This is a genomic window from Dehalococcoidia bacterium (assembly GCA_040902535.1).
In the GTDB taxonomy this organism is placed as follows: Bacteria; Chloroflexota; Dehalococcoidia; order DSTF01; family JACRBR01; genus JBBDXD01.
This window is the reverse complement of the sequence record JBBDXD010000018.1, coordinates 227,590-283,224: the sequence shown is the minus strand read 5'-3', so window position 1 is coordinate 283,224 and position 55,635 is coordinate 227,590. Positions and strand designations below refer to the sequence as shown.

General features: G+C 65.3%; 61 protein-coding genes and 1 pseudogene (2 of these 62 cut by a window edge). 42 read left to right on the top strand and 20 right to left on the bottom strand.

Features of this window, described 5'->3' with window-relative positions; all coding sequences use genetic code 11:
- From WEB52_09560 to WEB52_09545, 4 genes are all read right to left on the bottom strand, one after another.
- Positions 1–372, bottom strand: the 5' end (the start) of a protein-coding gene (locus WEB52_09560) for a phosphoglucomutase/phosphomannomutase family protein (GenBank protein ID MEX2226682.1). It extends 1,074 nt beyond the left edge of the window; only the first 372 of its 1,446 coding nucleotides appear in the window; the start codon lies at positions 370–372; its stop codon lies off the left edge, out of view.
- Positions 373–555: 183 nt separating this feature from the next.
- Positions 556–2,334, bottom strand: a complete 1,779-nt coding sequence (locus tag WEB52_09555; GenBank protein MEX2226681.1) for a VWA domain-containing protein — start codon at positions 2,332–2,334, stop codon at positions 556–558.
- Positions 2,331–3,287, bottom strand: a complete 957-nt coding sequence (locus WEB52_09550) for a VWA domain-containing protein (protein ID MEX2226680.1) — start codon at positions 3,285–3,287, stop codon at positions 2,331–2,333. Before WEB52_09550 ends, WEB52_09555 begins: the two co-directional genes overlap by 4 nt.
- A gap of 113 nt (positions 3,288–3,400) precedes the next feature.
- On the bottom strand, positions 3,401–3,544 hold the full coding sequence (locus tag WEB52_09545; protein MEX2226679.1) for a hypothetical protein: 144 nt from the start codon (positions 3,542–3,544) through the stop codon (positions 3,401–3,403).
- A gap of 250 nt (positions 3,545–3,794) precedes the next feature.
- On the opposite strand from WEB52_09545, the gene WEB52_09540 reads away from it, so the two are divergent.
- On the top strand, positions 3,795–3,956 hold the full coding sequence (locus WEB52_09540) for a hypothetical protein (GenBank protein MEX2226678.1): 162 nt from the start codon (positions 3,795–3,797) through the stop codon (positions 3,954–3,956).
- A gap of 83 nt (positions 3,957–4,039) precedes the next feature.
- Here the strand turns inward: WEB52_09540 and WEB52_09535 are convergent, their stop codons facing one another.
- Positions 4,040–4,975 (bottom strand): SDR family NAD(P)-dependent oxidoreductase, encoded by a 936-nt coding sequence (locus WEB52_09535; protein ID MEX2226677.1) that lies wholly within the window; start codon positions 4,973–4,975, stop codon positions 4,040–4,042.
- Between the two features lie 221 nt (positions 4,976–5,196).
- On the opposite strand from WEB52_09535, the gene WEB52_09530 reads away from it, so the two are divergent.
- From WEB52_09530 to WEB52_09515, 4 genes are read left to right on the top strand one after another with little or no spacing between them, the layout of a single operon-like run.
- Complete coding sequence (locus tag WEB52_09530; GenBank protein ID MEX2226676.1) at positions 5,197–6,054, top strand: aminoglycoside phosphotransferase family protein; 858 nt, start codon at positions 5,197–5,199, stop codon at positions 6,052–6,054.
- 31 nt (positions 6,055–6,085) lie between these two features.
- The gene (locus tag WEB52_09525) at positions 6,086–6,862 is read left to right on the top strand and encodes a hypothetical protein (protein MEX2226675.1); all 777 of its coding nucleotides are present in this window, start codon (positions 6,086–6,088) and stop codon (positions 6,860–6,862) included.
- Entirely contained in the window at positions 6,859–7,545 is a 687-nt protein-coding gene (locus tag WEB52_09520) for a TetR family transcriptional regulator (protein MEX2226674.1), read from the top strand. The genes WEB52_09525 and WEB52_09520 overlap by 4 nt, the downstream gene beginning before the upstream one ends.
- A 50-nt stretch (positions 7,546–7,595) precedes the next feature.
- A complete protein-coding gene (locus WEB52_09515) occupies positions 7,596–8,753 on the top strand; it encodes a cytochrome P450 (GenBank protein ID MEX2226673.1) in 1,158 nt (385 codons plus the stop codon).
- A 110-nt stretch (positions 8,754–8,863) separates the two neighbouring features.
- Here WEB52_09515 and argB read toward each other — a convergent pair whose 3' ends face one another.
- Genes argB through argC form a run of 3 tightly spaced genes read right to left on the bottom strand, consistent with a single transcriptional unit; the run spans position 8,864 to position 11,920 of the window.
- Entirely contained in the window at positions 8,864–9,682 is an 819-nt protein-coding gene (gene argB, locus WEB52_09510) for an acetylglutamate kinase (protein ID MEX2226672.1), read from the bottom strand.
- Entirely contained in the window at positions 9,666–10,895 is a 1,230-nt protein-coding gene (gene argJ / locus WEB52_09505; protein MEX2226671.1) for a bifunctional glutamate N-acetyltransferase/amino-acid acetyltransferase ArgJ, read from the bottom strand. Before argJ ends, argB begins: the two co-directional genes overlap by 17 nt.
- Positions 10,895–11,920 carry an N-acetyl-gamma-glutamyl-phosphate reductase gene (gene argC / locus WEB52_09500; protein MEX2226670.1) on the bottom strand — a complete coding sequence of 342 codons (1,026 nt, stop codon included), beginning with the start codon at positions 11,918–11,920 and terminating at the stop codon, positions 10,895–10,897. Before argC ends, argJ begins: the two co-directional genes overlap by 1 nt.
- Before the next feature lie 146 nt (positions 11,921–12,066).
- Between argC and WEB52_09495 the strand changes: the two genes are divergently transcribed.
- Complete coding sequence (locus WEB52_09495; protein ID MEX2226669.1) at positions 12,067–12,579, top strand: hypothetical protein; 513 nt, start codon at positions 12,067–12,069, stop codon at positions 12,577–12,579.
- Position 12,580: 1 nt separating this feature from the next.
- Here the strand turns inward: WEB52_09495 and WEB52_09490 are convergent, their stop codons facing one another.
- The 3 genes from WEB52_09490 to WEB52_09480 form a co-directional block, all read right to left on the bottom strand.
- Positions 12,581–12,856 carry a ubiquitin-like small modifier protein 1 gene (locus WEB52_09490; GenBank protein MEX2226668.1) on the bottom strand — a complete coding sequence of 92 codons (276 nt, stop codon included), beginning with the start codon at positions 12,854–12,856 and terminating at the stop codon, positions 12,581–12,583.
- A 42-nt stretch (positions 12,857–12,898) separates the two neighbouring features.
- Complete coding sequence (locus tag WEB52_09485) at positions 12,899–13,141, bottom strand: NIL domain-containing protein (protein ID MEX2226667.1); 243 nt, start codon at positions 13,139–13,141, stop codon at positions 12,899–12,901.
- Positions 13,142–13,215: 74 nt separating this feature from the next.
- Positions 13,216–14,472: a threonine synthase gene (locus WEB52_09480; protein ID MEX2226666.1), complete on the bottom strand. Its 1,257-nt coding sequence runs from the start codon at positions 14,470–14,472 to the stop codon at positions 13,216–13,218.
- A gap of 143 nt (positions 14,473–14,615) precedes the next feature.
- On the opposite strand from WEB52_09480, the gene WEB52_09475 reads away from it, so the two are divergent.
- Complete coding sequence (locus WEB52_09475; GenBank protein ID MEX2226665.1) at positions 14,616–16,478, top strand: hypothetical protein; 1,863 nt, start codon at positions 14,616–14,618, stop codon at positions 16,476–16,478.
- A gap of 350 nt (positions 16,479–16,828) precedes the next feature.
- On the opposite strand, the gene WEB52_09470 is transcribed toward WEB52_09475, so the two are convergent.
- Together WEB52_09470 and sucC are read right to left on the bottom strand one after the other, a co-directional pair.
- Positions 16,829–17,071, bottom strand: a complete 243-nt coding sequence (locus WEB52_09470; protein MEX2226664.1) for a hypothetical protein — start codon at positions 17,069–17,071, stop codon at positions 16,829–16,831.
- A gap of 22 nt (positions 17,072–17,093) precedes the next feature.
- Positions 17,094–18,263, bottom strand: a complete 1,170-nt coding sequence (gene sucC / locus WEB52_09465; protein MEX2226663.1) for an ADP-forming succinate--CoA ligase subunit beta — start codon at positions 18,261–18,263, stop codon at positions 17,094–17,096.
- Between the two features lie 276 nt (positions 18,264–18,539).
- On the opposite strand from sucC, the gene WEB52_09460 reads away from it, so the two are divergent.
- The 18 genes from WEB52_09460 to WEB52_09375 all read left to right on the top strand — a co-directional run bounded on the left by WEB52_09460 (position 18,540) and on the right by WEB52_09375 (position 34,483).
- The gene (locus tag WEB52_09460) at positions 18,540–18,734 is read left to right on the top strand and encodes a hypothetical protein (GenBank protein MEX2226662.1); all 195 of its coding nucleotides are present in this window, start codon (positions 18,540–18,542) and stop codon (positions 18,732–18,734) included.
- A gap of 39 nt (positions 18,735–18,773) precedes the next feature.
- A complete protein-coding gene (locus tag WEB52_09455; GenBank protein ID MEX2226661.1) occupies positions 18,774–19,379 on the top strand; it encodes a PadR family transcriptional regulator in 606 nt (201 codons plus the stop codon).
- A gap of 105 nt (positions 19,380–19,484) precedes the next feature.
- The gene (locus tag WEB52_09450) at positions 19,485–20,798 is read left to right on the top strand and encodes a hemolysin family protein (protein MEX2226660.1); all 1,314 of its coding nucleotides are present in this window, start codon (positions 19,485–19,487) and stop codon (positions 20,796–20,798) included.
- Positions 20,795–21,484, top strand: a complete 690-nt coding sequence (locus tag WEB52_09445) for a TIGR03936 family radical SAM-associated protein (protein ID MEX2226659.1) — start codon at positions 20,795–20,797, stop codon at positions 21,482–21,484. The genes WEB52_09450 and WEB52_09445 overlap by 4 nt, the downstream gene beginning before the upstream one ends.
- On the top strand, positions 21,484–22,131 hold the full coding sequence (locus WEB52_09440) for a histidine phosphatase family protein (GenBank protein MEX2226658.1): 648 nt from the start codon (positions 21,484–21,486) through the stop codon (positions 22,129–22,131). The genes WEB52_09445 and WEB52_09440 overlap by 1 nt, the downstream gene beginning before the upstream one ends.
- 9 nt (positions 22,132–22,140) lie before the next feature.
- A complete protein-coding gene (locus tag WEB52_09435) occupies positions 22,141–23,358 on the top strand; it encodes an MFS transporter (protein ID MEX2226657.1) in 1,218 nt (405 codons plus the stop codon).
- A 130-nt stretch (positions 23,359–23,488) separates the two neighbouring features.
- Complete coding sequence (locus WEB52_09430; protein ID MEX2226656.1) at positions 23,489–23,974, top strand: flavin reductase family protein; 486 nt, start codon at positions 23,489–23,491, stop codon at positions 23,972–23,974.
- Between the two features lie 196 nt (positions 23,975–24,170).
- A complete protein-coding gene (locus tag WEB52_09425) occupies positions 24,171–25,667 on the top strand; it encodes a hypothetical protein (protein ID MEX2226655.1) in 1,497 nt (498 codons plus the stop codon).
- Between the two features lie 23 nt (positions 25,668–25,690).
- On the top strand, positions 25,691–27,001 hold the full coding sequence (locus WEB52_09420) for a glycosyltransferase family 39 protein (protein ID MEX2226654.1): 1,311 nt from the start codon (positions 25,691–25,693) through the stop codon (positions 26,999–27,001).
- Entirely contained in the window at positions 26,998–28,356 is a 1,359-nt protein-coding gene (locus tag WEB52_09415) for a hypothetical protein (GenBank protein MEX2226653.1), read from the top strand. Before WEB52_09420 ends, WEB52_09415 begins: the two co-directional genes overlap by 4 nt.
- On the top strand, positions 28,356–29,747 hold the full coding sequence (locus WEB52_09410) for a glycosyltransferase family 39 protein (protein MEX2226652.1): 1,392 nt from the start codon (positions 28,356–28,358) through the stop codon (positions 29,745–29,747). Before WEB52_09415 ends, WEB52_09410 begins: the two co-directional genes overlap by 1 nt.
- A complete protein-coding gene (locus WEB52_09405) occupies positions 29,744–29,968 on the top strand; it encodes a hypothetical protein (protein MEX2226651.1) in 225 nt (74 codons plus the stop codon). Before WEB52_09410 ends, WEB52_09405 begins: the two co-directional genes overlap by 4 nt.
- A complete protein-coding gene (locus WEB52_09400; protein ID MEX2226650.1) occupies positions 29,952–30,944 on the top strand; it encodes an SDR family NAD(P)-dependent oxidoreductase in 993 nt (330 codons plus the stop codon). The genes WEB52_09405 and WEB52_09400 overlap by 17 nt, the downstream gene beginning before the upstream one ends.
- The gene (locus WEB52_09395; GenBank protein MEX2226649.1) at positions 30,941–31,645 is read left to right on the top strand and encodes a sugar phosphate nucleotidyltransferase; all 705 of its coding nucleotides are present in this window, start codon (positions 30,941–30,943) and stop codon (positions 31,643–31,645) included. The genes WEB52_09400 and WEB52_09395 overlap by 4 nt, the downstream gene beginning before the upstream one ends.
- Entirely contained in the window at positions 31,642–32,409 is a 768-nt protein-coding gene (locus WEB52_09390) for a glycosyltransferase family 2 protein (GenBank protein ID MEX2226648.1), read from the top strand. Before WEB52_09395 ends, WEB52_09390 begins: the two co-directional genes overlap by 4 nt.
- Before the next feature lie 93 nt (positions 32,410–32,502).
- Positions 32,503–33,468, top strand: coding sequence for a HEAT repeat domain-containing protein (locus WEB52_09385; GenBank protein ID MEX2226647.1), 966 nt, complete (start codon positions 32,503–32,505; stop codon positions 33,466–33,468).
- The gene (locus WEB52_09380) at positions 33,465–33,923 is read left to right on the top strand and encodes an NUDIX hydrolase (protein MEX2226646.1); all 459 of its coding nucleotides are present in this window, start codon (positions 33,465–33,467) and stop codon (positions 33,921–33,923) included. The genes WEB52_09385 and WEB52_09380 overlap by 4 nt, the downstream gene beginning before the upstream one ends.
- Positions 33,920–34,483 (top strand): GNAT family N-acetyltransferase, encoded by a 564-nt coding sequence (locus WEB52_09375; protein ID MEX2226645.1) that lies wholly within the window; start codon positions 33,920–33,922, stop codon positions 34,481–34,483. Before WEB52_09380 ends, WEB52_09375 begins: the two co-directional genes overlap by 4 nt.
- Before the next feature lie 238 nt (positions 34,484–34,721).
- On the opposite strand, the gene WEB52_09370 is transcribed toward WEB52_09375, so the two are convergent.
- Positions 34,722–35,201, bottom strand: a complete 480-nt coding sequence (locus WEB52_09370; GenBank protein MEX2226644.1) for a hypothetical protein — start codon at positions 35,199–35,201, stop codon at positions 34,722–34,724.
- Positions 35,202–35,390: 189 nt separating this feature from the next.
- Here WEB52_09370 and WEB52_09365 point away from each other — a divergent pair, with 189 nt between their 5' ends.
- The 10 genes and pseudogenes from WEB52_09365 (at position 35,391) to WEB52_09320 (ending at position 45,521) form a co-directional block, all read left to right on the top strand.
- The gene (locus WEB52_09365; protein ID MEX2226643.1) at positions 35,391–36,071 is read left to right on the top strand and encodes a TetR/AcrR family transcriptional regulator; all 681 of its coding nucleotides are present in this window, start codon (positions 35,391–35,393) and stop codon (positions 36,069–36,071) included.
- Positions 36,072–36,155: 84 nt separating this feature from the next.
- The gene (locus WEB52_09360; GenBank protein ID MEX2226642.1) at positions 36,156–37,373 is read left to right on the top strand and encodes an acyl-CoA dehydrogenase family protein; all 1,218 of its coding nucleotides are present in this window, start codon (positions 36,156–36,158) and stop codon (positions 37,371–37,373) included.
- A 45-nt stretch (positions 37,374–37,418) separates the two neighbouring features.
- Positions 37,419–37,805: a four helix bundle protein gene (locus WEB52_09355; GenBank protein ID MEX2226641.1), complete on the top strand. Its 387-nt coding sequence runs from the start codon at positions 37,419–37,421 to the stop codon at positions 37,803–37,805.
- A gap of 63 nt (positions 37,806–37,868) precedes the next feature.
- Entirely contained in the window at positions 37,869–39,050 is a 1,182-nt protein-coding gene (locus tag WEB52_09350) for an acyl-CoA dehydrogenase family protein (GenBank protein MEX2226640.1), read from the top strand.
- 450 nt (positions 39,051–39,500) lie between these two features.
- Positions 39,501–40,682: an acyl-CoA dehydrogenase family protein gene (locus WEB52_09345; protein ID MEX2226639.1), complete on the top strand. Its 1,182-nt coding sequence runs from the start codon at positions 39,501–39,503 to the stop codon at positions 40,680–40,682.
- 134 nt (positions 40,683–40,816) lie between these two features.
- Positions 40,817–41,086, top strand: a pseudogene (locus WEB52_09340) (four helix bundle protein).
- Entirely contained in the window at positions 41,083–42,264 is a 1,182-nt protein-coding gene (locus tag WEB52_09335; protein MEX2226638.1) for an acyl-CoA dehydrogenase family protein, read from the top strand. Before WEB52_09340 ends, WEB52_09335 begins: the two are co-directional and overlap by 4 nt.
- Positions 42,261–43,433: an acyl-CoA dehydrogenase family protein gene (locus WEB52_09330; GenBank protein ID MEX2226637.1), complete on the top strand. Its 1,173-nt coding sequence runs from the start codon at positions 42,261–42,263 to the stop codon at positions 43,431–43,433. The genes WEB52_09335 and WEB52_09330 overlap by 4 nt, the downstream gene beginning before the upstream one ends.
- Positions 43,434–43,890: 457 nt before the next feature.
- Complete coding sequence (locus tag WEB52_09325; GenBank protein MEX2226636.1) at positions 43,891–44,307, top strand: hypothetical protein; 417 nt, start codon at positions 43,891–43,893, stop codon at positions 44,305–44,307.
- Between the two features lie 89 nt (positions 44,308–44,396).
- Positions 44,397–45,521 carry an acyl-CoA dehydrogenase family protein gene (locus WEB52_09320; protein MEX2226635.1) on the top strand — a complete coding sequence of 375 codons (1,125 nt, stop codon included), beginning with the start codon at positions 44,397–44,399 and terminating at the stop codon, positions 45,519–45,521.
- 119 nt (positions 45,522–45,640) lie between these two features.
- On the opposite strand, the gene WEB52_09315 is transcribed toward WEB52_09320, so the two are convergent.
- Together WEB52_09315 and WEB52_09310 are read right to left on the bottom strand one after the other, a co-directional pair.
- Entirely contained in the window at positions 45,641–45,979 is a 339-nt protein-coding gene (locus WEB52_09315; GenBank protein ID MEX2226634.1) for a hypothetical protein, read from the bottom strand.
- An 11-nt stretch (positions 45,980–45,990) separates the two neighbouring features.
- The gene (locus WEB52_09310; GenBank protein MEX2226633.1) at positions 45,991–46,281 is read right to left on the bottom strand and encodes a hypothetical protein; all 291 of its coding nucleotides are present in this window, start codon (positions 46,279–46,281) and stop codon (positions 45,991–45,993) included.
- 68 nt (positions 46,282–46,349) lie between these two features.
- Here WEB52_09310 and WEB52_09305 point away from each other — a divergent pair, with 68 nt between their 5' ends.
- A complete protein-coding gene (locus WEB52_09305) occupies positions 46,350–46,787 on the top strand; it encodes a hypothetical protein (protein ID MEX2226632.1) in 438 nt (145 codons plus the stop codon).
- Between the two features lie 39 nt (positions 46,788–46,826).
- Here the strand turns inward: WEB52_09305 and WEB52_09300 are convergent, their stop codons facing one another.
- Positions 46,827–47,744, bottom strand: coding sequence for a nucleoside hydrolase (locus WEB52_09300; GenBank protein MEX2226631.1), 918 nt, complete (start codon positions 47,742–47,744; stop codon positions 46,827–46,829).
- Here WEB52_09300 and WEB52_09295 point away from each other — a divergent pair.
- From WEB52_09295 to WEB52_09275, 5 genes are all read left to right on the top strand, one after another.
- On the top strand, positions 47,664–49,376 hold the full coding sequence (locus WEB52_09295) for a glycogen/starch synthase (GenBank protein ID MEX2226630.1): 1,713 nt from the start codon (positions 47,664–47,666) through the stop codon (positions 49,374–49,376). The genes WEB52_09300 and WEB52_09295 overlap by 81 nt on opposite strands.
- Positions 49,373–50,350 (top strand): ROK family protein, encoded by a 978-nt coding sequence (locus WEB52_09290; GenBank protein MEX2226629.1) that lies wholly within the window; start codon positions 49,373–49,375, stop codon positions 50,348–50,350. Before WEB52_09295 ends, WEB52_09290 begins: the two co-directional genes overlap by 4 nt.
- A gap of 124 nt (positions 50,351–50,474) precedes the next feature.
- Positions 50,475–51,698, top strand: coding sequence for an MFS transporter (locus WEB52_09285; GenBank protein ID MEX2226628.1), 1,224 nt, complete (start codon positions 50,475–50,477; stop codon positions 51,696–51,698).
- Between the two features lie 46 nt (positions 51,699–51,744).
- On the top strand, positions 51,745–52,773 hold the full coding sequence (locus WEB52_09280; GenBank protein ID MEX2226627.1) for a M23 family metallopeptidase: 1,029 nt from the start codon (positions 51,745–51,747) through the stop codon (positions 52,771–52,773).
- Positions 52,754–53,485, top strand: a complete 732-nt coding sequence (locus WEB52_09275; protein MEX2226626.1) for an endonuclease — start codon at positions 52,754–52,756, stop codon at positions 53,483–53,485. Before WEB52_09280 ends, WEB52_09275 begins: the two co-directional genes overlap by 20 nt.
- A gap of 52 nt (positions 53,486–53,537) precedes the next feature.
- Here the strand turns inward: WEB52_09275 and tsaA are convergent, their stop codons facing one another.
- Both tsaA and WEB52_09265 read right to left on the bottom strand, forming a co-directional pair.
- Complete coding sequence (tsaA, locus tag WEB52_09270) at positions 53,538–54,056, bottom strand: tRNA (N6-threonylcarbamoyladenosine(37)-N6)-methyltransferase TrmO (GenBank protein MEX2226625.1); 519 nt, start codon at positions 54,054–54,056, stop codon at positions 53,538–53,540.
- A gap of 36 nt (positions 54,057–54,092) precedes the next feature.
- Positions 54,093–54,476 (bottom strand): winged helix-turn-helix transcriptional regulator, encoded by a 384-nt coding sequence (locus WEB52_09265; GenBank protein ID MEX2226624.1) that lies wholly within the window; start codon positions 54,474–54,476, stop codon positions 54,093–54,095.
- Between the two features lie 302 nt (positions 54,477–54,778).
- On the opposite strand from WEB52_09265, the gene WEB52_09260 reads away from it, so the two are divergent.
- Complete coding sequence (locus WEB52_09260) at positions 54,779–55,015, top strand: carbon storage regulator (protein MEX2226623.1); 237 nt, start codon at positions 54,779–54,781, stop codon at positions 55,013–55,015.
- Between the two features lie 172 nt (positions 55,016–55,187).
- On the opposite strand, the gene WEB52_09255 is transcribed toward WEB52_09260, so the two are convergent.
- Positions 55,188–55,635, bottom strand: the 3' portion of a protein-coding gene (locus tag WEB52_09255; protein MEX2226622.1) for an enoyl-CoA hydratase-related protein. Its footprint extends 353 nt past the window's final position; 448 of the gene's 801 nt are visible here — the last part of the coding sequence; the start codon falls outside the window, past its right edge; it ends in the stop codon at positions 55,188–55,190.

Here is a 55,635-nt window from a genome sequence, read left to right as displayed (position 1 = left end):
TTCGGGCTTGTACTTGAAGCCGTTCCACCGCCACGGGTTGTGACTGGCAGTGATGACGATGCCCCCTCCCGCGCGCCGATCGATGATTGAATAGCTGACGACGGGCGTCGGGCAGAGCGCATCGCTCAACGCCACCTTGATGCCGTGCGCGGCGACCACCTCGGCAGCCGCGACCGCAAAGTCGGCAGACGCGAAGCGCGCGTCGTAGCCGATGACCATGCCGCGATCGGCAAGGCCGTGGCGCTGCAGGTACATCGCCGCGCTCGCGGCACAGGCACGCACGTTTTCGAAGGTGTAGTCTTCGCCGATGATCGCGCGCCAGCCGTCCGTGCCGAACTTGATCGAGACCGGCGGGCGAGGTTCGTTCGTCATGGTCGAGGAACTCCGTTTCATTGGCCTTCGCGCGTCGGGTCAAGGTCGCACGACTTGCGGATTAGGGCAATTCGATTCGCGTGGCGCGGTCGTGGCAGTCGCATCACGATGCGTGGCCACGGGCGATCGTGATCGAGCGGCGCACGCGCCCTTGCCGACGAATCCGCCGCCGCACCCGCGGGGCTAGTAGTCGGGCGCGCCGCCGGCGCTCTCCTGTCGCGCTTCCAATTGACGCCGGTTCTGCTGTTCGAGCAGGTCGAGCGCGCGGAGTGCCTCCTCGACCGTGAAATCTTCGTCGATGCCGCGCAGCGCTTCGTCGAGCGCTTGCTGCAACTGCTCGGGCGTCAGTTGGCTGTCCCCGGAGGGCTGCGGCGAGGCGTTCGCGTCGGGGGTGGCGTTGTCGTCGCCCGGGTCGCCGGCCTGCGGCGTGCCCGCGCCGCCGTCGCCGCTACCGCTCGGATCTTCGTCACCGGCGCCGGGCGTCGGTGTCACCTCTATCTGCGGCGCTTCGGGCGTCGGCGTGGGCGAAGGCGTCTCAGCAAGTTGGCGCGCGATGACCTCCAGGTTGTGCTTGGCATCGTCGTCGTCCGGATCGGCGAGCAATGAGCGCTTGTACGCTTCCAGTGCTTCCTGCAAGCGTTCCGCGGCGACGTAGTGGTTGCCGAGCGCATACTCGATCTTTGCCGCCAGGGCGTCGTCATCGGCGGGCAATCCCCGCTTCGCTTCATCGATCGCTTCGTTGATGCGTTCAGCCTGGTGCAGTGCGTTGCTCGCGTTGTGAAACAACTCCCGCTGTTCGGGGTCCAAGGCTTCCGCCGTGCGATAGACGTCGATGGCGCCCGCGTAGTCGGCGTCGGCGTACCGTTCGTTCCCGCGCCGGTTCAACTCGACGACGTCGCTCGCGCAGACGGCGCCGATCAGCATGCCGGCGCCGGCGAGCGGCCAGAGCCTGCGCCATGGCGTCGCCCCTGTGGCACCGCGGCGCCACGTTGCGATCGCCGGCACCACTGTCGCAGCGAGCGCGACGGCGAGCGCCGCCCAGGCGAAGACGACGAAGCGGTCGATACGCTCCGGGCGCACCTCCGACGCGAACGTTGTCGCGTCGAGCGCGGCAAGTTCGGACGCCAGGCCGGTGAGCGGCAGTCCCGCGCCCGCCAGTTCGATGTACTCGCCGCCGCCGCTCTCGGCCATCAATCGCAGCGAGAGCGGATCGAGCCGCGTGATCACCGGCACGCCCTCGCGGTCGATGCGCGGCGTCGCGGCGCCGGTTGCGGGGTCGGTGTCCAGCACGGCCGCGCCGGCTTCGGTGCCGACGCCTGCGCTGTACAGCCGGACGCCGGCGTCGCGCGCTTCGTTGACGGCGCCGGAGATCGATGATCCGTGGTCTTCTCCGTCCGAGATGACGAGCAGCGCCTTCGTCTCCGCATCGCCGCGCTCGACGACCTCGCGCCCGCGCCGGATCGCCGTGCCAAGGTCAGAGCCCGCCGGCACGAGCGCGCGCTCCTCGTGCACGCCTTCGACGAGCCGCGAGAGGGATATCAGGTCCGACGTCAGCGGCGAGCGCACGAATGGCCGCCCTGCGAACAGCACGAGCCCCACGCGGTCGCCCTGCATGCGGTCGAGGAGCGCGATGATCTCGGCTTGCGCGCGGCCGATGCGCGAAGGTTCGGCGTCGGTCGCGTACATGCTCTGCGACACGTCGAGCACGATCACCAGGTCAATGCCGCGGTCCTCGGTCAACACGCCCTTCTCGCCGATCTGCGGGCGCGCCGCCGCGAGCGTCGCGATCGCGATCGCCGCGATCATCAACGCCGGCGCGACGATCGTCAGGACGAGCGCCGCCGACAGGACGCCGAAACTGCGCTGCGCGTGCGATCGCCACGCCAGCCACGCGAACAACACCACGACCGTGAGCGGCACAAGGAGGAGGAACCACAGGTAACCCGGCGCGCCAAAGCTCACACCAACCTCCGGAAGGCGGTACACCGCAGCACGAACTCCAGCGCGAACAGGGCCCCCGCCGCCGCCAGGAAATAGGGCGCGATGTCGTCGTAGCGAGTGAAGGCCTGCGCTTCGAAGCGTGACTTCTCCAGTTCATCGATGCGCTGGTAGATCTGCGCGAGCGCCGCCGGATCCTCAGCGCGGTTGTATGTGGCGCCGGTAACGTCGGCGATCTCCTGAAGCGAACGCTCGTCGACGTTCAGCGACGATTGCTGACTCATCCCGATGCGGCTGACGACGCCGATGGTGTAGACGCGCGCGCCGAGACGCTCCGCGATGCGGGCGGCGGCGAGCGGCGCGATCTCCCCCGCGTTGCTCTCGCCGTCGGTCATGAGAATGACGATGCGGCTGACGGCGCTCGAGCCACGCAGGACGTTCACGGACTCGCCGATCGCCGTGCCGATCGCCGTGCCGTCGGCGAGGCGCACCTGGTCCGCGCCTTGCACGGACTCGTCGACGGCGGCGTAGTCGTCCGTCAGCGGGCTGAGCGTGATGGTGGAGCCCTGGAACGCCACGAGCGCGACGCGGTCGTTCGTGCGGCCGCCGATGAAACGCGAAAGCACGTCTTTCGCCGCGTCGAGCCGTGTGCGGCCCTGTCCGAAGGGCTGCGTCATGCTCGCCGAGACGTCGAACGCGAGCACGATATCGATGCCCTCGCCCTGCGCCTCGGATGCTGCTTCGCCTTGCTGTGGCCGCGCCACGGCCACCACGAGCAACGCGATGGCGGCGATGCGCAGCAAGATCAATCCCGGCTCTAGTCGCACGCGCCAGGTCCGGGGCAGACCGGCGGCGGATGCGAGCGAGCCCATGCGGACGCTGCCGCTGCCGCGGCGCGGAAACGCCAGCCAGGCGATCGGCGGTATGACCGCGAGCAGCCACAGCGCCCAGGGCGCCGCGAAGCGGAGATCATCCATGCGAAGAGTGTAGCGGGAGGATGAAGAACGGTCTTATCGGGGACAACAGAGAACACACAACGGACATGACGAAACCTCTGTTGTCTGTTGTGTGTTCTCTGTTCTTACGGAGTCTACTTCTGCTTGTTCACTGTGCGGGCGGCGATTTCCTTGGCGCGCTTGGTGGATGCGCCGCGCTTCCTGTAGCTCTCCTTGATGTGTTCGTACTTGCGGTTTTCCTTCTTGGTCGCCCCGGCGACGTGCTTCTTGCCTGGCATGATGCACCTCCACATCGATGCTACGCCCGCCGCGATCAACGAACCGTCGCAGCGCGCGGCGTTTGCACGTAGGGCGCCTTTCGACGGTCAGCACGCGCTCCGGGCAGGCGGAACGGCGAAGGGGCTGCTGGTTCGCGGGCCTCGGCCGAAAGACCGAGTACAGTCCCGTCCGGCGTCCCATGTGGGGCATGCGTGCCGGGGGATACTCTCTTACCACCGGGGCGAGATAGTAGCGGCAGAGGAGGCAGAGATGTTCGGCAACCAGATAGAGGTCGAAGCGAGGATCTACGAGATCGAGCGGAGCTGGAAAAAGCGCCCGGATCGGCACTTCCGGGGCAACCCGGCGGCCGAGGCGCCCCGCACCGGCGTAGGTCTGGTCCATGAGGTGTTCCGGCGCATCGTCAACCGCTGATGCGAGGCACCGCACGACGCCACTAAGAAGTCCCGCGGCACCAGCCCGGGGCTTCTTGTCGCTTCGCGTGTGGGAGCAGCGGGTCAGGCGCGCTTCTCTTCCTTCTTCGGCCACTGGTTGACGAGGTCGCCGACGACTTCGGGCATCGCGCCGTCGAGTTCGTCCACCGACCACACGTGGCCCGGTTCGTTCGTCGTCCGCTTGACCACCTCGGGCAGGCTGTACAGGCCGATCAGCGGGCCGCTTACCATGAAGTCGCGGCCGTTGACGTTCGCCGCAGCATCGGTGCAGAGCCACGTGACGAAGGGGCCGATGGCGTCGGGCGGGTTCGCCTTGCCGAACGCCTCGAGCGCCTGGAAGCCCTGCATGCCGGCGGCGCCGCCGCGCTGCGCCGCTTCGCGCATCTCGTCGCTGATCACAAGGCGAGTGCCGGCGCGCGGGCGGATGGCGTTCGAGCGCACGCCGTAGCCGCCCATGTCACGCGCGATCGTGCGCGACAGCCCGACGATGCCTTCCTTCGCAGCCGCGTAGTTGCCCTGGCCGCGGTTGCCGAGCCCGGACTCAGACGCCGTGTGTACGAAGACGCCGCTACGCTGCTGGCGCATGACGACCGCGGCGTGCTTGCTCAGGTTGAAGTGCCCCTTCAGGTGCACGTTGAGGACGATGTCCCACTCTTCTTCCGACATGTTGAAGATCATCTTGTCGCGCAGGATGCCCGCGTTGTTGACGACGATATCGAGCTGCCCGAACGTATCGAGCGCCTGCTGCACCATGCGGTCGCCCGACGCGAAGTCGGCGACGTTGTCGTAGTTCGCGACGGCGTCGCTGCCCATCTTCTTGACTTCTTCGACGACCTCGTCGGCGGGGCCTTTCGCGCCGCCGGTGCCGGCCGCGGAGCCGCCGAAATCGTTGACGACGATCCGCGCGCCTTCCGCCGCCAGCGCCAGGCACTCGCCACGGCCGATGCCGCGCCCGCCGCCGGTCACGATCGCGACCTTGCCCGCCAGTCTGTCACCCACTGTCACGCCTCCTTCAGCGATAGCTCGTGATACTCGGGCCGCCGGAGATGGCCGCCTTGTGCGCAGCCGGATTGCCGTCCCGGACAGCGATGGGCAATGTAGAGGAGGCTTATGTTACGGGCAAGAACGTCGATTGCGGGAAACGCTACGCTTTTCGCAGCCAAGACCAATCCCGGGGCGCGCGGATCCGATCCCGCGACGCCCGCCGTAAGATGACGCCGATGGACGCCCACCGTCGCTCGCCGATGACACTGCCGCCGATCGAAGCGCTGCTCGGCGCCTCGGCGGATGCGATCGAACCGCTGATCGATTACGGCTACCGCGGTGCATGGCGCGTGCGCGTGCGTGGCGATGCGTTCATGGTGAAGTCGGACACGCGCGAGCACTTTCAACGCGCCGAGGTCGACGCACAACTGCACGCGGGCAATGCCGGCGTGCCGGTGCCGGAGATCATCGCGTTCGTCGAGCGGCCGGTGCCGACGGTGGCCATGCGGTGGGTCGATGGCGTAGCGCTGCGCGGGATGGATCACGCGGAGGCGTGGCGCGACGCCGGCCGCGTGCTGCGCCTCATTCACCGTACGGACGACCAGCGTCTTATCCGTGAGCCGTGGGCGGATCTCGTGCTGCGCTGGCTGGCAGACGGTCTTCGGTACCTAGTGGAACATCGCGGGTTGGCGCCCGGCGAGGCCGATGACGCCATGCGCCACGCCGAAGCTCTGCGCGCATTGCTCGGCGACCAAACGCTTACATGGCTGCACGGCGATTGCCAGGCCGACCATGTACTCATCGATCCGGCGACGCTCCGCGTAGTTGCCGTCGTCGACTGGTCTGACGCCGCGCAGGGCGACCCGGTCATGGACTTCGCCGTCCTCTCGCTGTTCGCGGACCATGCGCTGCCGCATCTGCTCGACGGTTACGACGCGTCCGCGGGGTTCCGCGATCACCTGGCGTCGACGTTGCTGCTGTATCGGGCGCTGCGGGGCGTCGGCGTGGTGCGCTGGCTCGACGAGCACGGCTTCCGGTCCGGGGAGTGGCCGATCCATGCCGTGCGGGCGTTCGCGCGGTCTACGAGCAGTTGACAAACAAACGTTTGTTTGATTAGATCCGGCCATGGACATCGTCCGTCAGGTCGATCACGTGCTCCTGCACTCAGATGCGCCCGAAGCGCTGATCGAGACGCTGTCGGACGTGCTGCGACTGCCCGTCGTGACGCCGTTCCGCCCGCAGGGCACGTTCGCGAGCGGCCTCGTGTGCGCCGGCAACGCGAATCTCGAGCCGATACGCCTCGGGCCGCCTTCGATGGTATCACGGGGCAGTGCGCGCCTGTTCGGCATCGCGTTTCAGCCCGCCGCGCTCGACGGCGCGATCGCCGAACTCGATGCGCGTGGCGTCGGCCACGGCGCGCCGGCGCCGTATCCGCACGACGGCGAGATGCGCCGATGGACGAACGTCGCCATCGACGGGATGCTGCCGGGCGCGTTGATCTTTCTGTGCGAGTACGCGCATGACGTCGCGGCGCAACGTGTGCAGACGCGCGCCGAATTACGTTCGCGCAGCGGCGGCCCGCTGGGCATCGAAGGGCTGCGCACGATTGAGATCGAGGCACGCGACATTGCCGCGGCGATCGCGCGCTGGGATGCGCTGCTCGCGACTGCCGCGGCGCCGGAGCGCGGCACCTGGATCTGCGGTGAAGGGCCGGCGATCCGCGTCGTGCCCGGCGCCTGCGACGCGATCGCATCGCTCACGTTCGACGTCCGGTCGCTTCAGGACGCGCGTCTCCTCCTCGAGCGAGAGGACATGTTCGGCGGCGCGTGCGGCGCTGAGGTGCGGATCGCGCCCGCTGCCGTACAGGGGCTGGACTTCCGCCTACGGGAGGCGCGGCGATGACCGCGGCGCGTACAGGAGCCGTCGCTGTCTCGACGCGCGAGGCGATCCTGGACGCGGCCGAGCAGCGCTTCGCGGACGATGGCTACGCCGGCGCGTCGGTGCGCGACATCGCGCGCGACGTCGGCCTGCGCAACCAGGCGAGCCTGTATCACTACTTCGAGAGCAAAGAGGCGCTGTACGAGGCGGTGTTGGCCCGCGGGGTCGGCGCCCTGCTGCCTCTCTGGCAGGCCGCCGGCCTGGCGATCGATGCATCCGCCGATGGTGAACGCACCAGCGCGATGGGAGCGTACCTCGATCGCGTCTTCGACTATCTCGTCGAACACCGGCACCTGGCGCGGCTCATCGAGCGCGCGGGCCTCGACGAGGACCGGTTCGTTGCCGGAGCGGTGCCGCGACTGCTGCGGCCCCTCTACCTGCAGGGCGTCGACGTCCTGCGTGGGGTCGGTGCGTCCTGGCAGCCATCGCAGTTACCGCATCTCGCCGCCGGGCTGTTTCACCTGATCTTCGGCTACTTCGCCAACGCATCGCTGTTGCACGCGGTGCTTGATGAAGACCCGCACAGCCCGCAGATGCTGGAGCATCAGCGGACGTTCCTGAAAGCCGCCGTCGCGCGCCTGCTCGATGGCGATATCAATAGCCCCGCGAAGACGCGCCTCGTGCGCGAGCAAGGAGCACCGAAGTGACGACGACGCAGATCGTAGACCTCTACAGCCCCGACACCTACGCGCGCGCGATGCCGTATGCCACGTTCGCGGAGCTGCGCCGCGAAGCGCCGGTGTTCTGGCAGACGGAACCGAATGGCCCGGGCTACTGGGCACTGACGAAGTACGAAGACGTCGTCACCGTGTCGAACGATAACCTGCTGTTCTCGTCATATATGGGCGGCACGAACCTGGAGGACGCCAGCCCCGACGGCCTGGCCCTGGTGCGGACGATGATGGTCAACATGGACCCGCCGCAGCACACGAAGTACCGGCGTCTCGTCAGCACGGGCTTCACGCCGAAGATGATCGCCGCGCTCGAGCCGCACGTGCGCGAGATCACGCGGCAGATCGTCGATGACGTCGGAGGGCGTGGCGCATGCGACTTCGTGACGGATATCGCGGCGCGCCTGCCGCTGCACGTGATCGCGGAGATGATGGGCGTGCCGCAGGACATGCATCAGCAGGTCTTCGACTGGAGCAACCGGCTAATCGGCTTCGACGATCCGGAGTACACCAACTCCCAGGAGCAGGCGCAGCAGGCGGCGGCGCAGATGTTCATGTACGCGAACGGGCTGGCGCTCGACCGTAAGGCGAACCCGCGGGACGACCTGGTGAGCGTGCTGATCAACGCGGAGGTCGAAGGCGAACGTCTCACCGAGGCCGACTTCGACGGCTTCTTCCTGTTGCTCGCGGTCGCCGGCAACGAGACGACGCGCAACCTGATGTCAGGCGCGATCGTCGCGCTGATGGAGCACCCGGAACAACGCCAGCGCCTGATCGACGATCCGTCGCTCATGCCGCTGGCGGTCGAGGAGTTCTTGCGCTGGGTGTCGCCGCTGATCTACTTCCGGCGCACCGCTTCGCGCGACACCGAGATCCGCGGCCAGCAGATCCGCGCCGGCGAGAAGGTCGCGATGTACTATCCGTCGGCCAATCGCGACGAAGCGATCTTCGAGCGCGGCGATGAGTTCGATGTCGGGCGGACGCCGAACCCGCACCTGGCGTTCGGCGGCGGCGGCAACCACTTCTGTCTCGGCGCCAGCCTCGCGCGTCTGGAGATCCGCTGCATGTTCGATGAGTTGCTGACGCGGCTCCCGGACATGGAACTGGCGGGCGACGTGTCGCGGCTGCGGTCGAACTTCATCAACGGCATCAAGCACATCCCGGTGCGGTACACGCCGGCGTAGGACTGTTCAGTGCCGGCTGGCTGTAGAGGTCTTGCCTTCGTGATGCGCGGGCTCAAAGCCCGCGCTCAGAAGGAACATCTGCCTCATCTGCAACATCTGCGGATAAACCATCACCCCCCGATCGTCGTGCCGCCGCCGTTGCCGGCGAGCACGCTTGCGAGCGCGCCCGCCGACGTGCCGTTGACGATGCGCGTCGCGGCGCCCGCCGTCGATGCGCGCACCGCCGCTTCGATCTTCGGGATCATGCCGCCCGCAGCGACCCCCGACGCGATCAGCGACTTCGCGTCGTCGATCGCCAGGCGCGGGAGCAGGCGCTTCGCGTCGTCCAGCACGCCTTCGACGTCGGTCAGGAAGACGAGCATGCCGGCGCCGAGCGCCGCCGCGATCTCGCCGGCCGCCGTGTCCGCGTTCGTGTTCAAGAGTTGCGGCTTCGTCGCGTCGCCGGTGTCGATTGCGATCGGCGCGATCACCGGCAAGTAGCCCAGGCGCAACAGTTCCTCGATCGGATACGGATTCACGCGGTGGATTTTGCCGACGAACCCGAGCGCTTCATCGTACGGGCGGGCCTGCAGGATCAGGCTGTCGGCGCCGCTGAGGCCGATCGCGGGCGCGCCGAGCCCCGCGAGCTCGGCGACGAGTTGCTTGTTCACCACGCCCGCCAGCACGGCGACCACGATCTCCAGCGTCGCCGCATCGGTGACGCGCAGTCCCCCTACGAAACGCGCCTGGACGCCGGCGCGCTCGAGCCACGCCGAGATCGTAGCGCCGCCGCCGTGTACGACGACGATCCGGCGGCCCTTGCGGCGCGCGTCCGCGATGTCGCGGAGCGACGTATCGTGCGCGCCGAGTGTCGAGCCGCCGAGCTTGACGACGATCGCCGGTTCAACACCAGCGACAGGAGCGGGTTCGGGGTCAGGTTGTGTAGTCACTGTTGATGTGCACGTACTCAGGCGTGAGGTCACAACCCCACGCGGTCGCGGTCGCGGCTCCGGCGCCCAGATGGACGCGGATGAGCACCTCTTCGTTGCGAAGATAGCGGCTGACGGCGCGTGCGTCGAACTTGACGGGCAGGCCGTCGAAGACGCGCGCCTCCCCCAGCCAGACCGACGCGCGATCGACGTTGATGCGGGCGCCGCTGCGGCCGACGGCCATGAGCACGCGGCCCCAGTTCGGGTCGTTGCCGTGCACCGCCGACTTGACCAGGGGGGACGCCGTCACGGTGCGCGCCGCGGCGCGTGCGTCCTTGTCGCTCGCGGCGCCCTCGACCTGCACTTCGATGAGCTTTTGCGCGCCCTCGCCGTCGCGCGCGAGCATGCGTGCGAGCGCGGTGCACACATGACGGAGGGCTGCTTCGAAGGCGGACGCGCCGAGGCTTGCAGGGTCGATCGGCGGGCCGCCCGCTGCGCCATTCGCGATGACGGCCGTCGTGTCGCTGGTGCTCGTGTCGCCGTCGACGCTGATCATGTTCAGCGAGTCGTCGATGGCATCCGTGAGCACCGTGCGGAGGTACCGCTGCTGCACCGGCGCGTCGGTTGTCATGAAGCAGAACATGGTCGCCATGTCGGGGTGGATCATGCCCGAGCCCTTCGCGCAGCCGGCGAGGATGTAGTCTTGCCGATTGGCGCGAAAGCGGACGGCGATCTCCTTCGCGTGCGTGTCGGTCGTCAGGATGGCGCGGGCGAACTCATGACCGCCGTCCGCGCGCAACTCGATGCGAGCGGCGGCGTCGCGGATCTTCGCCATGGGCAGCGGGTGGCCAATGATGCCCGTGCTGCCGACGATCACATCGCGCCTGTTGATGCCCAGTTTGCCGGCAACGAGTTCGGCCATCTCGGTGGCGTCACGGATGCCGTCGGCGCCGGTCGCGACGTTCGAGATGCCCGCATTGACGATGATCGCGCGCGCGGAGCCGCGCCGCGCGTGCATCTCCGACACCATGACGGCGGCGGAGCGCACTTTGCTGCGCGTGAACATGGCGGCGCACGTCGCCGGCCGCGTCGAAGCGACGATGCCGACGTCGAGCTTGTTTTCACCGTACGTCTTGATACCGGCGTAGACGGCGCCGGCGACGAACCCCTGCGGACTGCTAATGCTGCCGCGCTGGATTTCCTCAATGCCGCTTCGAGCGGTCGTGCGGGCCACTAGGGAAAGAGCGCGGTGTGTTGCAGCCCCAGCGTTTCGGGCAGCCCCTGCATCACGTTAAAGCATTGCACGACGTTTCCCGCGGCGCCTTTTCCCAGGTTGTCCAGCGCGCTCGCAACGACGATCGTCCCCGTGCTCAGGTTGACGGTCGGGTGGATCACGCAGTAGTTCGTGCCCAGGACCTGCTTCGTCGAAGGAGGCGTGCTGGAGATGTGTACGAACGGGGCATCCTTGTAGAAGTCGCGGTACAGCTCGCTGATCTCATTACGCCCGCCGGCGAGGGCGCCGCTCTTCGCCCGCGCGTAGCACGTGCTCAGGATGCCGCGCGTCATCGGAATGTAGTGCGGCACGAACGTGATCGACGGCACCGGTGCTTCGGCGAGCAGCGCCAGTTCTTGCGTCATCTCCGGCACGTGGCGGTGGCCATCGAGTGCGTACGGCGCGACGTTCTCGTCGGCTTCGGAGAAGTGCAGGTTGAGGCCCAGCGTGCGGCCCGCGCCGGAAAGCCCCGTCTTCGTATCAGCGATCACCTCCGGTTCGATGATCCCCGCCGCGAACAACGGCGCCAGCGCCAGGATCACGCCTGCCGAGTGGCAGCCGGAACCGGCGACGAGCATCGCGGCGGACATCTCGTCGCGGTGCAGCTCGGGCAGCCCGAAGACGGCGCGCGACAGCAGGTGCGGCGCCGGATGCGTCGTCTTGTAGTGCGCTTCGTAGTCGTCGATGCGCTTGAGCCTGAAGTCGGCGCTCGCATCCACTACCGGTACCCCTGCTTCGATGTACGGCGCGAGGTGCTCGGCCGCCGCCGCATGTGGCAGCGCGGAAAAGACGACGTCGACGTCGGGCAGTTCTTCCGTGATCGGCATATCGAGCTGCCAGAGGTGCGGGAACAGCTCGGGCAGGCGCTTTCCAGCGGCGCTGCGGCCAGTCACGCCGACGAGGCTGACCTCCGGATGGCCGAGGAGCAGCCGCGCCAGCTCGGCGCCGACGTATCCGGTCACGTTCAGGATGCCGGCCGTCTTCATGCCGGTAGGTTATCGGCTACGCGTGAGCGCTGGTAGTGCGGTCACGAACGCACGTTGTAAGGGTGCCTGCACCTTCAGCCGGCGGGCGCTCACGTCGAAGAGATCATAGGAAGGCCGCGACCAGACTGCCCTCGACGGAGGTCTCGATGCCCCTGTTCTCGCGCCGCAACGACTCGAAGGTAGACGACGGCTCGCCGTCGCCGGAAATCGAGCGCGACCACGAGCGGCGCGAGCAGCTTCGCACGGGCGGGCTGTTGTCGTCATGGTTCATACAATATCGCCTCGAAGAGGAAGTCGAGCGGGCGCTGCGTTACGGCCGCCCGCTGGCCGTCGTGATGGCCGAACCGCACCTCCTGCGTGGTGAGCGTCTGTCGCGCGCCGCACGTGATGCGGCGGCCGACGCGGCGATGGCCGCTGCCCGGTCTACCGACCTCGTCGGCTGGGCAGATGAAGGCGACGGCATCCTCATCATCATGCCGGAGACCGATCCGGACCTCGCGCGCATCGGCGCGATGCGCGTCCGCGACGAGATCTGGAGACGCGGACGTGCGGTCAGCGCGCCCAAGTGGGACATCAGCTTCGTACACGATCCGGACGCGTTTCGTTCGCCCCTGCCGCACGCCGCGGCTGCGGTCGAGCGCATCGACCCCGCCGCCTAGGCTAGGCTCCGCCCGCGACCGCCGGCACGATGCTGACTTCGTCGTTGGCGGATAGCTTGGTCGCCAGGTTGTCGAGGAAGCGTACGTCTTCGCCGTTGACGTAGACGTTGACGAAGCGCCGGAGTTCGCCCGCTTCGTCGCAGATGCGCTCCTTGATGCCCGGGTACTCGCCTTCGAGCCGGTCGATCGCCTCGCCGAGGTTCGACGCATCGGCGCTCACGATCTCGGTATCGTTCGTGAGCTTGCGCAGCGGTGTCGGTATGCGGATCTGTGCCATGTTCGTCTCCCGTGCGTGCGATGTGGTACACGCCGCAGCGCGCTACCCCTCGACGATGTCTCCCTGCACCGGATCGACACGCACGCCCTTCGATGCGACCCAGTCGAGCGCGCGTTCGATCTCTTCCATCTGGCCTTCGATCTCCAGGATCACCCAGCCGCGATCTTCGGTCACGTCGGCGCGCCGGATGTTCGTGACCAGGCTGAAGTTCTTGCCGAGTTCGTAGATGATCGGCAGGGTGATCAACTCCTGGACGAACGTGAATTTCACGCGCTGCTTTGCCATGTCCTACTCCTTGCCGCGGGCAGTTCTGCGCCCACCGGCGTAGCGTAACGCTAGCTACGGCTGTCGGTCGTCGGTCAGGATGCCGTCGCCGTTGCGCGCTCCTGCTCGCGCAGTCCGAGCGCCTGCTCGAACGATGCGAGGTGCGGGTCGATGTGCAACGGCAGGGCGATGTGGTCCTCGATCGCTTCCTGTGTCTTCAGCCCGGAGCCCGTGATGTAAGCGACGGTCAATTCGTCCGGCTGGATCTTGCCCTCGCGGGCGAGTTTCTTCAACCCGGCGATCACGACGCCGCCCGCCGTCTCCGCGAAGATGCCTTCGCTTTCCGCGAGCAGCTTGATACCGGCGACAATCTCGTCGTCGTCCGATGCGACGCCGAAGCCGCCGGACTCCTCCATCACCTTGAGCGCGTAATAGCCATCGGCGGGATTGCCGATGGCGAGCGACTTGGCGATGGTCTTCGGCCGCACGGGGCGAATGTTCGTCGTGCCGCGTTCGTACGCCGTGACGATCGGCGAGCAGCCGCGCGCCTGCGCGCCTGACATCTTCGTGGTGACGCTGTCGATGAGCCAGAGCTTCGCCAGCTCCTGGAAACCCTTCCAGATCTTGACGTACAGCGACCCGGAGGCCATAGGCGCGACGACGTGCTCCGGCGCGCGCCATCCGAGCTGCTCCGCGACCTCGAAGCCGAGCGTTTTTGAGCCTTCGGCGTAGTACGGCCGCATGTTGATGTTGACGAACGCCCACTTGTACTTGTCGGCCAACTCAGAACAGAGGCGGTTCACGTCGTCGTAGTTGCCGTCGACGGCGACGAGCGTCGCGCCGTAAATGCTCGACCCGACGATTTTGCCGCGCTCCAGGTCGGACGGAATGAAGACGTATGCGGCGAGGCCGGCGCGCGCGGCGTGGGCTGACACACTGTTGGCGAGATTACCCGTCGACGCACAGGCCAGCGTATCGAAGCCGAACTCGCGGGCCTTCGTCGCCGCAATCGTGACGACGCGGTCCTTGAACGACCATGTCGGGTTGGCGCAGTCGTTCTTGAGCCAGAGGTTCTTCAGGCCGAGTTCCTCGCCCAGGTTCTTCGCACGGACGAGGGGCGTGAACCCGGCGTTGATGTCGACGGCGTACTCGGGATTCGCGGGCAGCAGGTCGGCGTAGCGCCAGACCGTCTCCGGTCCGCCCTCGATGCTTTCGCGCGTGACGTTGCGGTGCATCGCCTCGTAGTCATAGACGACTTCGAGCGGCCCGAAGCAGAACTCGCAGACGTGGATGGGGTCGGCGGGATACTCGCGGTTACATTCCCGGCAACGCAGGCCTTTAGTGAAGGGCATGGGAGCGTACCTCCTGTGTCAGGGTCGGGACGCTTTTGGACGTCCAGACGCCGAGGGGATGAATTATCCCATCAGGGCGCCCCGGCTTTCCCGGGGCAGAGGCATCGCCATGCTTGTGAGCTGCATTGGGCTCCGCGGAATGAGTGAATCCGCCCACATGGCGGATTGAGAAGAGAGTAACAATCGAGTTATGGCGTGTCAAACCCGGCGGCTGGTCGCTGGTCGCAGGTCGCGGCGCGGCCGAGCGATGGCTAGGCAAGTGCGGCGACCGCGTAGTATTGTCGCTTGCGATGGAGGATCGAAGCCCCGGCTGGCGGATGTGGCAACGGGTCGCGTTGCGCGTAGCGCTCGTGCCCGTGATCTTCGTGGTCGTCTCGGCGACCTCGTACTTCCTGCTGTACGGCCCGTTCGAACGCGAGATTGTGACGTTGGGTCCCCGGGACGAAATAGAGCGAATCCGCGATGAACTCGGTCTAAACGACCCATGGTACGAGGGCTATGCGCGATGGTTGGGCAATGCCGTCCGCGGCGATCTGGGTGAGGAGTACCGATCGGAGAGGCCGATCGGCGAGGAGTTCCGACGAAGACTGCCGCCGACAGTCGAGATAACGGTCATAGCCGTGATCGTGGCCATAGCATCGGGATGGCTCTTTGCCGCATTGGTAGGGATGATGCGGCGCCGCCAACGGGAACTCGTGCTGACCTTCGCCGCGATCCTGTCCGCGCTCCCGATAGGGTTCACGCTCTTACTGATTATCATCGTCCCTTCCGTATGGTGGAGCCACTCTTATCCGGTCGGCGGATACGTTTCGATCTTGGATGACCCCGTTCGAAACGTGCATCTCTTCGGTCCGCCGTCGTTCACATTGGGGATTGCAGCCGCCGCTGTCGCGATGCTCGTCTACGGATTGCCTCACGCTAACGCGCGATTTGACGCGAGACGTGGCGCGACTCTGGGTGCGTGGTGTCTGCCACTTTTTATCTCGGGGGCCGTCTTCGTTGAGGGAATTTTCGCCGTGCAGGGACTTGGCGAGTGGCTGTTTGTGGCGAGCTTGGTCGGGGATCTGCCTGTAACACAAGCGCTCGCATCCATCCTTGGAACCCTGTCCATAGCAGTCGTGCTGGTTACCCGACTCTGGACGGTTGAAGTGAGTAGGCCGACTCGCGCTGCCGCACCAATGTTCCTGCAAAGTCCCATGTTGATCGCGGGCACAATACTCGTCGCAGTCTTCCTGTTTGCTGCCCTGATTGGACCTGAGGTTGCCTCGGAGCCACGCCGGTTGGACCCCGACTCGCGCTTTGAGGGAACCTCCTGGTCCCATCCGTTTGGAACGAATCAATTCGGTTTCGATGTGTTTTCAGAGACTCTCTCAGCGGCGCGAAACTCGTTGGAGTTTGCCGCTGTCGTGCTTGCGCTAGGGTTCGTTACCAGCGCGGCGCTGGCTTCGCTTTGCGTACGTTGTTGGAGGCAGGCCCGGGATGTACTAAACGACGCTTCTGCTTACATACACGCGCTACCCATCATGGTGCTGTACTTCGTGCTCGTCGCTGCATTCTCGTTTGACCATTGGGACGCGACAAAGGCGGCGCCGGCAGTTGTTGTGGCCTTTGCGCTCGGGCTTGGCGCGGGAACGGGAATCGAGGTCGATCGGGCAGATCTTCGCAAATCGATGGCACGCTCACTCCCTCCGCTGGTCGAGGGCGCCTGTTGGGCGGCGGCGTTGGCGATTCTGTTCGAGACAGGAGTGAGCTTTCTATTCGAACCGTCGTTCGGCGAGATCACGTTCGGAGCGTTGATTTCGAACAATGTCAACTTCGCGACTGAGAACTGGGCGCCGCTCCTCGCGCCCGGTATCACGCTGACGCTGATCGTGCTCGGATTTCTGCTGATCGCCGTGCGCCTCGCGGCATGGCGACAGGACGCGGAGGAGTCGTCGCGCCATCAAGGTCAGGCGTCAGAACGTTGGCCGGAGTTCGACGATGTTCTCGTTGCGAGAAACCGTTAGCCGAAACGAGGAGATGAAGTCCATGCCTAGCGCGGATGGCAGATCTCCGAGTGGGTTCGGCTCGACAGCAACCCGCGCGCCGAATCTAAACACGCCGCCCCCAGTGCCAAATTCCAACTCGATTGGGACGACCGCAACTGTCGTCCGGCCTCCGAATCCACGACTCTCCTCCATTCGATGCTCGCGAATGCGTAATGTTGCGTCAAGCGCCTCTACCACTCGGTACTGGATGACTGTCACGTGCGAACCCGTGTCGATGAGTAGATCCTCTTCGATCGCAACGCCGCTCATTTGAGGAAATCGGATGCGGGCGCGGACAAACGCGCTCTCTCCGATGAAGAACCCCGTTATCAAATGCGAATGCGATACGGCGGCGGGCTCCCGACGAACGTCACGATCGCTTTGCCACTCGTGAACGCCCCTGGCGGCAATTGTGCTCGGATTTCGTCTGGGTTCGGAGAATGGATCAGCTTCCCATCGAAGATCGCGATCCATTCGCCCACGCACTTCTCGAGCGCCTCGAGATAGAGCTCCATCTCGAGGTCGTACAGGTCCTTCTCATAACCGGCGCGAGGCTCGTTGACCTCCGTCATCCCTGACCTCCTCACCGATGGACTACGCGGCGGCCTTCGCTGCTTCGACGGCCTTCCTGGCGGCGTCGCCCAACTCCTCCGCGCGGATCAACGGCAGCCCGCTCTCCTTGATCAGCCGCTCGCCTTCTTCGACGTTGGTGCCCGCGAGCCGCGCGACGACAGGCACCGCCTTTTGCATCTGCCGCTGCGCCTGGATGATGCCCTCCGCGATCACGTCGACGCGCGCCATGCCGCCGAAGATGTTGACCAGAATCGCCTTCACGTTCGGGTCGCGCGAGATGATCATCAGCGCGTCGACGACCTTCTGGACGTCGTTTGCCGTCGCGATATCGAGGAAGTTCGCCGGTTCGCCACCCGCGAGCTTGATGCTGTCCATCGTCGCCATGGCGAGACCGGCGCCGTTCACCAGGCAGCCGATATTGCCGTCGAGCTTGATGAAGTTGCTGATGCCCTTCTCGGCGGCCTCGACTTCCGACGGGTCTTCTTCGTCCTCGTCGCGCAGCGCCTCGATCTCTGGCTGTCGGAAGAGTGCGTTGTCGTCGAAGTTCATCTTCGCGTCGAGCGCCAGCACACGGACGTCGGCGGTCACGACGAGCGGATTGATCTCCGCGAGCGACGCGTCCTTCGCGATGAACGCGTCGTAGAGGCCCGTCATGAGCTTCGCCGCCGCTTTCATCGCGTCGCCGGTCAGGTCGAGCGCGAAGCACAGTTCGCGCGCGAGGTGCGGCTGAAAGCCCGTGACCGGGTCGATGGTGACGCGATGGATCGCCTCAGGGGTTTTCGCGGCGACCTGTTCGATGTCCATGCCGCCGACGGCGCTGGCCATCATCACGGGGCGCCCGGCGGCGCCGTCGATCAGGACTGCGAGATAGAGTTCGCGCTCGATCTGCATCTGTTCCTCGACGAGCACGGTCTTCACCTTCTGCCCCTCCGGACCCGTCTGATGCGTGATCAGCTGCATCCCCAGGATCTGCGATGCGACACGCTCTGCCTCATCAGCGGAGTTCGCGAGTTTGACGCCGCCGCCCTTTCCGCGGCCGCCGGCGTGGATCTGCGCCTTCACGACGACCTTGCCCCCGAGTTCCCCCGCGATCGCCCTGGCTTCTGACGGCGTCTTCCCGACACGTCCCTTGGGCACCGGCACCCCGAACTCCGCAAGGATCTGCTTCGCCTGGTATTCGTGGATCTTCATAGCTCCCTCTCTCGCCTCGCACAGGTCTGACGATGCCCCTCTTCCGGGCGTCGACACGTATGTGCGGTGGTTGCCGAGATTGTGGCGGCAGGACTGCACACGGGCAACACGGGGAGAGCGGAAATCGCCTGGCGAGTCCTTGTTACGAGCTCGTGAATTATCGCACAAATGCCTCCAAAGCCCTTGCGCCTGTGGGGCTGCAGGCGTTATATATAAGTGTCGATATATAGAGGGCATGTACCCGCCGCCCAGCCGTATCGACGAGGAGGCTGAACCATGTTGGACACGAGTTTCGTTTTTGCACCGCACCTGTTCATGGCGCTGGCCGCTGACCGCGACCGCGTGGCCGAGAGCCGCAAGTGGCTCCGGAGCCTGCGCGAGTTCGAGAGCCGCGACCGTGAAGCCGCCGCGAAGACCCGCAACGTCATCATTTGCAAGCCCGCGCACCTGGCCGGCCCGCACAAGCTCTAGTCCGCGCTATGATCCGGAATTGACGCCGGAGGGTTCCGTTTGTCCCTGAAACACGCGTTGTTGGGGCTGCTCAATTATGAGCCCATGACCGGGTATGAACTCAAGCAGTTCTTCGACTCGTCGATCGAGCATTTTTGGAACGCCGAGCTGAGCCAGATCTACCCGACGCTCAAGTCGCTCGAAGATTCCGAATACGTATCGAAGCACGTGCAGGTCCAGGAGAACCGCCCGAACCGAAAGATCTACGAGATCACTGAAGCGGGCCGGGACGAGTTTCTTCGTTGGATGCGCACGCCGACGCCTCCGGCCGACCTGCGCGACCCGTTCCTCATCAAGATCTTTCTCGGGACCGAGATCCCGGTCGAAGACACGCTGCTGTTGATGCGCCGCCAGATGGAGGAGCATCAGAAGGTCATTGCGTTCTCCGAGACGGTGCTGCGCCCGCGCATCGCCCACGCCGTCGAGCATGAGAGGTTCACGACGAAGCACGCGCTCTACTGGACGTTGACGCTCGAGATGGCGCTCGCGTACCGGCGCGCGTACGTCGAGTGGTGCGAGCGGGCGATGGCGCTGCTCGAAGAATCGCTGCTTGACGAACCGGTCGAAAGGACAGCGGCGCCCAGGAGCGACGCGGAGTCCGCCTGACAGGTGCAATCGCCGCGGCCGGTGCGTCCCGCCTCCAGTCTGTGCGCTATGATGCACCGTCGAGCCTGAAGCCTCGATGAGGCGGCGAGAGGCCGCGACGATCGAATGCTAGAGCCCCTGCCTGATGCTGGCGCGACGCTGCCGCTGCTTGCGGACACGTCGCTCGGCTTTCCCCTTCCCATTGCCATCGTGTTATTCGCGGGCGGCCTGCTCGGCTATGCCGTCGTCAACGCGATCGAGATCGCCGTCGTCGGTTCGAACCGTATCCGCGTGCGCGCGGCGGCCGAGGCGGGCAGTCGCCGGGCCATCGCGCTGGAACGGCTGAAGAACCAGCAAGACACGTTCTTCGGCGTCGTCGTCGTGATGCAGAACGTGTTCGTCTTCCTCATCTCGACCACCGGCGCCGTCATCGCGGCGGACATCTTCGGCAGCCGCTGGGGCTTCCTTGCCGGCCTGATCGCCGTACCGCTGATCTCGACGGAGTTCGGAGAGTACTCACCAAAGGTGATCGCGTCACGTTCGGCGGAGCGCATCGCCTATCTCGTCGCGTTGCCGATCCAGTTCCTGGTCGTCGTGATGAAGCCGCTGATTGCGGCGCTCGCCGTGGTGCCAAACATATTCGTGCGCGGTCAGTCCATTTCGCAGACCGTCACCGAAGCCGAACTGCGAATGCTGATCGACATCGGCGCGGAAGAAGGCAGCGTGAGCGAGGAAGAGGCGGACTTGCTGGACCGCGTGTTTCACTTCCACGACCGGCGCGTCAACGAGATCATGGTGCCGCGCCCGGAGATCGTCTGGCTCGAGGAAGAAGAGACGCTGAAAGACCTGCTCGATACCTACGCCAAATCGCCGCGTTCGCGGTTCCCGGTATACAAGGCGACGGTCGATAACGTCGTCGGTATCGTGAGCATCAAGGATGTCCTTAACGCGATCGCGCGTGGTGAGATTCAAAACGAGATGCCGATCGCATCACTGATCCGCGAGGCGCTTTTCATTCCGGAGACCAAACTGGTGAGCACGCTGTTCTGGGAGATGCAGAACGAACGCCAGCAGATGGCCATCGTGGTCGACGAGTACGGCGGCGTCGCCGGCCTTGTGACGCTGGAGTTGCTGCTCGAAGAGATGGTCGGGCGCGTCGTCGACGAACTGGGGCAGGAGGACGCGGAGTTCGTCGCCATCGACGAGAACACGACGCGCGTCGATGGCGGCATGAGCATCTTCGACCTGCGCGACGAGCTTGGCCTCGCGATTCCGGAAGGCGACTATGAGACGATCGCCGGGTTCGTGCTGGATCAGCTCGGTCATATTCCGCGCGAGGGCGAGACAGTGCACTACAACAGCTACCGTATCGCCGTCTCGGAGGTGAAGGGCGTGAAGATCGAGTCCGTTGTGATCACGAAGCAACCCGAGCCGGCATGAAGGCGCAGCGCTTGCGCGTCACCTTCACGCGCGGCGACGAGATGAAGTACATCACGCACCTGGACCTCATGCGGTTCTGGGAACGGGTGTTGCGCCGCGCCGAGATCCCGGTCTTCTATTCGGAGGGATTCTCGCCGCACCCCCAGATCGCCCTGGCGGCGCCGCTGCCCGTCGGCGTCACCAGCGATGCAGAACTGATGGATGTCTTTCTGGAGACCGTGATGCTGCCGCGAGCGTTCAGCGAGCGGGTGACGCCGCAACTGACCGTGGCCGTACAGATTCTGCGCGTCGAGGAAGCTGGTCTGACGCTGCCGTCCCTGCAGGCGGAGGTGCGGGCCGCCGCGTACGACGTCGACATCGACGCGCCACTGGATGCTGCGGTGGCGCGCGCCGTCGAGGAGTTGCTGGCCGCAGAGACGTTTCCATGGGAGCACAAGCGTGATGAGGAGACGAAAGCGTACGACCTGCGGGCGCTGATACACGACATAACAGTTGAGCCAGGTGACGGCGGTCTTCGGCTTCGGATGCTTCTGCGCGCGGACAACACGGGGTCCGGCCGCCCCGAGCAGGTCGCCGCCGCGCTCGGGCTGCCGCAGCCTCACCGGATCCATCGTACAAAGCTCGTGCTTGCCGGCGCCTCGGCGGCGCGCGATGCGTGGCGCAAGCGCGGCAGGTTCGCCGGCTGATGCGGCTGGTCCTGATCCGCCACGGCGAGACCGAGCACAATCGTGGCCAGCTCACGCTCGGACGCGCCGATGTGCCGCTCAACGAGCGGGGGAGGGCGCAGGCACGCTCGCTCGCCGCGTCCTTCCTGCGCGCGCCCGATGCCATCGTCTCCAGTCCGCTCGCTCGCGCGCTCGATACGGCGCGCAGCATCGCTCGCGCGACCGGCGCCACGATCGCCATCGACGACGGGTTGATCGAGATGGATGTCGGCGCGATGGAACATCTCACGAGCGCGGAGTTGCGCGCGGGCCATGCGGACTTCCTACAGCAATGGATGTCGCGCGATTGCGGCGATGCGCGCATGCCGGGAGGTGAGACGCTGCGGGAGGTGCAGGACCGCGCTTGGGCAAGCATCGAGCGTTTGCACGGCGAGCACCCGGAAGGCGAGGTCATCGTCGTCTCGCATAACTTCGTGATCCTGATGGTGATTTGCCGCGCGCTCGCGCTGCCGATCGCCGACTTTCGGCACATCCGCCAGGCGCTCGCCGCTCGCACCGTCATCGACGTCGGCGAGCGCGGCTGCACCCTCGTCCAACTCAACGACCAGTCGCACCTGCTGGCCGCCGGCGTCGGCGGCGACCTGCTTCATCGCGAGGCGCGCGCGTAAACTGCCCTCGTGCAGCTCACACGCGATGCCTATCTGATCCTCGCCACCCGCACCGTCCGCTCGTTCTCCGACGGCTTCGTAAGCGTGCTGCTAGCGAGCTACTTGGCGCGCCTCGGCTTCTCGGGCGTGCGCATCGGCGCCATCACCACGGTGACGCTGCTCGGCACCGCCGCCGCGACGATCGTGGCGGGAGCGATCGCCGACCGCTTCGGGCGGCGGCGACTGCTGCTCATGGCGTCCGTCGTGGCAGCGGGCACGGGATTGGCGTTCGCTTCGACCACCGCGTTCGTGCCGATCCTGTTCATCGCGTTGATCGGCACGCTGAACCCATCGTTCAGCGACGTCAGCGTCTTCCTGCCGATCGAGCAGGCGATCTTGCCGGAGACAGTCGAGCGACAGCGGCGGACGGCGCTCTTCGCGCGGTACAACCTGTTCGCGGTGCTCGCGGCGTCGTCGGGCGCACTGTTCGCCGGCCTGCCATCGCTGCTCGTACGCGTGTTCGACTGGGATCTCACCGACGCGATGCGCGGCATGTTCGTCTTCTACGGCGTGCTGGCGCTCGTAAACTTCGCCGCTTATCGGGCGCTCTCGCCGTCGATCGAGACGGTGCCGGGCGAGCCGCGGGCGCCGTTGCACCGTTCCCGCAACATTGTCTTCGGCCTCTCGGCGCTCTTCGCGCTCGATGCGTTCGCCGGCGGATTCATCGTGCAGTCGATGCTCGCGCTGTGGCTGTTCGAGCGTTACGGACTGTCGATCGGGCAGACGGGCGTGATCTTCTTCGTTGCCGGCATTTTCACTGCGTTCTCCTTCCTGGTCGCCGCGCGCGTCGCGGAGCGATTCGGGCTGATCAACACGATGGTATTCACGCACCTGCCTTCGAACATCCTCCTGATCGCGGTCGCGCTCATGCCGAACGTCTGGCTTGCGGTCGTGATGCTGCTTGCGCGCCAATCCCTGTCGCAGATGGACGTGCCGACGCGCCAGTCGTATGTGATGGCCGTCGTCGACCCTGACGAGCGTGCGGCGGCCGCCAGCGTCACCGGCGTGTCGCGCAGTCTCGCGTCGTCCGGCAGCCCCGTGATCGCCGGAGCGATGCTTGGCGCGACGTCGTTCGGATGGCCGCTGATCGTCGCCGGTACGCTCAAGTCGGTCTACGACCTGCTGTTGCTGCGTCAATTCCGCGCCGTCAAACCGGACGAAGAGGTGATCTCCATCGTACGGGTCTGACTGAATGCTCTGCCGGAGAAGTTGGCGCGATGTTATGATCCTCGAATTGGCGAACCATGCTTTCGCTCAGGCGAGCTTCGCACGCCCGCAACGAAGTTCCGTCATCGATCGTCGAGCATCAGGAGGGGCCGTGTCTGTCGATCCGCTGGAGTTCCGCTCGATTATCGGCCACTTCGCCACGGGCGTGACTGTGATCACCACCGCCGCCGGCGAAGAGATGCAGGGCATGACCGCGAACGCCGTCGCGTCGCTCTCGCTGGACCCGACGATGATCCTGGTGTGCGTGGAGAAGAACACGCACACGCACGGCGTGCTCGAGCGGAGCGGCGTCTTTGCGGTGAACATCCTCGCCGCGCACCAGGAGGATGTGTCGCGCATCTTCGCCATTCGGGCCGAGCCCGAGATTAACTCGCTGCGGGGCCAGCACTTCTTGATCGGGGAGTCCGGCGCGCCCGTGCTCGAAGACTGCCTGGCATACCTGGAGTGCCAGGTGACGCAGCTGTTCGAGGGCGGCGACCATTCGATTTTCATCGGCGAGGTGGTGGCGGCCGGCATGGTGAGCGAGAGCGCGCCGCTGGTCTTTTACCGCGGCGGCTACCGCACGCTGGCCCCCTGAGCGGGCTTCAGCTACCGATGGGCTGTACGACAAGCACATTCGCGCCGATCCTCTTTCAAGGCGGGCTTTACATCTTCGTAGCTTCGGCGGCAACTCCATGTATTGCCGCCTCACTTGACCGATGTTAGGATCGCGAAAACGTCTGGGTGTCTCGAAGTTGAATCTTCGTATGAATAACCTACAGGAGCGCGCGTAGATGGCACTTGTTGCCGCTACCAATGGCTCCGTCTTTGAACGTGCTGACGGACGCGCACTGGGCGATGCCGTGCGGGCGATCGGCCGCTATGTGCCGCTGCTCGGCATCATCGCCCTCGCTGTGGGGGTCCACATCTCCACGCTCTCCTATTACTTCTTTGGCGACGACTTCCTCGTGCTCGGCGACATCCAGACCCGCGCGTTTCCGGCGTACATGCGCGATGTCGTCCTGCTGGATGACCTGACGCCCAACTGGCGACCGCTTACGATGGCCGTCTACTACGCCGAATTCCAACTCTTCGGGTTCAATGCGATGGCGTGGCGCATCGTCAATCTCGTCGTGCACGTCGCGACGATCGTCGTGCTCTACCAGCTCGTGCTCGCAATCTCGAAGCGGGTATTTGTGGCTTCGGCGGCGGCGCTGATTTTCGGCGTGTCCGCTTCGGCGGTACACACCGTAACGTACATAACGGCGTTCCCCCACGTACTGAGCGAGTTCCTCCTCATTTCGTCCCTCTACTCCATGCACTGCTACGTCGATGGCGGCGAGCGGCGACGGGCGCTGTACTGGCTGTCCTTCGCGCTCTTCGTCGCCGGCTTCCTTGCGAATGAGGGCGGCGTCGTCATCGGCGCCGTGCTGCTGGTGTACTACGTCGCCTACGCGCACATGCGGCACCGCGACGCGCTCGAGACGGTGGTGAAGATGACGCCATTCGCGCTCGCCGCCGGCATCACCATCGCGGCGCTCGCGGGCAGCGGCAAGCAAGGCGTCGATACGGGCTTCTACAGTGTCGGTTGGCACATCGCACGCGAGACGTGGGTGTACATGTCGCGGATGGCGTACCCAGTCGGCGCGATCCCGCTGGATCCGTCCGCGATGGAGTGGATCTGGGGCTCGATCGTCGCTGGCTTCGCGATCTTCTTCTTCATACGCGGCCCTCATCTCGCGCGCATAGCGGCGATCGGCATGGTGATCGCGATCATGCCGTATGCGCCGGGGAAGATCTGGACGGCGACGCGTTACACGTACATGGCGCTACCGTTCTTCGGGATACTCGTCGCGTTGTCCGCGGGTTGGGTGCATCATCACCTGGCGCGGCTGAACAAGCCGGGAGCGCACCTGCTTGCCGCGGCGGCGCTTTTCGCGGTCGCCGGCCTGTACTCATGGCAGACGGTACACCAGACGTCGCCTTTCCTGAAGGAAACAGACCGCTGGGAGCTGCTCGCGCAGGAATTGAAGGGCGCCTATCCCAGCGTCCCCGCCGGCTCCACGATCTACGTCATCGACGATGAAGGTCTGTGGACGAACCCGTACTGGCAGCCGACCTGGCTGACATCCGTCGGCAACGCGTTGTACGGCGATGGTGTTGTCGTGCGCGCCATTCCATCGCGTGACCTCGCCACACTGGAAGACAGCATCGAAGGCGAGATCCTTCTCGCCCAGTATGACGGCGGACACATCAGGCGCGTGTCCCCCGCAACGGTCAGCTCCCAGTAGGACTGACACTGCAGGGTTGAGATTTGACAGCCGTCCGGATGCACGGAGCGGCCATCGGGCCTATCCTCGTCGTCGCGCTCGTCTTGCGCGTTGCGTGGGTGATCTGGATCCATCCGGATCCGGTGCTGGAAGGCCGCTTCGACGACACCGCGTGGTATCGCGTCGCCGCGCACTACTTCGCCAACGGCGATGGATACGTGAATCCATACACGGGGACGCCCACGGCGGCGTGGCCACCCGGCTACCCTGTCTTCCTGGGCAGCGTGTTCGTGCTCTTCGGCGAGGGCGTCTACCAGGCCGCCGCAGCCAACATCGCGCTGTCGCTCGGCACCATCGTCGTGGTGTATGCGATCGCGCTGCGCCTCCTCGACCGCCCGGCGGCGATCATTGCCGCTGTCGCGCTTGCCGTCTGGCCCGGGCAGATCTACTACACCTCCCTCTCGCTCTCGGAACCGCTCTTCACGCTGCTCTTCTCGCTCGCGGTGTTGCTGCTCGTGTCCGTGTCCGCGACGGAGGGTCCAGCAGCGAGACGCACCGTGCTCATCGGGTTCGGCGCCGTCGTGGCGCTGGCGGCGCTCACACGCGGCCAAGCGTTGCTGCTGCTCCCGATCGGCGTCGTCGTGTGCGGCCTTGCGAGCCACCGGTGGAAGGCGGCGATAGGCTGGGGTATGCTGGCGGCGTTTGCAGCCGGCGTCGTACTTGCGCCCTGGGTCATCCGGAATGAGCAGAAGCTCGGAAGTCCCGTGATCATCGCGACCAACCTGGGCCCAAACGTCTGGATCGGTCACCACCAGGGTGCGAGTGGCGGCATGTACGTCGCCGGCGGTGCTTTGCCGCAGCCCGACCGCGCGGGGCTCAGCCAACCCGAGATCGAAGTCGCAGCGGACAGGATCGCACTGCGGAAGGGCCTGGCGTACATGTTCACGCACCCGAAGGATGAGCTGCGTCTCGCGGCGATCAAGCTCCGCGTGCTTTACGCATCAGACGCCACGGCGCTCGATTGGAACTCGGGATTCGACCGCGGGTACTACGGTCCCGATGCGGTGGAGAACGGGCTGCGGGATACGGCGAACGTGTTCTGGTTCACGGCGCTGGTCCTCGGGGGCGTCGGATTCCTCGCAAGCTTGAGCCGGCTCCGGGATGCATTCGTGCTGCTGCCGATGCTCGTGCTCGCCTGGTCGGCCACGCATCTGCTCTTCTTCGGCGACCCGCGCTTTCACTATCCCATTGTGTTCGTCGTCGCGATCCTCGCGGCGCGCGGAACCCTCGTGGTCGTCGAAGCTGCCCGCCGGCCTCTGCCGGGCCTCCGCAAGAAGGGGTACGCTACGGCGTGAGTCTGGACGCCCCAGCGGCCGCGCGAGTCGAGCCACGGACGATTCCCGCCACCCACGCCGGCGCACGGTTAGCGGGTCTGCGTCTCGACATCGTCCTCGCGATCGTCGTCTTCGCCATGGCGATCGTGCCGCGTGCGGCCTGGATCGCGTACAACGACCGGCCGCCGCAGGGCCTCAACGATCCCGTGATGTACAACCTGCTGTCGGACCTGATGGCCGACGGCGACGGCTACATCCGCCCGACTGGCGAACCGTTCGCGTACTACCCCGTGGGCTTCCCGGCGACCGTCGCGGGCCTGAAGAAGGCCGGCGAGTTCGTCGGCTGGGAGCGCAGCATCTTCAGCATCAAGATGATGAACGGGATGTTCGGCGCGCTCACGACGGTTGGCGTCTTTCTGATCGCCGCGCGGCTGTTCGATCGGCGGGTGGCATTCGCCGCGGGAGCGCTTCACGCGATCTTCCCGAGCCAGGTCTACTACACCGGCACGATCCTCACCGAGCCCTTATTCACGTACCTGTTCGTGGCGGCTTTGCTCATATTGCTGTGGAAACCCTGGGCCCGCACGGGAATGCCGTATTCGCAGCTCTTCGCCGCCGGGCTCGTACTCAGCGCCGCGACGATGACGCGCGGCATCACGCTGATCTTCCCACTCCTGCTGCTCGCGATCTGGCTGTTCTATCTCGATTCGAAGAAGCGCGCGTTGCTGCAGACCGCTGTGCTGTTCGCCGGCATTGCCGTGCTCATCGTGCCATGGTCGATTCGCAACACGCTGGCCTTCGATCAACTCACCGGTCCCTCGACGAATCTCGGCGACGACCTGTGCATCGGCAACTACAACGGAGCGGATGGGCGGTTTACGCTCACCGGCAAGTGCTTTGAGGGTGTCGAAGGGATGTCGCCGCAAGAGGTGGAGCTGCACCGCAACCGCGAGGGCGCAAAGATCGCCGTACAGGACGTGCTTCAGCATCCGCTGCGCATGCCGGAGTTGATCGCGAACAAGGCGTACTGGCTGCTCTACAAGGACGACGACGGGATCTGGGCGGCGGAGTCCTACGGCCACGATCCGTTCATACCGGAGCCGCGCAAGGGCATGCTCGTCTTCGCCGCGAACGCGATCTACTACGCGACGGGCATCATCGTCCTTCTCGGTGCGGCGGCGTTCGCACTCTCGAGCGATATTCGGCGCCTGTTCGTGCTGTTGGCGATGCTGTACGTGATCGCCGTCCCGCTTGCCTTCTTCGGCGACCCGCGTTTTCACTTCCCGGCGATTCCGCTCGCGATCATCATCGCCGCTGCGACACTGTTGATGCTGTGGGATGGACGCCGCGCCTTCGTGCCCGGGGAGCCAACGTGATGACGCTCGCGCGGCTCAGGGAGTGGCTGGGCACCCCTGATGCGCGCTGGCTGCTCGCCGTGTTCGTCGTCGCGCTCGCGGTCCGGTTGCTCGTCGCGATCACCGTTACACCGGATCCGCGCGATGGACGTTTCGACGACAGCGTCTGGTACGACACAGCCGCGCGGCACATCGCCGCGGGCGATGGCTACGTCTCCGACGTGACCGTCTGGGTCGATGCGGAAGGACGCCGTCTCTATCCCGATCAGAACGACCTGACAGCGACAGCGCTCTGGCCCCCGGCCTATCCGTACACGCTCGCCGCGATCTACATCGTCAGCGATGACTCCGTCACGGCGGCGCGCATGATGAACGTGCTGTGGGGGGCGCTCACCGCTGCGCTCGTCTTTCTCATCGCGCGCAAGCTCTTCGATACCACCGTGGCCGCGTTCTCCGGCATGGCGCTCGCGTTTATGCCGGCGCACGTGCTCTTCACGGCTGTGCTCTTGGCGGAGACGTATTTCGGGTTCCTGCTCGCCCTCGTGCTTGCCGTCTCGGTGTACTTCGTCTTCGACCGCGCAAAGCCGAATCTCGCCGTCATGGCGGGGCTCGGCGCGCTCGTCGCGTTCACCGGCTACGTGCGGGGCGAGTTTCTGACATTCGGCGCCGTGCTGGCGCTGTTCGTGCTGCTGCACCTCCGACGCGATGCGGTGCTGCCGCTGGCAGCGCTCGCGCTCGGCGCTGCCGTCATCGTCGTGCCGTGGACCGTGCGTAATGCCCGCAGCATGGGAGAACCCCTCGTCGGGACGACGGGCGCCGGCCGCACGATGTACCAGGGACACAATCCGGACGCGGACGGCCAGCCGAGCCTCGAGGCTTCATTCATCCTCGAAGGCAGGTTCAGCGACGTCACGGATCGGAAGGAGTTGGAGATCAAGAGCAACCGCGAAGGCTCGCGGCTCGCGCGCGAATGGGCGCTCGACCACAAGCTGCGCGAACTGCAACTCGTCGGGCTGCGCATGTATCACCTGATGAAGACCGACGAGGCGGGCGTCACGTGGCTGCAGAGCAATAAGCCGTGGTTCTCGCCGGAGAATCGCGACAAGCTCATCTTCTTCTCGACGTTCTGGTTCTACTCGCTCATCGCGCTGACGCTCGCCTCGATCCCGTTATGGTGGCGATGGCGCGATCTCTCGCGGCTGCTCGTATTCTCAATCATCCCGTTTTATCTCGTCGTGTTCGGCGTGCTGTTCATCGGCGATCCGCGATACCACTACGCCATGTACATCCCGCTTGGCGTCTTTGCGGGGGTCGGGCTGGCGGCGATCGCGCGGCTCACCATCCACCAGTGGCGCGAGGCTACGGGCGAGCGATTCGGAGAGCTGGGCCGCCCAGGCAGCCTCGAAGGATGAACCCGCTGCAGGCGCACTGGCTCCGGTTGACGCTCTGGTTGCTCATCGGCACGCCGGTCGTTGCAATGGCTGTGGCGCTGACGACGGATGTCGGATTCAGCTTCGCCATCGCCGTCACGCTGTACATGTGGGCGCTGGTTTGCGTCATACTTGCGCTGATCGCCCTTGCGGGGCTGCTGGTGCGACTGTTGAGCAGGGGGCTGCGTGCGATTCGAAGGTAAGACGGTCGTCGTCACCGGTGCCGGCGGCTTCATCGGCAGCCATCTCGTCGAGCGGCTCGTCGTTGAAGGCGCGAACGTCCGTGCGATGCTCCGTTATACCTCCCGTGGCCAGCGCGGCTGTCTCGACCTGCTGCCGCCGTCTACGCTCGATCACGTCCAGGTGACCCTCGGGGACGTCCGCGACTTCGACGCCGTGCGCGAGATCGTGCGCGGCGCCGACGCAATCTTCCATCTCGCGGCGCTCATCGGCATTCCGTACTCGTACGAGCACCCGCAGGAGGTCATCGACACCAACATCGACGGCACGTCAAACGTGCTCGTGGCGGCCAAGGAGTTGGGATCGCTCGAACGCATCGTGCTCACGTCGACAAGCGAAGTCTACGGTTCGGCGGTCCGCGTGCCGATGGATGAAGAGCACCCGTTGCAGGCGCAATCACCGTACTCTGCCACGAAAATCGCCGCCGATGCGCTCGGTCTGAGCTTTCACCGTTCGTTCGGGCTGCCGATCGCCATCGTGCGGCCGTTCAATGCCTACGGTCCGCGGCAGTCCGCGCGCGCCGTCATCCCGACGATCATCAGCCAGGCGTTGGGCGAAGGCAGGCTCAAGCTTGGCACCTTGGAGACGACGCGCGACTTCACGTTCGTCGAGGACACGGCGGCAGGCTTCGTCGCCGTCGGTGCGGCGAGCGATGCGATCGGCGAGGTCGTGAACCTCGGCTCCGGCAGCGAAGTGAGCATTCGCGACGTCGTGCGCAAGGTCGGCGAGATTATCGGCAGGGAACTGACGGTCGAAGGCGACGACCAGCGGATGCGGCCGAAGAAAAGCGAAGTCTCGCGCCTGCTCTCCGACAGCTCGAAGGCGCAGCGGCTGGCGGGCTGGCGCCCCGAAGTCTCCCTCGACGAGGGGCTGCGGCGCACGACGGACTGGGTGCGCGATCACATCGACCTCTTTCGTCCGAAGGAGTACGCCGTATGAGGGCGGTGCTGCTCGCCGGTGGCATGGGCGTGCGGCTGCGCCCGCTCACGTACACGATCCCGAAGCCGCTGTTGCCGGTGGGCGAGCGGCCGATCCTCGAGGAGATCATCGAGCGCCTCAAGGCGTTCGACATTGACGAATACATCATCACGGTCGGGTATCGGGCGGAGCTGATCGAGACGTACTTCCGTAACGGCGCGCAGCTAGGCGTCAAGATCGACTACGTGCACGAGACGCAGCCGCTCGGCACGGCCGGCGCGCTGTCGCTCGTGCGAGGCATGCGCGATCTCCCCGACGATGAGCCGCTGTACGTCATGAACGGAGACATCCTCACCGACCTCGATGTGCACGCGCTCATGGATGCGCACCGGCGCGGCGGCCACGACATGACCATCGCGACGGTCGAGTTCGAATTGCAGCATCCATACGGTGTGCTGCGGGTGACCGATGGCGAGGTCACCGGCATCATGGAGAAGCCGACGGTCACCGACACCGTGAGTACGGGCATGTACGCCATCCAGCCGTCCGCGTTGTCGCTGATCCCGGAAGAGAAGTACTTCGATATGCCAGACCTCGTGAACGCATTGCTCGCCGAGCGGCGGAGCGTCGGTGCGTGGCCCTTCCACGGCGAATGGCTCGCCATCCAGCGCATGGAACAACTCGATGAAGCGAGCCGCATGCTCGCGGAGCGCCGCGCGTGAAGCTTTCGATCGTCATCCCCGTCCGCAACGAGCGCGATACAATCGTCCAGCTCATCGAACGCGTGCGCGCCGTCGAGTGCGGGATGCCGAAAGAGCTGATCGTCGTCGATGGCGCGTCGACCGATGGCACGCGTGAAGCGCTGCTGGCGATCGGCGAAGCTCCGGACCTGGTGCTCGTGCTGGAGGCGCGGGCGCGCGGCAAGGGCCGCGCGGTGCGCACCGGCTTCGAGCGGGCGACCGGGGACATCGTCATGGTGCAGGACGCGGACCTGGAGCTGGATCCGTCGCAAATACCGGCGCTTCTCGAGCCGATCGTCGCCGGCCGCACGGCCGTCGTGTTCGGCTCGCGCTTCAAGCAGCGCGGGCGCGGCCGCACGCCGTTGGTCGGCTACCTAGGGAACTTCGGGCTGACGTGGGCTACGAACATCCTTTACGGCGTGCGCCTGACGGACATCCTCACGTGCTACAAGGTCATGCGCGGTGACATCGCACGGTCGCTCGATCTTCGCTGTAACGGCTTCGATCTTGACGCCGAGATCACCTGCCGCCTGCTGCGCGACGGACAGCAGATCGTCGAAGTGCCCGTCACGTACGCACCGCGCGGCGCCGACGAAGGCAAAAAGCTCAGTCCATCCGTCGGTTGGAGCGTGCTGCGTGCGATCGTGCGTGTGCGCTTCTCGCGCCGGCGCCCGGCGTCAACGCTCGATCGCGCATCGCGACGCGCCGTCGCCGCATCCGGCCGGCAGCGCGACGACGACCGTTGACTTCTCGCGAGCGCGCTTTCTAGACTGCAAGGAGACGCTGCTTGAATGCGGAGGCATATGCCGCTCGGGTCGCTGTCAAAGGCAGGCGGTCGCGTGTCCCTCGAAACACTGCTCGCGAAACTTCCCGAGTCCGACTACAAACCCTCGACGAAGGAGCTGGTCGGTCTCAGCGCCATTGAGGGCGCCGATCAACGCCGCTTCCTCGAGGTATGGCGGGCGCTCAGCATCCAGCGCCGCCGTGACCTCATCGACCGCCTCGTCGATCTCGCGGAGGACAGCGTCGAGTACGACTTCAATAACGTCTTCATGGCGGGACTGCTCGATGACGACGTGCAGGTGCGGACGCAGTCCATCAAGGCGCTCTGGGAGTACGAAGAGGCCGACCTCGCGCGGGTGCTGCTGCGCCTGTTGAAGGATCCGGAAGCGATGGTCCGCGCCGAGGCGGCACTGGGCCTGGGGCGCTACCTGCTGCGCGCCGAGATCCTCGACAAGGATCTGGACGTCATTCCCGAGATCGAGGAAGCGCTGCGCTCAGTCGCGCGTGATGACCTTGAGCTGACCGAGGTGCGCGGCCGCGCCATCGAGGCGATCGGTGTGCGCGCACACGAGTGGGTGCATGATCTGATCGAAGACGCGTACGCCAGCGGCGAGCGCCGGCTGCAGATCAGCGCCGTCCACGCGATGGGCCGCAGCGCCGATCCCGACTGGCTGCCGACGATCGTCGAGGAGATGCACAACGAAGACGCGGAGATGCGTTTCGAGGCGGCGCAGGCGGCCGGCGAGTTGGGTGAAGACGACATCATCCCCGATCTGGCGTCGCTCACGCAGGATGAAGACGCCGAGGTGCAGGAAGCGGCGATCGCGGCGCTCGGTCATGTCGGCGGGCCTGCCGCGCGCTCCGTCCTGCTTTCCGTAGCGTCGGAATCGAACGACGAACGCGTGCTCGAGTCGGTGACGGATGCCCTGAGTGAGGCGGACTTCGTCGAAGATCCACTGGGCGTCAAGCTGTATCTCGACCGCAGCGTTGCCGAGGATAGGGAAGAGGATGACGACGAGTGACGCTTGAACGAGAGCTTCGAGCAGAGCCGGCGATATCGGCGGGTGGCGTGGTCATCCGTCGCGCCGAGCACGGGCCTGAGGTCGTCCTCTGCGGGCGCTCGCGCGAAGGGCTCTGGGCGTTGCCCAAGGGCACACCCGAATATGGCGAAGCGTTGCATGACACCGCGATCCGGGAAGTACGCGAGGAGACCGGCCTCGGCGTGTCGATCATCGCCGAACTCGGGACGATCGAATATGAGTTCGCACGACAGGCGCAGCGAGTCCGCTTTCAGAAGACCGTACATCATTTCTTGATGAAACCCGATGGAACCGGGAGTGTTGACGCCCACGATCGAGAGTATGATCGGGTCAAGTGGTTTCAGATTGAGGAGGCGTTGCGCATCATGACGCACCGCAACGAAGCCGCCGTCGTGAGACGGGCGCGCGACGTATTCGAACAGGAGCCGGCGGCGTGACAACGACGATCGAGGGTGAAGTCGCCCGCGGCGATCTCGTCGTCCTGCGCGAGAAGCGCATCAGCGACGCAGGCGACGACTATCGCTGGCGCACCGACAACGAACTCGCCCGCTTCGACGCCGCGCGTCCGTTCGCCGCTGCGTTCGAAGACTACATGGCGCTCTACCGCGATGAGTTGACCTATCCCAGCCCGTACCGGCGCAGCCTCGCCCTCGAAGATGCCTCCGGCCGCCACATCGGTAACGTCATGTACTACAACATCGATGCGACGCGGCGAGAAGCGGAACTCGGCATCACGATCGGCGAGCGCGAATTCTGGGGGCGCGGCTACGGCACCGACGCCGTGCGGGCGCTGGTCCGGCACATTCTGCGCGTCACGGGCTTTCGGCGCGTCTATCTCAAAACGCTCGACTGGAACGTCCGCGCACAGCGCGCCTTCGAGAAGGCCGGGTTCCAGGTGTGCGGCCGCTCGCGTCGCGGGGGGAACGTCTTCGTCGTCATGGAATTCCTGTCGTCGTGGGCCAATGCAAACGACGGAAACGGCAAGCACCGTATCTGACACGCGGCCTACCGCATTCGTCCCTACACCTGGCCATCGAACATGACAACGAAGAAGCGGGATCGAGCGATCCCGCTTCCCTCATCTCGTTTCCCGCTTCCAACGGCCGTCGTGGGCCAACGCAAGCGACGGAGACGGCAAGCGCTGCATCTGACGGCGACCATCGGCCATCTCCGTCTAGAGCCAAGAAGCGGGATCACACTGATCCCGCTTCCCGCATCTCGTTTCCCGCTTCCAACTAAGGGTGATGCTCGATCCTGCTGCGCCTGGCCGGCCGCTCGCTGTATCCCTCGCGCCAGCGCGGCAGCAGCGCCGCGATCAACATCATCGCGATAGCGAACACGATGAGCCACACGCCCATCGCCAACAGCGTGTTGATCTCGATCAGGCCCTCATCCCACGTGCGGTTGGCGAATGCGCCGTCGAACGGACGCACGAACGGCCACGACACGTCCATGATGAAGTCGACGAATCCGTTGGCGAGATTGGCGCCGAACGCCAGCAGCGCGAAGCGTAGTGCCAGGAGCGTCTCGAGCGCGACGAGGATCGCAAAGAGCACCGAGTTCACTTTGCCTGCCACGTCGACGCCCCACCAGCGCCTGACCGTGCCGCCGGTATCGTCGTAGTGCTCCGCACCATACTCATCTGCCGATGCGGTTTCGTGCCGGACGGGGACGTCGTCCGGGTCCAGATCCCTGCGAGTGCGAAATTCCGTCATGTCTTCCTCCCTTCGTACCGGCATCCACTATCGCCCGCGGTGCGTCTCGCGGCGGCCACACATTGGATATGCGCCATTGCGGGGGCATCACAGTCGCGATAGGCGCCCGCGAGACGGGTTGACACAAAGGAGCGGGGGCGCCTAGGATCGTGGTGACTGACTAGTGAGTGCTCACTAACAAGAGGCCGCATGGTTCAGCCGAGGGCTCGTCGCCTGCCCGCCGCCAAGCGCCGCCGCCTGATCATCGAAAGCGCGCGCGGCGTCTTCGCCGCCCAGAGTTATGCCCGCGTCGGCACCGCCGACCTCGCGAAGGCTGCCGGCATCTCCGAGCCGGCGCTTTACAGGCACTTCTCCGGCAAGAAGGACCTCTTCGTCGCGACGATCCGCGCCACAGGCCCGCGCCTCCTGGAAATCTGGGAGGAGATCGCGTGCGACTACGAGGACCCCATCGAGACGCTCTGGGCCATCGGCGTCTACTACTATGACCACCTCGAAAGCCATGCCGCGAACATGAAGCTGCAGTTTCGCGCTCTCTCGGAAGCCGACGACCCTGAGATCCGCGATGCACTCCACGACAATTTCGGGGCGTTCGTTGACTTCGTGGCAGATACGTTGGAGGAGGGGAAGGCGCGGGGCACCGTCCGCGCGGAGGTCGACTCGCGGATCATCGCCTGGCAGTTCTTGGGCATCGGCATGACGCTTGACCTCATGCACTTGCTGGGATTTAAGGGCGAGGTCGACCGCGCCCGCGCCGACATGTGGCAGCGCGTCTACCTGGACGCGGTTAAGACGCGGACCGGCGCGCCTCAGCCGTACGCGTCGGCGGAGGCGCAGCCTGTGCGCGTCGCCGCTTCGCTCGGCGGCATGTGAGGGCTGACATGCATTGCGCAGTTGACGTTAACGTAAACCTTCATGAGAATATCCCGGCGCGCGCTAGCCAGCACGAGTTAACGCATGGACTTTAACGACACGTCCCAAGAAGCCGCCTTCCGCACGGAGGTGCGCGCATTCATCCAGCAGGAGTGCCCGCCCGGCATCCGCAGGCGGGGCTTCAGCGCGATGTTCGGCGGCGGCGGCTGGGATGATTACCGCCTCAGCACCGACGAATACCGCCAACTCAACACGACCTGGGCGAAGAAACTCGCTAAGAAGGGCTGGATCGCGCCCGCATGGCCGAAGCAGTATGGCGGCGCCGGCATGACCATCATGGAGCAGTTCATTTTCAAGCAGGAGATGTCCACGGCCGGTGCGCCGAGTGGTGGCAACTACGGCATCGGCGTCGGCTGGGCGGGCCCGACGATCATTCTCTATGGCAACGAAGAGCAGAAGCAGAAGTACCTGCCCGACATCGTGCGCGGCGACGTGGTCTGGTGCCAGGGCTTCAGCGAACCGGGCGCCGGGTCGGACCTGGCAGCCGTGCAGACACGGGCGGTCAAGGACGGCGACGACTACGTCGTCAACGGCCAGAAGATCTGGACGTCGGGCGCCCACGTCGCGCAGTACATGATCCTGCTCGCGCGCACCAACCCCGAGGCGTCGAAGCACAAGGGCATCAGCTACTTCATCCTCGACATGAAGTCGCCCGGTATCGATATTCGCCCGCTGGTGAACATGGCGGGCAACCACGACTTCAACGAAGTCTTCTTCGATAACGTGCGGGTGCCGCAGGAGAACCTGATCGGCGAGGAGAACCGCGGCTGGTACGTCGGCACGACGACGCTGGATTTCGAACGCTCGGGCATCGCCACGAGCGTGTCGCACGGGCACATGGTGCGCGACCTCGCGAAGTTCGTCGTGGACCACCGCGACGAGGGCTTCATCTCCGAGAACCCTCACTTGCGGATCGAGATCGCCGATCGCGCCGTCGAGTCCGAAGTCGAGCAGATGCTCTGCACGCAGGTGATCTCGATGCAGAACCGCGGCCTGGTGCCAAACAAGGAGTCTTCGATCGCCAAGCTCTTTTCTTCGGAGTTGGACGTCCGCATCTCGCAGACCGCCATGAAGGCGATCGGGCTGTACGGCCAGCTCAAGCGCGGCAGCGAGCACGCGGTGATGAACGGCCGCATCGAGAGCACGTACATCTACGCGACGACGAGCGTCGTCGGCGGCGGGACATCGGAGATCCAGCGCAACATCATCGCGTCGAGGGGATTGGGATTGCCGCGTGACTAACGCCGATTGGTCGCTGGTCGCTGGTTGCTGGTCGTTGGTGGTGAAATGCAAGAAGCCAAAGGGTATGAGGGATTAGGGGTGTATCAGAGGACGCGATCGCTTTTGAAGCCCATGCATGAGCTGGCACTACGGTTTCCCGATTACGAGAAATTTGATCTGGCGAGCCAGATCCGGCGAGCCAACAAGTCGATACCCGCCAACATCGCGGAAGGCTACGCGAAGCGGCGATCAGGCAAGGAGTTCGCCTTCTATCTGACCAATGCCATGGGTTCCGCCAACGAAATGGAGGTTCACCTCCAGATAGCGCACGAACTTGGTTATATCTCTCCGGAGGAGCAGGCGCGTTCCGGTCAGGAGTACGCGATCATCGGTAAGCAACTGAACCGTTTGATTGCGTACTGGCGCTCGCAAACCCCCACTCGCGCCAATTGATTCACGGGATTGGAGTCTTTGTTCCCACCAGCGACCAGAGACTAGCGACTAGGAGACCATGACATGGATTTTCGCGATAACGACACGGAGGCCGCGTTTCGCCAGGAAGTGCGCAGCTTCATCAAGAATGACGTGCAGGCCGATGAGCAGGCGAGCGAACTCGCCGAACGCGGCATGTACCGTGGCGCCTTCGAACGGCTGAAGGGCCTGCGTCAGAAGCTCTCGTCGAAAGGCTGGATCGCGCCGGCCTGGCCGAAGGAGTACGGCGGCGCCGGGCTCACCGTCATGCAGCAGTTCATCATGAACGAGGAGTTCGCCCAGAATCGCGTCCCGCCCGTCGGCGGCATGGGCGTCTCCATGGTCGGCCCGACGCTCATCGCGCACGGCAACGACGACCAGAAAAAGGAACACCTGGGGCGAATCCTTTCCGGCGAAGTGCAGTGGTGCCAGGGGTTTTCTGAGCCAGGGTCGGGCTCCGACCTCGCGTCGTTGCAGACGCGCGCCGTCAAGGATGGCGATGACTACGTGATCAACGGGCAGAAGATCTGGACGTCCGGCGCCCAGTACGCGCACTGGATGTTCATGATGGCCCGCACCGACCCCGAGGCGCCGAAGCACAAGGGCATCTCCTACTTCCTGCTCGACATGAAGACGCCAGGCGTCGAGGTGCGGCCGCTGACGAATCTGGCGAACCAGAACATGTTCAACGAGGTGTTCTTCACCGACGTGCGCGTCCCGGCGAAGAACGTCGTCGGCGAGGTCAACCGCGGCTGGTACGTCGGCGCAACGACGCTCGACTTCGAACGCTCGAGCATTGGCAGCGCGGTCGGACTGCGGTTGCAGCTCGATGGACTGGTGAAGTACGCCAACCAGCACGCGGACGACGGCACGAGCCGCACGCAGCGTCTCTCGAGCGTGAAGACCGAACTCGCTGACCGCTACATCGAATCGTCGGTGGCGCGGCTGATGTCGTACCGCGTAATCACCATGCAGGCGAACGGGCTGATTCCGAACCACGAAGCATCGATGACCAAGCTCTTTGCGTCGGAACTCGGCCAGCGCATCGCGCGGACAGGCATGAAGGTGCTTGGGCTGTACGGCCAGCTCTACGGCGATGAAGCGCCGATGAAGGGCCGCTACGAAAGCTCCTACCTGACGTCGCTGTCATCGACGATCGCCGGCGGCACCTCCGAGATTCAGCGCAACATCATCGCCACGCGAGGCCTCGGGCTTCCGCGCGATTAGCAGATGGGGATTGGTGATTGGTGAATTTGTGGAAGCCACATCTCGTATGTCGCGCGGTTATGAAGACCTTGACGTGTACCGGCGCGCGTTCGGGTTGCAGAAACCAATTCACCAGTTGGTTCATGGTTTTCCGGACTACGAGAAGTATGGACTTGCGAACCAGATGCGACGCGCCTGCAAGTCCATCCCAGCCAACATCGCTGAGGGCTATGGAGGACGGCGGTCCAGCGAAGGAGTTTTGCACCTACCTCGCCATCGCCGTTGGATCGGCAAATGAGATGGAAGTTCACTTGAAGACTTCGCATGAGTTGGAGTTGGAGTACATCACCGCAGAGGAATTCGAACGCCTTCGCGCGGAGTATGAGATTGTCGGCAAGCAGTTGACTCGGCTGATTCAGTACTGGTCCAAGAGAGACCAATCACCAGTCACCAATCACTAGGAGACCAACCATGGACTTTACGGATACACCAGAAGAGGCATCGTTCCGCGCTGAGGTGCGGGCGTTCATCGAGAAGGAAGCGCCGAAGCCCAAGCCCGGCCAGTCCGGCGCCGAGGCGCTGATGGGCAACTGGGAGCGCAACCAGGCATGGTTTAAGCTCCTCGGCGGGAAGGGGTGGATCGCGCCGGCATGGCCGACGGAGTACGGCGGCGCCGGCATGAGCACGGTGCAGCAGTTCGTCTTCAACGAGGAGATGGCGACCGCGAAGGCGCCGCGCCCGCTCCACATGATCATCGGGCTGGGCATGGCGGGCCCGACGCTTATCGTCCATGGCACGGAGGATCAGAAGAAGAAGTACCTGCCGGGCATGCTCCGCGGCGAGGACATCTGGTGCCAGGGCTACAGCGAGCCCGGCGCCGGCTCCGACCTGGCGGCGTTGCAGACGCGCGCCGTCCGCGACGGCGATGACTACGTCATCAATGGCCAGAAGATCTGGACGACGCTCGCGCACATGGCGAAGTACATGATCCTGCTCACGCGCACCGATCCTGACGCGCCCAAGCACCGCGGCATCACCTACTTCATCCTCGACATGAAGACGCCCGGAGTCGAAGTGCGGCCTCTGTACAACCTGGGCAACAGCCACGAGTTCAACGAGGTCTTCTTCGACAACGTGCGCATCCCCAAGGACAACGTGATCGGCGAGGAGAACCGCGGTTGGTACGCGGCCGTCACCACGCTGGACTTCGAGCGCTCGAGCATCGGCTCGGCGATCGGCATGAAGCAGCACGTCGAAGAGTTGGTGCACTACGCGAAGCAGCACGAGAATGAGCCGACGAGCACGCTGCTCACGAACCCGATGCTTCGCTACGAGCTTGCCGACCGCATGATCGAAGTTGAGGTCGCGCGAATGCTGTCTTATCGCGTGGCGAGCATGCAGGCGCGAGGTCTCATCCCTAACTACGAGGCGTCGCTGCTCAAGCTCTACACGACCGAGTTGAACCAGCGCATCGCGCACACCGGCGTCCATGTGCTGGGGCTCTACGGCCAGCTTCGCGGCGACGAAGCGCCGCACGGCGGCCGCTGGATGGCGACGTACCTGCGTTCGCAGGCCTACACCATCGAAGGCGGCACGTCGGAGATCCAGCGCAACATCATCGCGCAGCGCGGCCTCGGGTTACCGCGAGACTAGGCGGTCGGATGATGGATGATGGACGCTGGGCAAGGAGAAGGTGAGCGTTCGTGTGTGCAGAGCCGGCGCGGCGTGTGATCAGAAGCTATGACGACCTCGATGCACTTGGCGAATCAGCTTAGCGTGCTTCGAAGTCTATTCCGACGAACATCGCCGAAGGATATGGAAAGCGCCGTTCTCCGAAGGAGTTTCGAGCGTTTCTCACCAACGCACTCGGCTCAGCGAACGAGATGGAAGTCCATTTGAAGATCGCAAAGGAACTGGGTTACGTGGATGATGAAGTATTCGCCGTGCTGCTTGGCGAATACCAGATCGTCGCCCGTCAGCTGACGCGACTCATACAACACTGGTCGGCATACGACGCCCAGCATCCAGCATCCAGCATCCGCGAGCCTTCGTCATGAGGTTCACCTTCACCCCCGAGCAGGACGCCTTTCGATCAGAAGTACGGTCGTTCCTGGATACGGCGCTGCCCGCCGGATGGGAAGGCGCGGATAACGCCATCGACGACGAATCCGTCGAGGTTGGACGCACCTTCCTGAAGCAGCTCGCGCCCAAGAAGTGGATCGCTCCCGCGTGGCCGGCCGAGTACGGCGGGCTCGGCATGAGCTTGTGGGACCAGGTCGTCTTCAACGAGGAGATGGGCTACGCCCGCGCGCCGATCATCAATACGGCGGCGGTGGGCTATCTCGGCCCGACGATCATCCTCTACGGCACCGATGAGCAGAAGAAGCAACACCTGCCCGGTATTACCAACGGCGACGTGATCTGGTGCCAGGGTTATAGTGAGCCAAATTCCGGCTCAGACCTCGCGTCGTTGCAGACGCGCGCCGTGCAGGACGGCGACGACTTCGTGATCAACGGCCAGAAGATCTGGACCAGCCAGGCGCATTACGCCGACTGGATGTTCCTCATCGCCCGCACTGATCCCGACGCGCCGAAGCATCGCGGCATCAGCTACTTCCTGCTCGATATGAAGACGCCGGGCATCACCGTGCGACCGTTGATCAACATGGCGGACGGCGCCGGCTTCAACGAGGTCTTCTTCGAGAACGTGCGGGTGCCGCGGTCCGGGCTGCTCGGCGAATTGAACCGCGGCTGGTACATCGCGACGACGACGCTCGACTTCGAGCGGTCGTCGATCGGTGGCACGTCGCAGGCGATGCGCGCTCTCGAGGACCTGACGCGCTTCGCGAAAAATGAACGAGACGCCGCGACCGGTGCGCCGATCTGGGAGAGCCCGCTGGTCCGGCACGCCATCGCGGATCTGTGGTTGTCGCTGGAGGTGACGCGGCTGCTGTCGTACCGCGTCGTAAGCATGCAGTCGAAGGGCCTCGTGCCGAACTACGAAGCCTCGATCATCAAGGTGTTTAACTCGGAGTACATCCAGCGGCAGGCGCGCGTCGGCATGGGGATCATGGGGTTGTACGGCGGGCTGTGGGAGGAGAGCCCGTACGCAAAGCTCAAGGGCCGCTTCAGCAAGTCATATGTGACCAGCGTGGGCGGCGCGATCGCCGGCGGGACGTCGGAGATCCAGCGCAACATCATCGCCCAGCGTGGATTAGGACTTCCCCGCCAATGAACTTCGCCGACGCACCCGCTGATGCCGCATTCAGGCGGGAAGTCCAGGACTTTCTCCGAGCGGAGTTGCCCGCAGACCTCCACGCCGCCGATGACGCCGTCATGGGCGTCGGCATCGGTGAGGACGAGCGCGAGCGCGACTGGCTCAGGACGCTCGCGAAGCGCGGCTGGGTCGCGCCCGCGTGGCCGAAGGAGTACGGCGGCGCCGGCCTCGGCGTGATGCAGCAGTTCATCTTCAATGAAGAGATGGCGCGCGCACGGGCGCCACGTCCGAATTTCCTCGCGATCGGCCTTGCCGGTCCGACGATCATCGTCCACGGCACGGAGGAACAGAAGCGCGAGCACCTGTCTGGCATCCTCTCCGGGGAGACGTTCTGGTGTCAGGGCTTCAGCGAGCCGGGCTCGGGATCCGATCTCGCATCGCTGCAGACGCGCGCGGTGCAGGACGGCGACGACTTCATCATCAACGGCCAGAAGATCTGGACGTCGGGCGCGCACCGGTCGCAGCGCATGATGCTGCTGGCGCGCACGGACACCGACGTGCCGAAGCACAAGGGCATCAGTTACTTTCTGCTCGATATGAAGACGCCGGGCGTCACGGTGCGGCCGCTGACCAATCTTGCCGACACGCCGAGCTTCAACGAGGTCTTCTTCGACAACGTGCGTGTGCCTAAGAAGGATCTGCTCGGCGAGCTGAACAAGGGGTGGTACGTCGCGACGACGACACTTGACTTCGAGCGCTCCGGCATCATCAGCGGCGTCGGCTTGCAGACCATGGTGCGCGAGCTGATCGACTTCGTGCGCACGGACGGCCGTCGCGACGCCGGGCGCGAGGCGCTCCGCCACGAGCTGGCGCAGCGGATGATCGAGGCGCAGGTCTCGATCGTGCTCTCATATCGGGTCGCGACGATGCAGGCGAAAGGTTTGATCCCCAACCAGGAAGCGTCGATCACCAAGCTGTTTGGCTCGGAACTGGCGCAGCGCATCGGGCGGACCGGCGTGAAGGCCGCGGGCATGTACGGCATGCTCAGCGAAGGCTCGCCGCGCGCCCCGCTCGGTGGCCGCCTCGACGCCTGGTATCGCATCGCCGTCGGCTCGACGATCGCCGGCGGCACGAGCGAGATCCAGCGCGGCGTGATCGCGCAGCGCGGACTGGGCATGCCGCGATGAGGTGGAATGGAGGTCGGATGTCGGAGGTCGGAGGACGATCGCAACAGGAGCGTCGTCCAATCCGTAGCTTTCGCGATCTTGAGGTGTACCAGCGTTCATGGGCACTCTTGCAGCCCGTCCACATTCTCGCGCTCACGTTCCCAGACTATGAGAAGTTCGACCTTGCGAACCAGGTTCGCCGCGCGGCGAAGTCCATTCCCGCCAACATTGCTGAAGGGATACGCTAAGCGACGTTCGGCGAAGGAATTCAGAGCCTATCTCGCTAATGCGATGGGATCTGCGACCGAGATGGAGATTCACTTAGAAATTGCCAGGGAACTGGATTACATTGGCGACGCTGACAATCAGCGCTTCACGAATGAGTACAAGATTGTCGCGCGGCAGTTGTACAGATTGATCGAGAGTTGGCGGTCCCTAGACGTCCGACCTCCGACCTCCGACCTCCAGGAGACCAGTCGTGCGTGAAGCATTCTCACTCAAGCGCCTCGCCATCGCCGTCGTAATCGCCGGCGCGATCTACGGGCTGGCCGTCGGCATCGGCTCGGCGTTGTACGCGACGGACAACATGCCGACGGGCGCGACGCACAACGACTGCGCCGACTACCGGCGGGAGATCGCCGACGAACAGGGCATCGACCGCACGGACGTGCCGCAGGAAGAGATCAAACAGCGCACAGAGACCTGCCTGGAAGGGCATGTGCTGACCGAGAACGAAGCCTTTCGCAGCGAGTACCTGTTCTGGTCGATCTGGCCGGGCGTGATTTGCGCGGTGGTCTTCCTTATCTGGCCGGTTTGGACGCGCATTCTGCTCAACCAGGAAGCGCACGACGATGGCGAAGGGGGAGGGAAGCATCACACACCTGAGCGCGCCTGAGCGCGGCCGCATCGACACATCGACTATCCCTCGCGCGGGGCGAGGGCGGCGGAATAACACGGGAATGTCAGCGAAAGGAGCTGTGGGACATGGACCTGGGACTATCTGAAGAGCAAGAACTGCTCAAGAACACCGCGCGGGACTTCCTGGAGAAGGAATGCCCGGAGACGCTCGTCCGCGAGATGGAAGAGGACGAAAAGGGCTACTCGCCCGACCTCTGGAAGAAGATGGCGGAGCAAGGCTGGCAGGGATTGCTGATCCCCGACCAGTACGGCGGCGCCGGCTTCAGCTACCTCGACCTCGTCGTGCTCGTCGAAGAGTTCGGCCGCGCGCTCGTGCCGGGACCGTTCATCTCGACGGTCGTCGGCGGCACGCTGCCGCTGCTCGAAGGCGGCACCGACGAGCAGAAGTCGCAGTACCTGCCGCAGATCGCCAGCGGCAACGCGATCTGGACGCTCGCGTTCACGGAGCCGTCCGCGCGCTTCGACGCCGAAGGCGTGGCGCTCGAGGTGAAGGAAGATGGCAACGACGTCGTGCTCAACGGCACGAAGCTCTTCGTCCGCGATGCGAACGTCGCTGACTTCTTCACGGTCGTCGGCCGCAAGCCCGGCTCGAAGGGCGAAGACGGCATCACGCTCGTCATCGTCGATGCGAAGGCGGCGGGCATCAGCCAGACGCAACTCAAGACGATCGCCGCCGACAAGCAGGCGGAAGTGAACTTCGAGAACGTCAAGGTGCCGAAGGCGAACGTCATCCCCGGCGGCTGGGCGACGTTCAAGAAGGTCCAGCGCAAGGCCACGGTCATCGAGTGTGCGTACCTCACCGGGCTGGCGCAGATGGACTTCGAGATCAGCGTCCAGTACGCGAAGGACCGCATCCAGTTCGGCCGGCCGATCGGCTCATTCCAGGCGATCCAGCACAAGGCCGCCGACATGGTGACCGACGTCGATGGTTCGCGCTTCATCATGTACCGAGCCGCGTGGTCCGTCGACCAGGACGAACCGGACGCCGACATGAACGTCAACATGGCGAAGGCCTGGGTCAGCGAAGCGACGCGCCGCGTCGTCGCGCACGGCCAGCAGATCCACGGCGGCATCGGCTTCACCAAGGACTACAAGGTGCAGCTCTACTTCCGCCGCCAGAAGGCCGCCGAACTAGCCTGGGGCGACGCCGACTACCACCGCGAACTGGTCGCCAGCGGGCTCAGCATCTAGACGTTAGCGCTCGAGCGTGGGCTCTCAAAACCCGCGAACGTCGCCGAAACGCAGGAAAGGGCCGCGTCACGAGGACGCGGCCCTAGCCTTCAAATCAGCATATCGCGTTCGATTCGGAGTTATGCGGGAATCTGCTCGAAGCTCGATGCACTGGCGCGTGTCGCCTGGGGCGTCTGAGCTATGTAGGCCACCATGCGCTCCGGACCGCCGGCGCTGAGTACGGCGATTGTGGACGTTGCGCCCTGCGCCCCGGAGACGAAAGCAACTGCCGCCTGACGAATCAACGCCGAAACCTTCAAACCGTGCTGCTCTGCGAACTCTTCCACGCGGTCAAAGTCCTCTCTCGGGAATGCAACGCTGACGACGGCGCGCGCCTTTCGAGGCGGCACTGCGGCATCCTCCTCGTCGAACTCCCAAGACTCAGGGTCTTGAAGCTCCTCGAGATCCTTGTCGGCCATGATTCTCTCCCTCACCCGCGGGGAAGCAGGTTCCATTCGTGTTGCTTACAGTACCACGCCGTGATTGGCCTCCATAGCGTAGCGTCATGCGTCATCTCGACTGGCATTGAAATGCAAGCCCCGCCATTATCGCGGCCCACAACGAGATAGAGGCCGCGGCGCTCTTTGCGGTTCCGCCCGATGCGATGCAGGTTGTCGATCACTTCAAGCGCCTGCGTCGGCTTCACCCCGTGCTTGTACATCTTCTCGAGATTCTCATCATCAAAGAGGAGATCTAGGATCATTATCGGCAGACTTGACATCCGCGCCGCGCTTCCACTACATTTGTAGTGTATTGATACTACAATACGCTACAGGAGTCAACCGAGCTATGCGAACCGAGTGGCTCATTCTTGCAGACCACGCCGATATCGTCGGTAACAAGCTCTACCTGAACGGGGGAGGTTGGGACGTGCTCAGCGTCCTGAACGCGTTTCCTTCGCAGCGAATGGTGGGGATCGCCGCGGCATTCAGGGTTGAGTGGAACGAGACCAACCAGCGCCACAACGTCGAAATCGAGGTCCTTTCGGCCGATGGTGCCTCTCTGGCTAAGGTGGGCGGACAGTTCGAGGTTGGGCGCCCCCCCGGTCTACCTCCCGGTCAGGCCCAGCGTGCTCAACTGGCGTTGAACGTAGGACTAAACGTGCCCGCACCAGGGGTTTACGAGATCGTCTCGCGCATCGAGGGGCAAGAGGACTCGCGTACTGCGTTCAATGTAGTGTCTGGGCCGGCGCTGCCCCAATTCAATCAGCCGCCTCAGCAAAGCTAGGGAGCAGGTCATCAACGACCAAAGACCAAGCACCAGCAACTAATCACCAACCACCACCTCCACCCACCACGCCGCGACCGCCGCCGCATTCACCGACCGCACCACCTCCGCCTCGACGCCCGCGACCGGGTCGATGAACGTGCGCACGTGGCCCTGGTGCATCGCCACCGTCACCGGGAGGCGCTCTGTCGTCACGAATCGACGCTCCACCATGCACGCAACGGCCAGCGGATCGTGCACCAGGCAGACGTGATCGTCCGGGATGACACCGTGCCAGTGCTTGCCGCGCCCGTAGACGTCGATCTGGCGCGCCAGCTCGCGGCACAGCGCATCGCCGCTGCGCAGCCGCTCGAGATGCGGCGCCATGAGCCACGCCGTCATCGTGACGTCGATCGGCGTGTACAGAGCGTTGAAGCCGGCGTTCAGCGCGCGCACGGCGGCCGTCGCGTCGACGTTGAGGTTGTGGTCGATCGACGGCGGCAGCTCCTCACCGAAGAAGCGCACCGGCGCGAAGACGCCGCCCATCACTGCCAGCAATTCGACGTCGTGCGCGAACGACGGATCGCGGTCAAGCGCCGCGGCGACGTTCGACTGCATGCCGACCGTCGCGACCTGCACGCCGCCCCGCTCGCACTCTTCGAGCAGCAGCGTGACGGCGTCGCGCCCGCTGATCTCCAGGCCATCCGGCACGTCGCCGAGCATCGCCGCTTCGTGCGAGCCATCGGCGCTCTCGTTGCGCTCCGGATGCTCGCCGCGCACGCCCGCCGCAACTTCGACGTCGTCACGCCCCGCAAGCAGCAACAGCTTCTTTGCGATCTTCGCGCGTCGCACCGTATCGCCCGAGACCGTCGTTACGGCGCGCAGGTCGATGTCCGGGTGCCGGATCGCGAACGCCAGCGCGAGCGCATCATCGACGTCGCCGCCAATGTCGGTATCGAGGATGAGCGTAGTGGCCATGAGGCGAGCATAGCCGTTGAGACGGAGAACTTAGAACCTGGAACCTGGAACCGAGCGGCAAGAACAATTCGTCAAGGTTCGAGTCAAGGTCCTCATGGGTTCAAGGTTCTGCGGCTGTTGCCGCGCTCATCGCCATCCGGTACACATACCCGTCACCCACCGATCTCTCCTCCGGGGAATAGCTTGAACGTTCTCTTCGCTTCGGCCGAGATGAGTCCGCTCGCCAAGGTCGGCGGCCTCGGCGACGTGGCTGGCTCGCTTCCACGAGCCCTGCGCCAGCACGGCCTCGACGTCCGCCTCGCGATGCCGTTCCACGCGATCATCGATCGCGAGCAGGCCGCCGCGAAGCGCATCGCCGAGCAGGTGCGCGTGCCATGGGCAGGCGGTGACGAGAGCGTCGACGTCTGGCTCGCGGACGTGCGGGGCGTCCCGGTGTATCTCATCGAGAACCAGCGCTACTTCGACCGCCCGACGGTCTACGGGCACGACGACGACATCGAGCGCTTCCTCTTCTTCTGCGACGCGCTCCTCGCGTGCGCCGACCGTCTGGACTTCCGGCCGGACGCCGTCCACGCGCAGGACTGGCACACCGCGTTGCTGCTGACGCGCCTCGAAGCGGACGACGCGCACCCGTGGTCGCGCTGCGGGCGCGCCTACACCATCCACAACCTGGCGCTCAAAGGGGAGTTCACGCGCGACTTCGCCGCCGGCTTCGGCCTGGGATCGCAGCAGTTCGCGCCTCCCGACGGACTTCCCGAAGACATCATGTACAGCGCCATGGCGCAGGGAATCGCGCACGCACAGCGGGTCAACACCGTCAGCGAGACATACGCGAAGGAGATCCTCACACCCGAGTACGGCGCCGGCCTCGATCCGCTCTTGCGCGCGCGCGGCGAATGGGTCTCCGGCATCGTCAACGGCATCGACTACGAGGAGTTCGACACTCAGACGGACGCAGCGCTGGAGACGAACTTCAACGTGGACACGCTCGACCGTCGCGAACAGAATAAGCACGTCCTGCAGGCGACGGCGGGGTTGCCGATCGATCCGGGGGCGCCGCTGTTCGGCGTCGTCACGCGACTGTTTGCACAGAAGGGCATCGATCTCGTTTCGGACGCGTTCGATGCGCTGCTCGCCGAACGCGAGGCGCAACTCGTCGTGCTGGGCACCGGCGATCAATCCGTGCACGAAGCGCTGCAGGCGCTCGAAGCGCGCTATCCGCAGCGCGTGAAGGTGTGGCTCGACTTCAACCCGCCGCTCGGGCAGCAGATCTACGGCGGCTGCGACGTCTTCATGATGCCGTCGCGCTATGAACCCTGCGGCCTCGGACAGCTCATCTCGCTGCGCTACGGCGCCGTGCCGCTCGTCCGCCGGACAGGCGGCCTCAACGACACCGTGCAGGACGCCGACCCATCGTTGACCACCGGCACGGGCTTCATCTTCGAAGGTGCGACCGCACGCGATCTGCGCGAAGCAGCCGAACGCGCACTGACGGCGTTCGCGAATCGCGCTGGTTGGCGTGCGATGCAGGAACGGGGCATGCGCCAGGACTGGTCGTGGGGTCCTGCCGCAGACAACTACGCCGCGCTCTACGAAACGGCGATCGCCGACAGGGGCGCGCGCGTCTCATGAGCGGACCGTACTACGCCGGCGTGGACCTCGGCGGCACGAAGATCATGGCAATCGTCGCCGATGGCGAGGGCAAGATCGTCGGTGACCAGCGATTGCCGACACAAGCGTCGAAGGGCGCCGAGCACGTCATCGATCGCATGGTAGAAGCGACGCGCGCCGCGGCCGATGAAGCGGGCATTGCGCTCGCCGACGTATCGGCCGCAGGCGTCTCGGCGCCGGGGCCGATCGACTGGCAGCACGGCGTCGTCACCGACCCGCCGAACTTGCCGGGCTGGCACGACGTACCGCTCACGCGATTGTTCAGCGAGCGCTCCGGACTTTCCAGCGTGCTCGAAAACGACGCGAATTGCGGCGCCGTGGGCGAGCATCAGTTCGGCGCCGGTCGCGGCTACCGGCACTTGATCTACGTCACGATCAGCACCGGCCTCGGCGGCGGCCTGATCATCGACAACGAGTTGTATCGCGGCGCCTCGGGCGCGGCGGGCGAACTTGGCCACATCATCGTCGCCGACGACGGCGCGATGTGCGGTGCGAAGCACGTCGGCTGCATGGAGGCCTACGCATCCGGCGCGGGCATTGCGCAGCGCGCCCAGGAACTGATCGATGCGGGAAGCATGCCGCGCACAGCGCGCATCGCCGAGCAGAAACCGCCCCTGTCGGCGGAGTCTGTGCACCTCGCCGCGCAGGCCGGCGAGACCGAAGCGCAGGCGATTATCGATAGGGCCGCCCGCTACTTCGGCATGGGCCTCGCGACGATGATCAACGCCTTCAACCCGGAGATCATCGTCATCGGCGGCGGCCTCACGCACATTGGTGATGAGTACCTGGCACCGGCGCTCGAGGTGGCGCGCGCACGCTCGTTCGAGCAGCCGTTCCAGGACGTGCGGATCGTCGAATGGGAGTTGGGGGAACGAGGGACGGCGCTGGGGGCTCTTGCCCTGGCGCGTAGCCGAGATAGGAAGGACACGAACTGACGCCCGATTACGGTCAGCCCGTAAGGGTTTTTGCCGATAATCGACACAGGCCGTCGGGACGTCGTCCGGAGGTCCGAGGAGTGGGGTGGCGGGGATGATCTTGGTTCGCCAGTTGGCGTCTTCCATGAGCAATGACCGGGCGCGCGCCATCGAACTGGCGGCGGTCGTTTTCCTGTGGCAGGCCGCCGTTGGCGTCTACTTCCTCTCGCTCGTGCAGCAGTACCTGCCGCAAGCGCTCCATGCCGGCGCCGCCTACCCCGGCTATGCGATGGCCTGCTACGGCGTCGCGAGGTTCCTCTGGCAGCCGATCGCGGGCTGGATCGCTGACCGCGCCGGCCGCCGCCCGACGATGGTCGCCGGCATGGCGTTCAGCATCCCGATCCTTGCGCTGATGATGCAGATCCCCGACGAACGCTGGTTCCTCGGCCTCTCGGCGCTGCTCGGCGTCGGCGCGGCGACGATGTGGCCGGCGTTCATGGCGCACGTCGGCGAAACGACGCCGCACGAGCGCCGCGCTCGCACCATGTCGCTTCTCAACCTCGCTCAGATGGCCGGGATTGGCATTGGCACCGTGGCCGGCGTCGTCGCCGTCGACTTCGTGACCTACGGCGCGGCGTTCTGGGCGTGCATCGCCTTCAACGCGCTGGCGCTGATGATGGTGCTGCGCAGCATCGATGCGCCTGACCACGTGAGCGAACCGCTCCCGGCAGCGCACGTTGCGCCACAACACAGCGCGGCCCCGGGTGCCTGGAAGCCGGGAATCGTCGTCCTGGGTGTCATCGTCCTCTTCCTGACGCTCGGCACCAGCATGCACACGCCGATGATCGGCGCCTACACGCGCGACGTCCTGGAAGTGAAGATGTCCTATATGGCGATGCTGTTCCCGGCGCCCGCGCTCGCGGCCGGCGTGATTCTCTGGAAATTCGGCCATCTCGCAGACCGCTACGGCCGGCAGGTGCCGCTGATCGCCGGCCTCTTCGTCGCGGCGCTGTGCATCTTCGCGCTGACGCTCACGGACAGCCCGATCATCGTCGTGCATCTCGTCGTGCTGGCGGGCCTCGCGTACGCGATCAGCGTCCCGGCCTGGGGCGCCGCCGCCCTCGACGCCACGGACGTCGGCAGCCGCGGCCTCTGGCTTGGCGCTCTCGCTGCTGTGCAGGGCCTGGGGACGGCAGGCGGTCAGGCGTTGGGCGGTCTGGTCGGAAGCGAGTGGGGTCCGCTCGCGCCGTTCAAGTTTGCGGCGGCGCTGCTCTTCGTCGCGCTCGTGCTGATCGTGGCGCACCAGCGCTGGCAAGCCGCGTCGCCCCGGTTCGCACCCGCGCTCGAACCGGTGCGGATCGACGACTGACAGTTCGTTAACAACCGAAGGTGCCGCACGTCGCTATACTGGCCGGGTGCCTCGCCGGTCCCTTCACCTTGCGTCCCTGGCTCTGTTCTCGCTCGCCGGCGCTTCCGCGCTGACGGGCTGTGGCATCGTCGGCGGTTCGTCTGCGACCGACACGCCGACGCTGACGGCTACCGCCACGCGGACGCATACGCCCACGCGCACACCGACGCCCGTACCCACCGAGACGCCGACACCGGCGCCCACTGACACGCCGGAGCCGACGTCGACGCCGGCGCCAGAGGTCGTCGTACCACCACCGTCCGGCGATGGCCTCGCGCAGGGCCGCACCATGGTGATCCGCGTCCCGATGGACAATGCGAGCGGCGCGACGGCGATCTACCGCGGGCGCGAGCACAAGATGGTCGAAGCCGGCGGCGAGTTCTGGGCCGTCATCGGCGCCGGCGCCACGCAGGAAGTGGGCACGTATACAGTCACGGTGAACATGCTCGATGAGCGCGGCGCCCTGCTTCGCGAAGTCACACAGACCCTGACCGTTTCGCCGACGAACTGGCCGGTCGAGTACATCACGCTGCCGCCAGGGCAGATCGAAGGCATCCCCGCCGAAGATGTGCAGCGCGAATTGAACATCCGCGCCGCCACGTTCGCGCAGTTCACGCCGCAGAAATTCTGGAACGGCCCGTTCATCTTCCCGCAGACCGGCCCGCTGACCGGAAACTTCGGTGATGCCCGCAGCTACAACGGCGGGCCCGTCGGCAGCCACCATAGCGGCACGGACTTCGCCGCAGATGAAGGCGCGCCGGCGATGGCCGCGGCGACCGGGCGCGTCGCCTTCGTAGGCTTCCTGGCGACGCGCGGCAATTCCGTCATGCTCGATCACGGCCTCGGCGTATTCACCGCGTACCATCACCTCTCGCGGATCGATGTAACGCAGGGACAGGACATCGCGCAGGGTCAGGTCGTGGGCGGCGTCGGGGCGACCGGCCTTGCGACGGGGCCGCACCTGCACTGGGAACTGATCGTCGGCGGCGTCAATGTCGACCCGGTGTTCTGGACGTATGCCGGCGTCGCTCCCTGACGCGGACGGCGCCACCCTGGCGCAGATCTTCCGGCTGCTCGATGATGCCTATGGCGACGAGACGTGGGTCTGGGACCCTGAACACGTGCGCGGCGCCATGGACGTGGTGGCGGGCGCGGTGCTCGTGCAGCACACGACGTGGACGAACGCCGAGCGTGCGCTCGAGAACATGAGGGCCGCGGGTGCGCTCGACCCGTCGCGGCTCGCGCGCATGCCCGATGACGCGTTGATCCAACTCGTGCGCGTCAGCGGCACGCCGAACGTGAAAGCGCGACGGCTGCGCGCCATCGCGCGGACGATCGTTGACGCGGGCGGACTCGAGGCGCTCCTGGCGCTCGACCGGGACGACCTGCGCCGGGGGCTGCTCGATACGCATGGGATCGGGCCCGAGACCGCCGACGCGATCTTGCTCTATGCCGCTGGGCATCGCACGTTTCTGATCGACGCCTACACGCAGCGCGTGTTCCGCCGCATCGGCCGCGGCCCCGCATCGAATAGCTACGACGCTTGGCAGCGCTGGTTCGAAGACCGCCTGCGCGATGCCGACGCGGGCGCCTTCCAGCGCATGCACGCGCACATCGTCCTGCACGGCAAAGCGGTCTGTCGCACGAATCCGCGCTGCGGGACGTGCCCGCTCGCCGGATGCTGTGACACCGGTTCGAAGGTCCTCGCGGCACCGAAGTCCGGCGCCGCGCCCGGCGAGCGCGGCTAGCCTCGCGCCACCTGAGAGATCGAACGCGAGGCCCGTCTCCGCCCCAGAGCTGCTACTCGGCGGCCTCGAGCGCACGAGCCCAGTCCGGGATCTCGGCGTCCTGGACGGCGTCGTAGTTCGGGAAGTACGGCTTTACGTCCAGCACCGGCGTCGAGTCGATCGCATCGAGCCCTTGTACGCGCAGAATGTTGTTGCGGCGCCGCAGCAGCCGCACGACGGAGACGCCGAGCGGTGAGGGGCGCAATTGGCTCCGCGTCGCGAGTACGCCCTGTTCCGGGATCCGCGCATCGCCCCGGGGGCGCACGCGCTCCTTCAGTTCCGACTCCGGCACCTTGTCGAACGCGAAGACGACGATGATGTGCGAGTACCCCTCGAGACCATCGAGCGCGTGCGACAGCTCCTCCCGCACGATGATGTCAGAGCGTACGTTCTCCCACCCATCCATCCTGGGCGCCGTCACGGCATTCCGCACGACGCCGATCGGCCGGATGCTCACGGGTTCGCGGGGTATCGAGCGGCGCCCGCGCAAGCGGGAAAACCAATCCAGGAAGCGAAACCAGAGCGCGCGCATGGCCGAACCGTAGCACGCCGCTGAACGCCGGGCAGTTCAGGATGACCCGTTCTCATCTCCCGGGGGCAGCCGCTCCATCACCGTCCGCCGTGTGTCCGAGACGGTCCCCATCTCGCCGGCCAGCGGCATGGCGCCGCCCTGCCCGGACAGCCTGAGCAGCGCGCTCGCGATCTCGGCGATGCTGTACTTGCCGTACTGGCGGTGCGCCAGCAAGGCGTCCAGGTCGACCGTATAGATGTTCCGGCGACCCTCCTTCCGCCGGGCGACGATATCGTCCCCCTCCAGCGCGCGAAGGATGGACTGCGCGGCCCGGTCGGTGATCCCGACGGCGTCGGCGATCTGCCGGAGCGTCGAGCGGGGATTCTCGACGACGTGGACCAGGACCAGGGCATGGTTCGTGAGTAATCCCCATCGGTTCATATGAGTCGCCTATCTCCAGTGCGGGTGAAATCGACGCAACGAGCTTGACGGCAGGATTTTACAGAAATAGAATGCCGGTAATTCAATTGTGGTCTTCGAGTTCCGGTAATCTATATAATAGTTGTGAACTTCCGGCTTCCCATGTCTGGTATTCGGTTTCCTAGTTAGCCTCAAACATGCGCCAGATGTCAAGCTGAATAGAGAGCAATTTACGACCGGACGCCGCACTTGCCATGTGCGTCCCGAGGGGAGCGGTCAGGGCGGCCACCCCGCCGCGAGGTGGGAAAGAAAGTGCGAGCAGGATGCTCATTCTTGTAAGGAAGGTCCAGCAGGGCATCTGGATCGAAGGCGACATCTGGGTCAAGGTACTCAGCGTCGACCGGGACCGGGTCAAGCTTGGCATAACGGCGCCGGACACCGTGAAGGTCATGCGCCAGGAGTTGTGCGTCGATATCGAGAACGCCGGCGAATTCACGAACGGGCGATCCCATCCGGAGAACGTACCGTCGGAGATGCGCGGCGCAGAAGAGCCCTCATAGCGGGCCGATGAGTGCGGGTTCGCGGACTGCACTCCGCGCCATGCGCCCTGAAGCGCATACCCGGAATCCAACACGAACGGGCGGATCGACTGATCCGCCCGCTTTGACGTGAATCGCTATCGGCCAACCTGCGGCGCGCCTCCCGCCGCGGTGACCAGGATCGCGCGCCGGGCTAGCGCCCTTCGAACTGCGGCTCTCGCCGCTCGATGAACGCCTTGACGCCCTCCGTGAAGTCATTCGACCGGAACAGCGGCAGCAACTGCAGGAAGACGTGGTGCACGTTCGCTTCGAACGTCTCTTCCATGCTCAGGCGCATCATGCGCTTCGTCGCCTGCACGGCGAGCGGCGCGTTCTTCGCCATCTCGGCGGCAAGCGAACGCGCTTCGTCCATCAGCGAATCCGCCGGTACGACCTTGCGCACCAGTCCGTACTCCAGCGATTCCTGCGCCGACAGCACCTTGCCGAGAAACGCGATCTCCGCCGCCTTCTCCCAGCCGACGAGCCGCGGCAGCAGCCACGTCCCGCCGCTCTCGGGCAGCACGCCGCGCCTGGTGAACACAGCCGCGAGCTTGGCCGTGTCGGCCGCGATGCGGATGTCGCAGCCAAGCGCCAAGTCCATG

Excerpts from the sequence above, each read along its gene's own strand:
- WEB52_09275 (MEX2226626.1), top strand. The coding sequence starts at position 52,754 with ATGCCGGCGTCGCTCCCTGACGCGGACGGCGCCACCCTGGCGCAGATC.
- WEB52_09440 (MEX2226658.1), top strand. The coding sequence starts at position 21,484 with ATGCGGCTGGTCCTGATCCGCCACGGCGAGACCGAGCACAATCGTGGC.
- WEB52_09450 (MEX2226660.1), top strand. The coding sequence starts at position 19,485 with ATGCTAGAGCCCCTGCCTGATGCTGGCGCGACGCTGCCGCTGCTTGCG.
- WEB52_09290 (MEX2226629.1), top strand. The coding sequence starts at position 49,373 with ATGAGCGGACCGTACTACGCCGGCGTGGACCTCGGCGGCACGAAGATC.
- WEB52_09315 (MEX2226634.1), bottom strand. The coding sequence starts at position 45,979 with ATGGCCGACAAGGATCTCGAGGAGCTTCAAGACCCTGAGTCTTGGGAG.
- WEB52_09320 (MEX2226635.1), top strand. The coding sequence starts at position 44,397 with ATGGACCTGGGACTATCTGAAGAGCAAGAACTGCTCAAGAACACCGCG.
- WEB52_09350 (MEX2226640.1), top strand. The coding sequence starts at position 37,869 with ATGGATTTTCGCGATAACGACACGGAGGCCGCGTTTCGCCAGGAAGTG.
- WEB52_09545 (MEX2226679.1), bottom strand. The coding sequence starts at position 3,544 with ATGCCAGGCAAGAAGCACGTCGCCGGGGCGACCAAGAAGGAAAACCGC.
- WEB52_09300 (MEX2226631.1), bottom strand. The coding sequence starts at position 47,744 with ATGGCCACTACGCTCATCCTCGATACCGACATTGGCGGCGACGTCGAT.
- WEB52_09330 (MEX2226637.1), top strand. The coding sequence starts at position 42,261 with ATGAACTTCGCCGACGCACCCGCTGATGCCGCATTCAGGCGGGAAGTC.
- WEB52_09365 (MEX2226643.1), top strand. The coding sequence starts at position 35,391 with ATGGTTCAGCCGAGGGCTCGTCGCCTGCCCGCCGCCAAGCGCCGCCGC.
- argC (MEX2226670.1), bottom strand. The coding sequence starts at position 11,920 with ATGAAGACGGCCGGCATCCTGAACGTGACCGGATACGTCGGCGCCGAG.
- WEB52_09550 (MEX2226680.1), bottom strand. The coding sequence starts at position 3,287 with ATGGATGATCTCCGCTTCGCGGCGCCCTGGGCGCTGTGGCTGCTCGCG.
- WEB52_09525 (MEX2226675.1), top strand. The coding sequence starts at position 6,086 with ATGGACATCGTCCGTCAGGTCGATCACGTGCTCCTGCACTCAGATGCG.
- WEB52_09520 (MEX2226674.1), top strand. The coding sequence starts at position 6,859 with ATGACCGCGGCGCGTACAGGAGCCGTCGCTGTCTCGACGCGCGAGGCG.
- WEB52_09480 (MEX2226666.1), bottom strand. The coding sequence starts at position 14,472 with ATGCCCTTCACTAAAGGCCTGCGTTGCCGGGAATGTAACCGCGAGTAT.
- WEB52_09425 (MEX2226655.1), top strand. The coding sequence starts at position 24,171 with ATGGCACTTGTTGCCGCTACCAATGGCTCCGTCTTTGAACGTGCTGAC.
- WEB52_09355 (MEX2226641.1), top strand. The coding sequence starts at position 37,419 with ATGCAAGAAGCCAAAGGGTATGAGGGATTAGGGGTGTATCAGAGGACG.
- WEB52_09310 (MEX2226633.1), bottom strand. The coding sequence starts at position 46,281 with ATGTCAAGTCTGCCGATAATGATCCTAGATCTCCTCTTTGATGATGAG.
- WEB52_09305 (MEX2226632.1), top strand. The coding sequence starts at position 46,350 with ATGCGAACCGAGTGGCTCATTCTTGCAGACCACGCCGATATCGTCGGT.
- WEB52_09470 (MEX2226664.1), bottom strand. The coding sequence starts at position 17,071 with ATGACGGAGGTCAACGAGCCTCGCGCCGGTTATGAGAAGGACCTGTAC.
- WEB52_09490 (MEX2226668.1), bottom strand. The coding sequence starts at position 12,856 with ATGGCACAGATCCGCATACCGACACCGCTGCGCAAGCTCACGAACGAT.
- WEB52_09530 (MEX2226676.1), top strand. The coding sequence starts at position 5,197 with ATGGACGCCCACCGTCGCTCGCCGATGACACTGCCGCCGATCGAAGCG.
- WEB52_09395 (MEX2226649.1), top strand. The coding sequence starts at position 30,941 with ATGAGGGCGGTGCTGCTCGCCGGTGGCATGGGCGTGCGGCTGCGCCCG.
- WEB52_09345 (MEX2226639.1), top strand. The coding sequence starts at position 39,501 with ATGGACTTTACGGATACACCAGAAGAGGCATCGTTCCGCGCTGAGGTG.
- WEB52_09405 (MEX2226651.1), top strand. The coding sequence starts at position 29,744 with ATGAACCCGCTGCAGGCGCACTGGCTCCGGTTGACGCTCTGGTTGCTC.
- WEB52_09540 (MEX2226678.1), top strand. The coding sequence starts at position 3,795 with ATGTTCGGCAACCAGATAGAGGTCGAAGCGAGGATCTACGAGATCGAG.
- tsaA (MEX2226625.1), bottom strand. The coding sequence starts at position 54,056 with ATGCGCGCGCTCTGGTTTCGCTTCCTGGATTGGTTTTCCCGCTTGCGC.
- WEB52_09445 (MEX2226659.1), top strand. The coding sequence starts at position 20,795 with ATGAAGGCGCAGCGCTTGCGCGTCACCTTCACGCGCGGCGACGAGATG.
- WEB52_09495 (MEX2226669.1), top strand. The coding sequence starts at position 12,067 with ATGCCCCTGTTCTCGCGCCGCAACGACTCGAAGGTAGACGACGGCTCG.
- WEB52_09265 (MEX2226624.1), bottom strand. The coding sequence starts at position 54,476 with ATGAACCGATGGGGATTACTCACGAACCATGCCCTGGTCCTGGTCCAC.
- WEB52_09515 (MEX2226673.1), top strand. The coding sequence starts at position 7,596 with ATGCCGTATGCCACGTTCGCGGAGCTGCGCCGCGAAGCGCCGGTGTTC.
- WEB52_09260 (MEX2226623.1), top strand. The coding sequence starts at position 54,779 with ATGCTCATTCTTGTAAGGAAGGTCCAGCAGGGCATCTGGATCGAAGGC.
- WEB52_09485 (MEX2226667.1), bottom strand. The coding sequence starts at position 13,141 with ATGGCAAAGCAGCGCGTGAAATTCACGTTCGTCCAGGAGTTGATCACC.
- WEB52_09410 (MEX2226652.1), top strand. The coding sequence starts at position 28,356 with ATGACGCTCGCGCGGCTCAGGGAGTGGCTGGGCACCCCTGATGCGCGC.
- WEB52_09360 (MEX2226642.1), top strand. The coding sequence starts at position 36,156 with ATGGACTTTAACGACACGTCCCAAGAAGCCGCCTTCCGCACGGAGGTG.
- WEB52_09335 (MEX2226638.1), top strand. The coding sequence starts at position 41,083 with ATGAGGTTCACCTTCACCCCCGAGCAGGACGCCTTTCGATCAGAAGTA.
- WEB52_09370 (MEX2226644.1), bottom strand. The coding sequence starts at position 35,201 with ATGACGGAATTTCGCACTCGCAGGGATCTGGACCCGGACGACGTCCCC.
- WEB52_09285 (MEX2226628.1), top strand. The coding sequence starts at position 50,475 with ATGAGCAATGACCGGGCGCGCGCCATCGAACTGGCGGCGGTCGTTTTC.
- WEB52_09460 (MEX2226662.1), top strand. The coding sequence starts at position 18,540 with ATGTTGGACACGAGTTTCGTTTTTGCACCGCACCTGTTCATGGCGCTG.
- sucC (MEX2226663.1), bottom strand. The coding sequence starts at position 18,263 with ATGAAGATCCACGAATACCAGGCGAAGCAGATCCTTGCGGAGTTCGGG.